This window comes from Sphingobium chlorophenolicum, assembly GCF_000722875.1.
GTDB lineage: Bacteria > Pseudomonadota > Alphaproteobacteria > Sphingomonadales > Sphingomonadaceae > Sphingobium > Sphingobium chlorophenolicum.
In genome coordinates, this window is sequence record NZ_JFHR01000014.1 from 1 (window position 1) to 56,168 (window position 56,168).

At 64.8% G+C, this 56,168-nt stretch carries 55 protein-coding genes (1 of these 55 running past the window's edge); 24 read left to right on the forward strand and 31 right to left on the reverse strand.

Annotation, left to right across the window (positions count from 1 at the left end):
- Window positions 1-160 (forward strand): transposase (locus BV95_RS23485; protein WP_202901551.1); only part of this gene is annotated, 160 nt, incomplete at its 5' end.
- Between the two features lie 200 nt (window positions 161-360).
- On the opposite strand, the gene BV95_RS07665 is transcribed toward BV95_RS23485, so the two are convergent.
- Window positions 361-1,080: a YjbE family putative metal transport protein gene (locus BV95_RS07665; protein ID WP_037449614.1), complete on the reverse strand. Its 720-nt coding sequence runs from the start codon at window positions 1,078-1,080 to the stop codon at window positions 361-363.
- 121 nt (window positions 1,081-1,201) lie between these two features.
- Window positions 1,202-2,458 (reverse strand): transcription termination factor Rho, encoded by a 1,257-nt coding sequence (gene rho / locus BV95_RS07670; RefSeq protein WP_037449616.1) that lies wholly within the window; start codon window positions 2,456-2,458, stop codon window positions 1,202-1,204.
- A gap of 256 nt (window positions 2,459-2,714) precedes the next feature.
- Here rho and BV95_RS07675 point away from each other — a divergent pair, with 256 nt between their 5' ends.
- Entirely contained in the window at window positions 2,715-3,671 is a 957-nt protein-coding gene (locus BV95_RS07675; protein WP_037449618.1) for a retroviral-like aspartic protease family protein, read from the forward strand.
- A 116-nt stretch (window positions 3,672-3,787) separates the two neighbouring features.
- On the opposite strand, the gene BV95_RS07680 is transcribed toward BV95_RS07675, so the two are convergent.
- From BV95_RS07680 to BV95_RS07705, 6 genes are all read right to left on the reverse strand, one after another.
- Window positions 3,788-5,860 carry a transglycosylase domain-containing protein gene (locus tag BV95_RS07680; protein WP_037449620.1) on the reverse strand — a complete coding sequence of 691 codons (2,073 nt, stop codon included), beginning with the start codon at window positions 5,858-5,860 and terminating at the stop codon, window positions 3,788-3,790.
- Window positions 5,861-5,971: 111 nt separating this feature from the next.
- Entirely contained in the window at window positions 5,972-6,376 is a 405-nt protein-coding gene (msrB, locus tag BV95_RS07685) for a peptide-methionine (R)-S-oxide reductase MsrB (protein WP_013848150.1), read from the reverse strand.
- A 153-nt stretch (window positions 6,377-6,529) separates the two neighbouring features.
- Window positions 6,530-7,567 (reverse strand): DNA polymerase III subunit delta, encoded by a 1,038-nt coding sequence (gene holA / locus BV95_RS07690; RefSeq protein WP_037449622.1) that lies wholly within the window; start codon window positions 7,565-7,567, stop codon window positions 6,530-6,532.
- Complete coding sequence (gene lptE, locus BV95_RS07695; protein WP_037449624.1) at window positions 7,564-8,058, reverse strand: LPS assembly lipoprotein LptE; 495 nt, start codon at window positions 8,056-8,058, stop codon at window positions 7,564-7,566. Before lptE ends, holA begins: the two co-directional genes overlap by 4 nt.
- Window positions 8,059-8,134: 76 nt before the next feature.
- Window positions 8,135-10,651, reverse strand: coding sequence for a leucine--tRNA ligase (gene leuS, locus BV95_RS07700; RefSeq protein ID WP_037449626.1), 2,517 nt, complete (start codon window positions 10,649-10,651; stop codon window positions 8,135-8,137).
- Window positions 10,652-10,734: 83 nt separating this feature from the next.
- Window positions 10,735-11,184: a DUF3576 domain-containing protein gene (locus tag BV95_RS07705; RefSeq protein WP_037449628.1), complete on the reverse strand. Its 450-nt coding sequence runs from the start codon at window positions 11,182-11,184 to the stop codon at window positions 10,735-10,737.
- A 250-nt stretch (window positions 11,185-11,434) separates the two neighbouring features.
- Here BV95_RS07705 and BV95_RS07710 point away from each other — a divergent pair, with 250 nt between their 5' ends.
- Window positions 11,435-12,166, forward strand: a complete 732-nt coding sequence (locus BV95_RS07710; RefSeq protein WP_037449631.1) for a hypothetical protein — start codon at window positions 11,435-11,437, stop codon at window positions 12,164-12,166.
- 149 nt (window positions 12,167-12,315) lie between these two features.
- Here BV95_RS07710 and BV95_RS07715 read toward each other — a convergent pair whose 3' ends face one another.
- Complete coding sequence (locus BV95_RS07715; RefSeq protein WP_037449632.1) at window positions 12,316-12,882, reverse strand: thiamine phosphate synthase; 567 nt, start codon at window positions 12,880-12,882, stop codon at window positions 12,316-12,318.
- A gap of 23 nt (window positions 12,883-12,905) precedes the next feature.
- On the opposite strand from BV95_RS07715, the gene BV95_RS07720 reads away from it, so the two are divergent.
- Window positions 12,906-13,637, forward strand: coding sequence for a YggS family pyridoxal phosphate-dependent enzyme (locus BV95_RS07720; RefSeq protein WP_037449633.1), 732 nt, complete (start codon window positions 12,906-12,908; stop codon window positions 13,635-13,637).
- Here the strand turns inward: BV95_RS07720 and BV95_RS07725 are convergent.
- Together BV95_RS07725 and pdeM are read right to left on the reverse strand one after the other, a co-directional pair.
- Entirely contained in the window at window positions 13,615-16,359 is a 2,745-nt protein-coding gene (locus tag BV95_RS07725; protein WP_037449635.1) for a TonB-dependent receptor, read from the reverse strand. The two genes, BV95_RS07720 and BV95_RS07725, sit on opposite strands and share 23 nt — an antisense overlap.
- A 202-nt stretch (window positions 16,360-16,561) precedes the next feature.
- Complete coding sequence (gene pdeM / locus BV95_RS07730; protein ID WP_037449637.1) at window positions 16,562-17,221, reverse strand: ligase-associated DNA damage response endonuclease PdeM; 660 nt, start codon at window positions 17,219-17,221, stop codon at window positions 16,562-16,564.
- Window positions 17,222-17,286: 65 nt separating this feature from the next.
- Between pdeM and trhO the strand changes: the two genes are divergently transcribed.
- Complete coding sequence (gene trhO, locus BV95_RS07735) at window positions 17,287-18,123, forward strand: oxygen-dependent tRNA uridine(34) hydroxylase TrhO (protein ID WP_081873310.1); 837 nt, start codon at window positions 17,287-17,289, stop codon at window positions 18,121-18,123.
- A gap of 274 nt (window positions 18,124-18,397) precedes the next feature.
- Here trhO and BV95_RS07740 read toward each other — a convergent pair whose 3' ends face one another.
- From BV95_RS07740 to BV95_RS07755, 4 genes are read right to left on the reverse strand one after another with little or no spacing between them, the layout of a single operon-like run.
- Window positions 18,398-18,664, reverse strand: coding sequence for a hypothetical protein (locus BV95_RS07740; RefSeq protein WP_037449639.1), 267 nt, complete (start codon window positions 18,662-18,664; stop codon window positions 18,398-18,400).
- 4 nt (window positions 18,665-18,668) lie between these two features.
- Window positions 18,669-19,403: a M48 family metallopeptidase gene (locus tag BV95_RS07745; protein WP_234703120.1), complete on the reverse strand. Its 735-nt coding sequence runs from the start codon at window positions 19,401-19,403 to the stop codon at window positions 18,669-18,671.
- Window positions 19,360-19,785: a YcgN family cysteine cluster protein gene (locus BV95_RS07750; protein ID WP_037449645.1), complete on the reverse strand. Its 426-nt coding sequence runs from the start codon at window positions 19,783-19,785 to the stop codon at window positions 19,360-19,362. Before BV95_RS07750 ends, BV95_RS07745 begins: the two co-directional genes overlap by 44 nt.
- 3 nt (window positions 19,786-19,788) lie before the next feature.
- Window positions 19,789-20,445 (reverse strand): SCO family protein, encoded by a 657-nt coding sequence (locus BV95_RS07755; protein WP_174544471.1) that lies wholly within the window; start codon window positions 20,443-20,445, stop codon window positions 19,789-19,791.
- A gap of 47 nt (window positions 20,446-20,492) precedes the next feature.
- On the opposite strand from BV95_RS07755, the gene BV95_RS07760 reads away from it, so the two are divergent.
- Window positions 20,493-21,128: an ankyrin repeat domain-containing protein gene (locus BV95_RS07760; RefSeq protein ID WP_234703124.1), complete on the forward strand. Its 636-nt coding sequence runs from the start codon at window positions 20,493-20,495 to the stop codon at window positions 21,126-21,128.
- A 211-nt stretch (window positions 21,129-21,339) separates the two neighbouring features.
- Here BV95_RS07760 and BV95_RS07765 read toward each other — a convergent pair whose 3' ends face one another.
- From BV95_RS07765 to BV95_RS07815, 11 genes are all read right to left on the reverse strand, one after another.
- Window positions 21,340-21,843: an MmcB family DNA repair protein gene (locus tag BV95_RS07765; RefSeq protein ID WP_037449650.1), complete on the reverse strand. Its 504-nt coding sequence runs from the start codon at window positions 21,841-21,843 to the stop codon at window positions 21,340-21,342.
- Between the two features lie 99 nt (window positions 21,844-21,942).
- Complete coding sequence (locus BV95_RS07770; RefSeq protein ID WP_037449653.1) at window positions 21,943-22,590, reverse strand: cell wall hydrolase; 648 nt, start codon at window positions 22,588-22,590, stop codon at window positions 21,943-21,945.
- A 177-nt stretch (window positions 22,591-22,767) separates the two neighbouring features.
- Window positions 22,768-23,106, reverse strand: coding sequence for a DUF1491 family protein (locus BV95_RS07775; protein WP_037449656.1), 339 nt, complete (start codon window positions 23,104-23,106; stop codon window positions 22,768-22,770).
- On the reverse strand, window positions 23,096-23,599 hold the full coding sequence (locus BV95_RS07780; protein WP_037449659.1) for a PaaI family thioesterase: 504 nt from the start codon (window positions 23,597-23,599) through the stop codon (window positions 23,096-23,098). The genes BV95_RS07775 and BV95_RS07780 overlap by 11 nt, the downstream gene beginning before the upstream one ends.
- A complete protein-coding gene (locus BV95_RS07785) occupies window positions 23,559-24,026 on the reverse strand; it encodes a PTS sugar transporter subunit IIA (RefSeq protein WP_037449662.1) in 468 nt (155 codons plus the stop codon). Before BV95_RS07785 ends, BV95_RS07780 begins: the two co-directional genes overlap by 41 nt.
- Window positions 24,027-24,153: 127 nt before the next feature.
- Window positions 24,154-24,750: a ribosome hibernation-promoting factor, HPF/YfiA family gene (gene hpf / locus BV95_RS07790; protein WP_037449666.1), complete on the reverse strand. Its 597-nt coding sequence runs from the start codon at window positions 24,748-24,750 to the stop codon at window positions 24,154-24,156.
- Between the two features lie 97 nt (window positions 24,751-24,847).
- Window positions 24,848-25,540, reverse strand: a complete 693-nt coding sequence (gene dnaQ, locus BV95_RS07795) for a DNA polymerase III subunit epsilon (protein WP_037449669.1) — start codon at window positions 25,538-25,540, stop codon at window positions 24,848-24,850.
- Between the two features lie 43 nt (window positions 25,541-25,583).
- A complete protein-coding gene (gene coaE / locus BV95_RS07800; RefSeq protein WP_037449672.1) occupies window positions 25,584-26,177 on the reverse strand; it encodes a dephospho-CoA kinase in 594 nt (197 codons plus the stop codon).
- Between the two features lie 5 nt (window positions 26,178-26,182).
- The gene (gene aroE / locus BV95_RS07805) at window positions 26,183-27,004 is read right to left on the reverse strand and encodes a shikimate dehydrogenase (RefSeq protein WP_037449674.1); all 822 of its coding nucleotides are present in this window, start codon (window positions 27,002-27,004) and stop codon (window positions 26,183-26,185) included.
- Complete coding sequence (locus tag BV95_RS07810; RefSeq protein WP_037449676.1) at window positions 27,001-27,594, reverse strand: Maf family protein; 594 nt, start codon at window positions 27,592-27,594, stop codon at window positions 27,001-27,003. The genes aroE and BV95_RS07810 overlap by 4 nt, the downstream gene beginning before the upstream one ends.
- A 2-nt stretch (window positions 27,595-27,596) precedes the next feature.
- Window positions 27,597-28,418, reverse strand: a complete 822-nt coding sequence (locus tag BV95_RS07815) for a pyruvate, water dikinase regulatory protein (protein ID WP_037449861.1) — start codon at window positions 28,416-28,418, stop codon at window positions 27,597-27,599.
- A gap of 287 nt (window positions 28,419-28,705) precedes the next feature.
- On the opposite strand from BV95_RS07815, the gene hemE reads away from it, so the two are divergent.
- Together hemE and BV95_RS07825 are read left to right on the forward strand one after the other, a co-directional pair.
- Window positions 28,706-29,767 (forward strand): uroporphyrinogen decarboxylase, encoded by a 1,062-nt coding sequence (gene hemE / locus BV95_RS07820; RefSeq protein ID WP_037449678.1) that lies wholly within the window; start codon window positions 28,706-28,708, stop codon window positions 29,765-29,767.
- Between the two features lie 4 nt (window positions 29,768-29,771).
- Window positions 29,772-30,212, forward strand: a complete 441-nt coding sequence (locus BV95_RS07825; protein WP_037449680.1) for a CopD family protein — start codon at window positions 29,772-29,774, stop codon at window positions 30,210-30,212.
- A gap of 91 nt (window positions 30,213-30,303) precedes the next feature.
- On the opposite strand, the gene panC is transcribed toward BV95_RS07825, so the two are convergent.
- Entirely contained in the window at window positions 30,304-31,149 is an 846-nt protein-coding gene (panC, locus tag BV95_RS07830) for a pantoate--beta-alanine ligase (RefSeq protein WP_037449682.1), read from the reverse strand.
- A 109-nt stretch (window positions 31,150-31,258) separates the two neighbouring features.
- Here panC and BV95_RS07835 point away from each other — a divergent pair, with 109 nt between their 5' ends.
- The 8 genes from BV95_RS07835 to BV95_RS07870 all read left to right on the forward strand — a co-directional run bounded on the left by BV95_RS07835 (window position 31,259) and on the right by BV95_RS07870 (window position 40,807).
- The gene (locus BV95_RS07835; RefSeq protein ID WP_037449684.1) at window positions 31,259-32,065 is read left to right on the forward strand and encodes a division plane positioning ATPase MipZ; all 807 of its coding nucleotides are present in this window, start codon (window positions 31,259-31,261) and stop codon (window positions 32,063-32,065) included.
- On the forward strand, window positions 32,065-32,496 hold the full coding sequence (locus BV95_RS07840) for a DnaJ domain-containing protein (RefSeq protein ID WP_037449687.1): 432 nt from the start codon (window positions 32,065-32,067) through the stop codon (window positions 32,494-32,496). The genes BV95_RS07835 and BV95_RS07840 overlap by 1 nt, the downstream gene beginning before the upstream one ends.
- A 19-nt stretch (window positions 32,497-32,515) precedes the next feature.
- Window positions 32,516-33,898: a phosphoglucomutase/phosphomannomutase PgmG gene (pgmG, locus tag BV95_RS07845; RefSeq protein ID WP_037449690.1), complete on the forward strand. Its 1,383-nt coding sequence runs from the start codon at window positions 32,516-32,518 to the stop codon at window positions 33,896-33,898.
- 413 nt (window positions 33,899-34,311) lie between these two features.
- Entirely contained in the window at window positions 34,312-35,616 is a 1,305-nt protein-coding gene (locus tag BV95_RS07850) for an OmpP1/FadL family transporter (protein WP_037449693.1), read from the forward strand.
- A gap of 51 nt (window positions 35,617-35,667) precedes the next feature.
- On the forward strand, window positions 35,668-36,828 hold the full coding sequence (ispG, locus tag BV95_RS07855; RefSeq protein WP_037449696.1) for a flavodoxin-dependent (E)-4-hydroxy-3-methylbut-2-enyl-diphosphate synthase: 1,161 nt from the start codon (window positions 35,668-35,670) through the stop codon (window positions 36,826-36,828).
- A gap of 16 nt (window positions 36,829-36,844) precedes the next feature.
- A complete protein-coding gene (locus BV95_RS07860; protein ID WP_037449699.1) occupies window positions 36,845-37,753 on the forward strand; it encodes a DMT family transporter in 909 nt (302 codons plus the stop codon).
- A 10-nt stretch (window positions 37,754-37,763) separates the two neighbouring features.
- Window positions 37,764-38,255: a GNAT family N-acetyltransferase gene (locus tag BV95_RS07865; RefSeq protein ID WP_037449702.1), complete on the forward strand. Its 492-nt coding sequence runs from the start codon at window positions 37,764-37,766 to the stop codon at window positions 38,253-38,255.
- A gap of 230 nt (window positions 38,256-38,485) precedes the next feature.
- On the forward strand, window positions 38,486-40,807 hold the full coding sequence (locus BV95_RS07870; RefSeq protein ID WP_037449864.1) for an FtsK/SpoIIIE family DNA translocase: 2,322 nt from the start codon (window positions 38,486-38,488) through the stop codon (window positions 40,805-40,807).
- Between the two features lie 300 nt (window positions 40,808-41,107).
- On the opposite strand, the gene BV95_RS23490 is transcribed toward BV95_RS07870, so the two are convergent.
- Window positions 41,108-41,398, reverse strand: coding sequence for a hypothetical protein (locus BV95_RS23490; RefSeq protein WP_156028612.1), 291 nt, complete (start codon window positions 41,396-41,398; stop codon window positions 41,108-41,110).
- 357 nt (window positions 41,399-41,755) lie between these two features.
- Between BV95_RS23490 and BV95_RS07875 the strand changes: the two genes are divergently transcribed.
- From BV95_RS07875 to BV95_RS07890, 4 genes are all read left to right on the forward strand, one after another.
- On the forward strand, window positions 41,756-42,409 hold the full coding sequence (locus BV95_RS07875; RefSeq protein ID WP_037449705.1) for a LolA family protein: 654 nt from the start codon (window positions 41,756-41,758) through the stop codon (window positions 42,407-42,409).
- Between the two features lie 384 nt (window positions 42,410-42,793).
- On the forward strand, window positions 42,794-43,591 hold the full coding sequence (gene xth / locus BV95_RS07880; protein ID WP_037449708.1) for an exodeoxyribonuclease III: 798 nt from the start codon (window positions 42,794-42,796) through the stop codon (window positions 43,589-43,591).
- Window positions 43,591-44,649: a GTP cyclohydrolase II gene (gene ribA / locus BV95_RS07885; RefSeq protein ID WP_037449709.1), complete on the forward strand. Its 1,059-nt coding sequence runs from the start codon at window positions 43,591-43,593 to the stop codon at window positions 44,647-44,649. The genes xth and ribA overlap by 1 nt, the downstream gene beginning before the upstream one ends.
- Window positions 44,646-45,146: a L,D-transpeptidase family protein gene (locus BV95_RS07890; RefSeq protein ID WP_037449712.1), complete on the forward strand. Its 501-nt coding sequence runs from the start codon at window positions 44,646-44,648 to the stop codon at window positions 45,144-45,146. The genes ribA and BV95_RS07890 overlap by 4 nt, the downstream gene beginning before the upstream one ends.
- Before the next feature lie 105 nt (window positions 45,147-45,251).
- Here the strand turns inward: BV95_RS07890 and BV95_RS07895 are convergent, their stop codons facing one another.
- A complete protein-coding gene (locus tag BV95_RS07895) occupies window positions 45,252-48,011 on the reverse strand; it encodes a [protein-PII] uridylyltransferase (RefSeq protein WP_037449715.1) in 2,760 nt (919 codons plus the stop codon).
- Window positions 48,012-48,020: 9 nt separating this feature from the next.
- Complete coding sequence (gene mutS / locus BV95_RS07900; RefSeq protein WP_037449718.1) at window positions 48,021-50,672, reverse strand: DNA mismatch repair protein MutS; 2,652 nt, start codon at window positions 50,670-50,672, stop codon at window positions 48,021-48,023.
- A 282-nt stretch (window positions 50,673-50,954) separates the two neighbouring features.
- On the opposite strand from mutS, the gene BV95_RS07905 reads away from it, so the two are divergent.
- Window positions 50,955-53,216 carry an NADP-dependent malic enzyme gene (locus tag BV95_RS07905; RefSeq protein WP_037449721.1) on the forward strand — a complete coding sequence of 754 codons (2,262 nt, stop codon included), beginning with the start codon at window positions 50,955-50,957 and terminating at the stop codon, window positions 53,214-53,216.
- A 69-nt stretch (window positions 53,217-53,285) separates the two neighbouring features.
- Here BV95_RS07905 and BV95_RS07910 read toward each other — a convergent pair whose 3' ends face one another.
- Entirely contained in the window at window positions 53,286-53,786 is a 501-nt protein-coding gene (locus BV95_RS07910; RefSeq protein ID WP_013848106.1) for a flavin reductase family protein, read from the reverse strand.
- A gap of 169 nt (window positions 53,787-53,955) precedes the next feature.
- Between BV95_RS07910 and cofE the strand changes: the two genes are divergently transcribed.
- The 3 genes in view from cofE to cofC are tightly spaced (at most 5 nt apart) and all read left to right on the forward strand, a layout consistent with a single transcriptional unit that may run on beyond the window.
- Window positions 53,956-54,714, forward strand: coding sequence for a coenzyme F420-0:L-glutamate ligase (gene cofE, locus BV95_RS07915; RefSeq protein WP_037449725.1), 759 nt, complete (start codon window positions 53,956-53,958; stop codon window positions 54,712-54,714).
- On the forward strand, window positions 54,711-55,646 hold the full coding sequence (cofD, locus tag BV95_RS07920; RefSeq protein WP_037449728.1) for a 2-phospho-L-lactate transferase: 936 nt from the start codon (window positions 54,711-54,713) through the stop codon (window positions 55,644-55,646). Before cofE ends, cofD begins: the two co-directional genes overlap by 4 nt.
- A gap of 5 nt (window positions 55,647-55,651) precedes the next feature.
- Window positions 55,652-56,168 carry the 5' portion of a 2-phospho-L-lactate guanylyltransferase gene (gene cofC, locus BV95_RS07925; RefSeq protein WP_037449731.1) on the forward strand. Its footprint extends 62 nt past the window's final position, so the window shows 517 of its 579 coding nt (coding positions 1-517); it begins with the start codon at window positions 55,652-55,654; the stop codon falls past the right edge of the window.

Genomic DNA, 56,168 nt, shown 5'->3' on the forward strand with positions numbered 1-56,168 from the left:
GACGATCGTCCTGCGTATCTTCCCCAATGAAGACAGCTGTTTGCGCCTCATACGCTCGCTTGCTGTCGAGACCCACGAAAACTGGCTCGAAGCCAACCGCTATCTCAACATGAACGACCTTAAGGAGATGAAGAAAGCCGATCTACGTCAAGCCGCCTAGCCAGCATGCCCGCCGCTATTTGCAGAACTTGACGCACACAACCTGGCCGAGCGACGGATTCCGCTGCGCTGGTGGCTGGGGGACAAGGCTGCCGGTCTGGTCCGGCAGCCATGGCGTCCCGTCGGCCTGAAGGGCGCGGCGGAGGGCTGATCCTCGTTCGACCTGCCATGTTCCAGCCTTCGCGGGAACACAGGGGGTGCCTATACGAAGAGCGTCAATATGCCGACCTGATGATCCACGACGCCGTCATAGATCATCTTGATCGCGACATAGACGATCACGGCAAGGCCCAGATAGGCGATCCAGCGGAAGCGTTCGATATATTTGGCGATGAGGTTCGCGGCGATGCCCATCAGCGCGACCGACAGGATCAGGCCGATGATCAGGATGCCCGGATGGTCGCGGGCCGCGCCCGCGACCGCCAGCACATTGTCCAGGCTCATCGAAACGTCCGCGACCGCGACCGCCCAGGCCGCGCCAGCGCAGCTCTTCGCGGGGCGCAGGCCGGATATGTCGTCGTCGCTGGTGTCGGGCGTGTCCCCGCCCCGCTTCGGGTGCAATTCGCGCCACATCTTGAACGCGACCCACAGCAGCAGCAGTCCGCCCGCCAGGATCAGGCCGACGATCTGCATCAACTGCGTCACCACCAGCGCGAAGCCGATGCGCAGCACCAGCGCGGCGATGATGCCGATCAGGATCACCTTCTTGCGCTGTTCCGTCGGTAGCCCGGCCGCCAGAGCGCCGACGACGATGGCGTTGTCCCCGGCCAGCAGCACGTCGATCATCAGCACCTGTCCGAAGGCGGACAACGCGGCGGGCGAGCCGATATTGCTGAAATCATTGACGATATGCGCCCAGATGCTGGCGAGCGATCCCGGCCCCTGGGCAGCGGCGGCGGCGGTTGCGATGAGGTCGAGCATCACGGCCTGACATGTCCCCTGAAAATAACGGCCGCCAGACCGGAGTCCGACGGCCCTGAAAAATCGTCGCGCTTGAGGTGCGAAGCGGTCGCCCCTTTCAGGAGCAAAACCGCCCTGCCGCCTACTGGTTCATCGAGTCGAAGAAATCCTCGTTGGTCTTGGAATCCTTCATTTTGTCGAGCAGGAATTCCATCGCGTCGACCGTGCCCATCTGCATCAGGATGCGGCGCAGCACCCACATCTTGGACAGCTTGGCCTTGTCGACCAGCAATTCTTCCTTGCGGGTGCCGGACTTGCCGACGTCCAGCGCCGGGAAGATGCGCTTGTCCGCCACCTTGCGGTCCAGCACGATTTCCGAGTTGCCGGTGCCCTTGAACTCTTCGAAGATGACTTCGTCCATGCGGCTGCCGGTGTCGATCAGCGCGGTCGCGATGATGGAGAGCGAGCCGCCCTCCTCGATATTGCGGGCCGCGCCGAAGAAGCGCTTGGGACGCTGGAGCGCGTTGGCGTCGACGCCGCCGGTCAGCACCTTGCCCGAAGAGGGCACCACGGTGTTGTAGGCGCGGCCGAGGCGGGTGATCGAGTCGAGCAGGATCACCACGTCTTTCTTATGTTCCACGAGGCGCTTGGCCTTTTCGATCACCATTTCGGCGACCTGGACGTGGCGCTGCGCCGGTTCGTCGAAGGTGGAGGAAACGACCTCCCCCTTCACGCTGCGCTGCATGTCGGTGACTTCTTCCGGACGTTCGTCGATCAGCAGGACGATCAGGAAGACTTCGGGATGGTTGTCGGTGATCGCCTTGGCGATATTTTGCAGCAGCACGGTCTTACCCGTGCGCGGCGGCGCGACGATCAGGGCGCGCTGGCCCTTGCCCTGCGGCGACACGATGTCGATGACGCGGGCCGACTTGTCCTTGATCGTCGGGTCGGTCGCGTCGAGCGTCAGCTTCTGCGTCGGGTAGAGCGGCGTCAGATTGTCGAAATTGACGCGGTGACGGACCACGTCGGGATCGTCGAAATTGACGGAGATCAGCTTGGTCAGGGCGAAATAGCGCTCGCCATCCTTGGGCGCGCGGATTTCGCCCTCCACCGTGTCGCCGGTGCGCAGGCCGAATTTGCGGACCTGATTGGGCGAAACATAGATGTCGTCGGGACCGGCGAGGAAGTTCGCCTCCGGGCTGCGCAGGAAGCCGAAGCCGTCGGGCAGCACCTCTATCGTGCCCTCGCCCATGATCTGCTCGCCATTTTCGGCCTCGACCTTGAGGATCGCGAACATCAGATCCTGCTTGCGCAGGGTCGATGCGCCTTCGACGCCCAGTTCCTCCGCCATGGTCACCAGGTCGGCGGGCGCTTTTTTCTTGAGATCCTTAAGGTGCATTCGTGTTGAGTCCGATGGAATGAGAGACGAGGAGAAATAGGGGGAAGGCTGACCCGGCAATGACTCGGGAGAACCCGCGCCGGACGGGCGGGATGGAATGTCTGGCGTTTAGCGATCCGACCCCGCCAAAGTCAAGGTCGCTGAGCCATTAGGACCGACAGAAAATTGCCGATCTGCGCCCTGCCGCGAATGAAATGGGATGGGCGGAACACGCCCCCTCATGCTATACAGGGATAAAATATGGAGGTTATGGGAGATGGGACGCCTGCGCGCCGCTCTGGGCATCGCCGTTGCGATCGCCGGCCCCTCTTTCGCCGCGCAGAACGGCACGGCGCTGGACCCCGGCGATCCGCCCGCCGTCGTCCGCACAGTCCCCGACGCCGATTCCCGCATCACCATCCCGATCCGGATCGACGGCAAGGGGCCGTGGAACTTCATCGTCGACACCGGGTCGCAGCGGACCGTCATCGCCCGCGACCTGGCCGAACAACTGGCGCTGCCGGTGCGGGAGCGGGTGACGGTGATCAGCATGACCGGCCGGGCTGACGTGCATACGGTCGCGGTGCCGCGCCTGGGCTTCGGCAAGACGGTGGTGGACGATATCGAAGCGCCGGTGCTGGAGGGCGAGAATATCGGCGCGGCGGGGCTGCTGGGGCTGGACGGGCTGCATTCCAAGCGGCTGCTGCTGAATTTCCGCACCGGCCGGATGGAGATCGGCAACAGCAAGCAGGGTCTGCGCGATCCCAACGCCATCATCGTGGAGGCGCGGCGGCGCAAGGGCCAGTTGATCCTGCTCGATTCCGACGTGAACGGGTCGAAGGTTTCCATCATCCTGGATACCGGCACGACGATCAGCGTCGGCAATATGGCGCTGATGAACAAGTTGGCGCGCAAGAAGAAGGCGCCTGCCTTGAGCCTAGTGACGCTGACCAGCGTGACGGGCGAGGCGCTGACGGGCCAGTTGGGGCTGATCGACCGGGTGCGCATGGGGCAAGTGACGCTGAAGGACACGCCGGTGATGTTTGCCGACGCCCGGCCTTTCGCGGAACTGGACCTTCAGGACAAGCCCGCCTTGCTGCTGGGCATCGACGCGCTCAAGGTGTTCGACAGGGTGGCCATCGATTTCGGGCGGGGGAAGGTGGACTTCCTGCTGCCGGATACCGGGGCGCTGGAGCGGGCGCGCTATGCGGCGGCGCAGGGCGCGGGGGGTTAGGCGCGCTCCATACAAGCTGCTCGTCATGCTGAACTTGTTTCAGCATCCATTCCTCCCCAGGCACGGCGGCTTGTGGGGCGCGATGGATGCTGAAACAAGTTCAGCATGACAGGTTTCTAACGTTGCGCTGGTTGCTGCTGCCGGTTGCGGCCCAGCACATTGTCGATCCATTGCTGGTCAAGGCGCGGCGGCTGGGGGCGGTCGGCGGGGTTGGGGGCGGCCTGGTCGCTGTCGTCGGGCTGTGAATCATCCTCCGGCTGCTGCTGGCCTCGTTCGATGGGCAGGCCGTTTTCGTCGACCATCATGCCGCTGTCCGTTCCGCTGTCGGGCTGGCCGTAATAGGCTTCCTCGTCCGGTTCCAACTGCCATTCGGGCAGCGTCACCTGGGTTTCGAACTGTTCGACCGGGCGTTTGGCGACGGCGACCTTCATATAGTCGGCAAAGGCATGGGCGGGGGCGCGGCCGCCTTGCAGCACGCCCACGGCGCGGGCGTCGTCGCGGCCCATCCAGACGCCGGTGGTGATGCCGCTGGAAAAGCCCAGGAACCAGCCGTCCTTGTTGCTGCTGGTGGTGCCGGTCTTGCCCGCGACGGGGCGGCCGATCTGCGCCGCCCGGCCGGTGCCGGTGCTGACGGCGGTCTGCATCAGATCCGTCATCCCCGCCGCGACCCAGGGGGCGACCAGCACGCGGCTGGTGTCGTCCTGATGTTCGTAGAGCAGGCGGCCTTCGGCGGTCGTGACCTTGGTGATGCCATAGGGCGTCACCGCCACGCCCTTGCGCGCGATGGAGGCGAAGGCGCGGGTCATGTCGATCAGCCGCACGTCGGACGTGCCCAGCACCATCGATGGATGCGTGTTGATCGGCGTGGTGACGCCGAAGCGGCGGGCCATGTCCGCCACGGTGGGGAAGCCGACCTCGACTCCCAGCTTCGCCGCCACGGTGTTGACCGAATAGGCGAAGGCGGTGCGGATATCGATGTCGCCGGAAAAGCGGCCGTTGCTGTTGCGCGGCTTCCACCCGTTGATGTCGACCGGGCTGTCGGTGACGCCGGTGTCGGGGGTATAGCCTGCCTCCAGCGCCGCCATATAGACGAAGATCTTCCAGGAGGAGCCGGGCTGGCGCGTCGCGGTGGTGGCGCGGTTATAGTTGGAACTCACATAGTCGAGGCCGCCGACCATCGCCCGCACCGCGCCGTCGCGGTCGAGCGAGACCAGCGCGCCCTGGGTGCCGCCGGGCACGTTCGCCTGGATCGCGGCGGTCGCCGCCTTCTGCATGTTGAGGTCGATGGTGGTGTAGACCTCCAGCGGCTCGTTCGGCTCGTCGATCAGCGTGTCGAGTTGCGGCAGCGCCCAGTCGGTGAAGTAGCGGACGCTGTTCTGCGGCGGCTCCGGGGCCATCTTCACGTCCTGGAGATTGGCGGCGGCGCGTTCGGCCGCGCTGATCTTGCCGTTTTCCTGCATCAGGTCCAGCACAACCCCGGCGCGGCCGATGGCGGCTTCCGCGTCGGCGGTGGGGGAATAGCTGGAGGGGGCCTTCACAAGGCCCGCGACAATGGCGGCTTCGGGAAGGTTCAGGCCGGTCGCGGGATGGCCGAAAAATTTGCGGCTGGCGGCGTCGATGCCGTAAGCGCCGCCGCCGAAATAGACCTTGTTGAGGTAAAGTTCGAGGATCTGCCGCTTGGAGAATTTGCGCTCCAGCGCGAGGGCCAACACCATTTCCCGGACCTTGCGGCCCCAGCTATAGCTGTTGTTGAGGAAGATGTTGCGCGTCACCTGCTGGGTGATGGTGGACGCGCCCTGCCAACGGCGGCCGCTGCCGCGCCGCTCCATCGCCACCCAGGCGGCGCGGGCCATGCCGATGGGGTCGACGCCGGGGTGCAGATAGTAACGCTTGTCCTCGGTCGAGATCATCGCGTCGACCATGACGTTGGGAATCTGGTCATAGCTCATCCAGCGGCCAAAGCTGGGGCCGAGCGATACGATGACGCTGCCGTCCGCCGCATGGACGCGGATCATCTGGCCGTTGGGGGAGGATTTCAGCGATTCATAATCGGGCAGCGACTGATAGGCGATGACCACCGCCACGACGAGGGCGACCGCCGCGCTCAAAAAGCCGACGAGGCCGATTTTCACGCCCCTTATCAGCCATTTCCTAAGCCTGCTTCGCGGTTTGCTGCTCGATTTTGCCATGGTTCGCCCGGATATGCGCTAATCAGAAAGGCGGCCAGTGGAAAAGCCGTGCAGGCCGCATAAATCTGCAGGGATTTTCAAGAGAAGCGGCGGTTTACGGGCGATGAACGATCATTCGGCTTCGTCGCGGGATTTGAAATCCAGCGACGCGCTGTTCATGCAATAGCGCAGGCCGTTGACCCCCGGCCCGTCAGGGAAGACATGGCCCAGATGCCCGTCGCAGTTGGAACAGCGCACTTCGGTGCGGATCATGCCGTGGCTGGTGTCGCGGATTTCGTCGACCGCGTCGATGTCCACCGGCGCGGTGAAGCTGGGCCAGCCCGATCCGCTGTCATATTTTTCCTCGGCGTCGAACAGCTCCGCGCCGCAGCCCGCGCAATAATAGAGGCCGTCGGCCTTGTTGCTGTTATATTTGCCGGTGAACGCCCGTTCCGTGCCGCCCTCCCGCAGGACATGATATTGTTCGGGGGAAAGGCGCTCGCGCCATTCGGCGTCGGTCAGGTTGAGCTTGTCCATGCGCGGCAATATGGCGATGGGCGGGCGCGCGATCAAGCGGTTAGGATAGGGAAGTCGTGTTCCTGCGAAGGCAGGAACCCAGTTCCGGCCTTGCCTGATCGGATGGAGCGTCGACCTGGGCTCCTGCCTTCGCAGGAGCACGTGGAATGAGAACTAACGCTCCCGCGCTGCCTGGCGGGCGATGGCGAGCAGTTCGTGGCGGACCATCAGGTCGCCAAGGCCCCTGCCCGACCGGCTGGCGCGTTCGGCCTGGGCCAGGCGCTGGATGACGCGGGCGATGCCGGTCGCGTCCCAGATGCGCACCTGACGGGTGACGACGCCCTTTTCCTTCCAGAAGACCGCCTTGCCCGCTGCCTCCACCGCGCCCTCCAGCCGGCCGCTGTCATCGAAATCGGCGCGGATATTGGCGAGCAGCATGGCGCGGGTCAGCAATGGGCGCAGCACCGCCGCCATGGCCGTGCCCGCCTCCGCCAGACGCCCCAGTTCGCGGTGCATGCCGCGCAGGTCGCCGCCCAGCACCGCGTTCACCAGCGGCGCGGCGTCGCTGTCGGGATTGTCGGCGGAGAGCGCGTCCAGCGCTTCCCCGGTCGCTTCGCGGGGCCGGTCGGGGGCGGCATCCAGATAGAGGATCAGCTTTTCCACCTCCCCCGCCATCAGCGTGCGGTCGCCATTGGTGAGGTCGGCGATGCGGCGGCCCAAGTCGGACGAGAGGCGCAAGCCCCCTTCCCGCGCGATGGCGACGGCGATCTGTTCCGCCTCCCGCGCGTCGGGCTGGTAGGAGGCGAAGGCCATGGTCTGCTTGTGGTCGAGGGCGAGCTTGAGCAGTTTCGACGTGGGCTTGAGCGCCCCGGCCACGGCGATGACGGGATTGCCCGCCGCCTCCGCCTCCAGCAGGGCGGTCAGCGCGGGGAGCGATTCCTCCCCCATGCCGTTGATGCGAATCCAGCGCTTGTCCCCGAACATGGAGAAGGACGCCGCCTCATCCGCCAGCCGGGCCGGATCGTCGCGCAGGGTCGGGCCGTCCAGGTCGATCCGCTCCGCATCCGGCCCCATGGCGCGTTCCAGCCGTTTGGCGAGGGTGGTGCTGCCCGCCTCGTCGGGACCGTAGAGCAGGAAGAAGCGGCAGTCGGCGGCCGATCCCTGGCCTGCTGCGTCGAGCGCCTTTTCGATCTGGCCGCGATTGGCCTTCAACGGCCCTTATCCCTGGTCGCAAAGCGGGCGAGCCGGGCGACGATCTGGTCGGCGATGGTCTGCGACAGGCGTTCCAGCGCCGTGTCCTCCGCCGCAATGGTCGCATATTCGCTGGAGACCACGTCGATGCCGACGTCCGATCCGGCGGTGTCGTCCAATATCTGCGCGCCGGTGGCTTCGTCGATCAACTGGTAACGGGCGCGCAGGGTCCGCCGCTCGCGGGTGATGGCGGCGTCGGAACGCAGGCCGAAGCCGCTGATATTGTCGTCCAGCTTGACCACCAGCCTGTAGCCGGGGCCAGTGCCGCGCATCGCCGCCAGCCGGTCGTTCAGCGCGTTGCGCACCAGCCAGCCGCCCTTGCCCTCGATCGGCTGCACCGCGACATTGCCCAGCGCCTGCGCGACCGCGCCCTGGCTGCCCCCGCTGTAGACGGGGCGGAGGCCGCAGGCGGAGAGGGACAGGGCGACAAAGAGCAATGGCCAGAACTTCATAAGACCTACCCTTAACCGTTCGCCCTGAGCTTGTCGAAGGGCTGTTCTTCTTCAACGAGAAGAAAGACGGAAGTTGTTAGATTACCAGATTCACCAGACGATCCGGCACCACGATCACCTTTTTCGGCGTAGCGCCGTCCAGCGTCCGTACGACATTGGGCGCGGCGAGGGCGAGGCGTTCCAGTTCATCCTTCGCCGTGCCCTTGGGGACGGTGATGGTGTCGCGCAGCTTGCCCATCACCTGGCAGGCGATGGTGACCTCATCCTCGACCAGCAATGCGGGATCGACGGCGGGCCAGGCGGCCTCCGCGATCAGACCCTGCTCGCCCATGTCGGCCCATGCCTCCTCGGCGAGATGCGGGGTCATCGGCGCGACCAGCAGCGCCAACGCCCGGATCGCCGCGCTGCGGCTGGCGGAAGGCTTGGCCTTTTCGACCGCGTTGGTGAGTTCGTAGATTTTCGCCACCGCCTTGTTGAAGGACAGGGCCTCGATATCCTTCGCCACGCCGTCGATGGTCTGGTGCAGCTTGCGGTCGAGAGTCTTGTCCTGGCCCTCTGCGGCCCTGTCGGCTTCCCCGAACAGGCGCCACAGGCGGTTGATGAAGCGCCACGACCCCTCGATGCCTGCTTCGGTCCAGGGCAGGTCGCGTTCCGGCGGGCTGTCGGACAGCATGAACCAGCGCACCGCGTCCGCGCCATATTGGGCGATGATGTCGTCGGGATCGACGACATTCTTCTTCGACTTGGACATTTTCTCGACACGGCCGAGCGTGACCGGCGCGCCGGTTCCGACCATGACGATCCTGTCCCCCTGCCGCTCCACATCCTGCGGGGCGAGCCAGACGCCTTCGGGCGACTTGTAGGTTTCGTGCGTCACCATGCCCTGTGTGAAGAGGCCGGTGAACGGCTCGGTAAAGCCGATCTGCCCCATATGCTGGAGCGCGCGGGTCCAGAAACGGGCGTAGAGCAGGTGCAGGATCGCATGTTCGACGCCGCCGATATATTGGCCGACCGGCAGCCATTTTTCGACGGTTTCGCGGTCGAACGGCTTGTCCTTGGGCTGGCTGGCGAAGCGGATGAAATACCAGCTTGAATCGGCGAACGTGTCCAGCGTGTCGGTTTCGCGCCGGGCGGGCTTGCCGCATGTGGGGCAGTCGACATGCTTCCAGGTCGGATGCCGGTCCAGCGGGTTGCCGGGAATGTCGAAGCTGACGTCTTCGGGCAGCACGACGGGCAACTGGTCCTTCGGCACGCCCACGGGGCCGCAATCCTCGCAATGGATGACCGGGATCGGCGTACCCCAATAGCGCTGGCGCGATACGCCCCAGTCGCGCAGGCGGAACACGGTGGTGCCGGTGCCCCAGCCCTCGCTCTCAGCGCGGCGGATGACCTCCGCCTTGGCCTCTTCCACGCCGAGGCCGTTGAGGAAGTCGGAGTTCACCAGCTTGCCGGGGCCGGTATAGGCTTCATCACCGATGCCCTTGGCTTCGTCACCCTCTGCGGCGACGACGCGCTCGACCGGCAGCATATATTTGCGGGCGAAGTCGAGGTCGCGCTGGTCATGGCCCGGAACCGCCATGACCGCGCCGGTACCGTAATCCATCAGCACGAAATTGGCGACGAACAGCGGCAGCTTGCGTCCCGTGAAGGGGTGGATCACCGACAGGCCGGTGTCATAGCCCTTCTTTTCCTGCGTCTCGATCTCCGCCGCGGCGGTGCCGGACTGGCGGCATTCGTCGGCGAAGGCGTGCAGCGCGGCGTCCTTTTCCGCCAGCGCCAGCGCGATCGGGTGGTCGGCGGCGATGGCTGCGAAGCTGGCGCCGAAGATGGTGTCGGGGCGGGTGGAGAAGACCTCCAACTCGCCGATCTCGCCTACCGGCGCGTCCAGCTTGAAGCGGAATTGCAGGCCGACCGACTTGCCGATCCAGTTTTCCTGCATCAGCCGGACCTTTTCAGGCCACTGATCGAGCGTTTTCAGGCCCGCCAGCAGATCGTCGGCAAATTGCGTTATCTTCAGGAACCACTGGGAAAGCTTGCGCTTTTCGACCGGCGCGCCGGAGCGCCAGCCCTTGCCGTCGATCACCTGCTCATTGGCCAGCACGGTCATGTCGACCGGGTCCCAATTGACCGCCGATTCCTTGCGATAGACCAGACCCGCTTCCAGCATGTCGAGGAACAGCGCCTGTTCATGGCCGTAATAGTCGGGGTGGCAGGTCGCCACTTCCCGGCTCCAGTCCAGCGCGAAGCCCAGTTTCTTGAGCTGCGCCTTCATGTTGGCGATATTCTCGTAAGTCCATTTGCCGGGATGGACATTCTTTTCCATCGCGGCATTTTCGGCGGGCATGCCGAAGGCGTCCCAGCCCATCGGGTGCAGCACTTCATGGCCGGTCATGCGGCGGAAACGCGCAAGCACGTCGCCCATCGAGTAATTGCGCACATGGCCGATATGGATGCGCCCGGACGGATAGGGGAACATCTCCAGCACATAGCTGCGCGGCTTTTCGCTGCTGTCTGACGCCTTGAACGTCTGCTTCTCGTCCCAGGCGGCCTGCCAGCGGGCATCGGCCTCAAGCGGATTGAAGCGCCTTTGCATGAAATTCGGTCCTCAAAAATGCATTCGGGCTGAGCTTTGTCCAAGCCCAGCCCCGTGGTTCAAAAACAAGTGACGGATAGAGCTTAACCGGCGATGGCCATGCGGCGGAGGTCGCGGGCCTTGGTCAGGATGATCTCTTCCAGCTTCTGCACGGTCGCCGCCTGCACCGGGGCGTCGACCCACTGGCCGCCCTGGCTGACCTGACGGCTGGCGGCGACGCGCAGGGCGTCGGCGCGCAGATCCTGGTCGAGGATCGAGACGGTCAGCTTCATCCGCTCATTGGGGCTGTTCGGATTGGCGTACCAGTCGGTGACGATCACGCCGCCGTTCGAATCCGTCTGCACCATCGGCATGAAGGACAGGGTGTCGAGCGTGGCGCGCCACAGATAGGCGTTGACGCCGATGGTCGTCACCTTCGACGCGGCCAGATCGGCCTTGGGACGGTCCTTGGCCCCGCCCCCGCAAGCGGCGAGCGGCAGAACAGCAGCCAGCAGCAGACCGGCGGAAAGGGTTTTCGGAAGGCGGCGGACCATCAATCTATGTCCCATCAAACGAGAAAAACGCCTCGCTTCTATAGAGAAGCCGCGCCAATCGGCAAGAGGGAGTCGGGTGGAGCCGGGCACGCGCCGCGGGAGGCCTGTCACGCTTCACCGCCGCAACCGGCGAGTCCTGTGTATTCCGTGCAACAGCCCGGACAAAATCATGGCGGCGCTCTACCAATTTCAGAGTCTTGCGTGTAGAAGAAGGGCAAGAAAACTCGTCGGTGGGGAAGAGATTCGGAACATGCGCCTGAAAAGGGGACATATAGCATTGGCAGGCTCGGCGATTGCCATGGCCGGCTTCATGCTGTCTCCCGCAATCGGCGCGGCGACCGATCTTGTCCGGATGCGCGCCGAAACCCCGGTATCGCTGGGCGCATTGGGCAGCATTTCCTCCTTCACCCCGGCGACCAAGGACCAGCGCCTGGCTGCCGCCTATGCGAAGATCGCGGCGTCCGCGAGTCGGCAGAATTTCCGCTTCACCCCCACCAGCGGTTCGCTGAGCGGCCAGCGGTCGGTCACGGTCATGGTGCGCGCCGCCGACCTCAACGACCGGGTGGCCGTCAGCCGGACGCTCGATCCGGTGAATATCGCGCCTGTCGCCTTTAGCCTGAACAACGCGCATAACTGGCGCAAGTTCGCCCTGCCCGATGCGGTGGGCCGCAAGGAACTGGACCCGGTGGCGGTCGAGCCTGTTGCCGGCGCCCGGAATTTCTCGCTGGATCAGGGCCGCAAGGACCGTTTCAGCACGAAGGTGCTGATCGAAAGCCGCCGCGAACCGGCTGCGTCGATCCGCAATCCCAGCGCGGACAGGGATTATTCGCTTGATCTGGCGAGCAGCTATTCGCTGACGCGCAACCTGAACGTCACGGCGGGCGTGCGCTATAATAACAGCTTCGCCGGGCGGCTGACGCCGATGACCGACGACCGGCAGGACGCGCAGGCCGTTTATCTGGGCACTATCTTCAAATTCTAAAGGCGGCGGTTTTGAAGACGCGGCTGCATGCTGACCCAGGTGGTTTGCGTGGGGTTGGCTTTGTGGGTTGCTGGCCATTAGAGGACATTAAATCCTCCCCATCGGGAGATGGGGAGGAATAGGATAGGTCCGTTTTCCACCCAAAACCGTCACTGTGGCGCCTGAACCGACAGGCCGTCGATTGCTGCCCAGCCGGATGCGCCTATTCCCTTCAGCATCGGCCGATGTGCCGGGCGAACGCCGCCCAGGGCGATGACCGGCATATCGGCCAGACGCGCCAGGGCTGCGAATCGCGTTCGCCCCAGCGCCGGCGCACCGGGATGCGAACGCGTCGGGAATAGTGGTGAGAGGAAGACCAGATCGGCGCCGCATCGCGATGCGATGACCATTTCACGTTCATTATGCGCTGGCATGCTGTGGAATAGCGTCTTTCCTTTCCGCCGACGGTCGCGGCCGTGCCAGCCGTCGGCGCGCCAGGCCTGCGCCTGTGCCGCCGTTCCGCCCAGCATCAGCGCCAGCCGCCTTTTTCGGGCGATGCACGCGACCCGATCGAACAGGGTCCGGCGTTCCTTTGCCGCTGTGCGATAGTGTCGGAATATGATGCCCGCTTTCCCCTTCGGCAGTTTCGCGAGGGCGGCCAGCAGGTCGGCTTCCCCAACACGCTCGTCGGTCATCAGCCAGATCATCGGCAGTTTTTTGCGGTGGCGGCGTTGCATGACCCTCGCCTATAGCAGCGCTCATGACGACCGACAGCATCGAAGCCGCAGACCGGCTTGCCCAAGTGCGCGACGCCATGGGGCGCGCCGCGCGCCTTAGCGCGCGCACCGCCGACGACATCCGCCTGATCGCCGTGTCCAAGACTCAAGGTGCGGACGCCATCCGCCCGCTGATCGAGGCTGGCCAGCGGGTCTTCGGCGAAAATCGGGTGCAAGAAGCGGAAGGCAAATGGCCCAGCCTGCGGGAGGAATTTCCCGATCTGGCCCTACATCTGGTGGGGCAGCTCCAGTCGAACAAGGCGGGTGATGCGGTCGCGCTGTTCGATGTCATCCATTCGCTGGACCGGCCGTCGCTGCTGACCGCGCTCGCCAAGGCTATGGACGCGGCGGGCAAGCGCGTGCCCTGCTATATTCAGGTCAATATCGGCGCGGAGGAGCAGAAAGGCGGCTGCGCCATCGCCGACACCCCCGCGCTGATCAGGGCGGCGCAGGCCGCCGATATTCCGCTGCTGGGCCTGATGTGCGTGCCGCCTGCCAATGTCGAGCCTGCACCCTTCTTCGCGTTGCTCGCCAAAATGGCGCGGGAGGAGGGGCTGGAGCGGCTCTCCATGGGCATGTCGGGCGATTTCGAGACGGCGATCATGCTGGGCGCCACCGACATTCGCGTCGGCACGGCTTTGTTCGGGGAGCGCCCTGCCGCCCGCCCGACACCGGGGAGCGGCAGGGGCATGATCAGAAACTCCCGCGCAGGGTGATGCCGTAGGTGCGCGGTTCGCCCAGATAGGCGGAGATCAACTGGTTCGCCATGGGCGCTGTCGGAAATTGTCCCACAGTGGATGTCGCAGGGCTGCTCGACTGGAGCGGGCTGCTGAAGGCGACCTGGGTATAATCCTGGTTGAAGATGTTCTGGCCCCAGAATTCCACCGCCCAGCGCTGCTGCGGCCCACGGATGCCGATGCGGGCGTTGAACAGGGCATAGCCGTCCTGCCGCTTTTCCGGGAACAGGTCTGAACCGGTGTTGAAGTCGCTGCTCATGCGCCCGTCGACATAGAAGAGCGCGGTCAGGCCGCCGCTGCCCAATGGCGGGGTCCAGGAGGCGCTGACCGTGGTCACCGCTTCCGGGGCCTGGGAGTTGATCGATCCCGGCAGCAGGAACAGCGCCGGGTCGAGCGGCACCGCGCCGTTGCCGCTGCCGACCAGCCGGTTGGCGAACTTCGCGCGGGCATAGGTGAAGCCGCCGGCGAAGCGGACGTTGCGCACCGGCGTCGCCGACAGTTCCAGTTCCACGCCCTGGCTGATCAGGCCCGGCCCGACATCGTCGCTGGCGCAGGTCCGCGCCGTCGTCAGCGCGCTATCGCACCCGTTGATGTTCTGGACGACGAAGCTGGTGCCGTTGAAGGTGTTCAACTGGAAATTCTTGAACTCCTGGCGGAAGGCGGCGATGTTCACGCTCCATTTGGGCTGGTTGTATTTCAGGCCGATTTCGAAGGCGTCGACCTTCTCCGCCGCGAAGCGCAGGCTGGTCACGTCGGCATCGGTGCGCGGCGCGAAGACGGCGGGCACCTGATTGAGGCCGGTCGATCCCAACTGGAAACGGTCCAGATTATAGCCGCCCGCCTTATAGCCCTTCGAATAGCTGCCGTAGAGCAGCACATGGTCGACCGGTTTCCAGGACAGGACAGCGGTGCCGGAGAATTGGCCATCGCTGATCTTGTCGCGAAGGTTGAGCGCGTTGAGGCTGGTGGAACCGTTGCCCAGGCAACCCAGGGTCAATATGCCCCCGGCCAGCGCCGCGGCGGACGACCCCAGCGGCGCGCCCGGAATCTGGCCGGTGGCCAGTTCATAAAGGTCCGGCCCGGCGGGGCGGGCCTGCAACAGCGCGCATGTGCCGTTATCATTTTCGAAAGAGGAGGAGAAGCGCTTGCTTTCATGGGTGTAGCGCAGGCCCAGCGTCAGATCCAACCGGTTGGTCAGATGGACGATATTATGGGTGAACAGCGCCCAGTTCTCACTCTTCTGGAAATAGCGCGCATGATCGTCGCCGACATTGCCGATGCCGTAGAGCAGGTCGAGCGAACCGTTCAGCAGCGGCGCGAGCGGCCCGAAGGAACCGGTCGCCGCCGCCCGGCCCGTCGGCGTCAGGCAGCGCTGCTGCGCCGGGTCCATGAAGGCGATGAGCGGACTGGGGGTCGCCCCCGTGCCCAGCAGCAGGCGGCAGGTGGCGAAAGCCCCATAATCCGCGCCGAACCGGACATCATCCTCCAGCGTCAGCTTTTCATGGGCGTAATAGCCGCCCACCAGCCAGTCGAGCGCCTCGTTGAAGGCCGAACCCTGCGCCCGCAATTCCTGGGTGAAGGTCTTGAACTGGCGATAGGTGTTGGGATCGCGATAGAGCAGGTCGGCGCCGGTATAGTCGTAATCGCCGTAATCCTGGCTCTTATAGTCGCGATAGGCGGTGATGCTGGTCAGCTTGACCCCGTCCAGATCGTAATTGATTTCGCCCGAAACGCCCCAATCCTTGAGCTTGCTGACATAATTGCGGCCCGGCGTAATGGTGAGATTGCGGTCATAGGGGTCGGCGGCGAAGACGCTGCCCTGCCGGGACAGGATGGTCATGATGCGGTTGGCGGAGGCGGTCGAATAGGTTCCGCCCGCCCCCGGCAGGCGTTCGCGCGTCTCGATATAGGCGGCGCCGCAGCAGCTTTCGTCGCGGTTGGTATAATCGCCGATCAGGCGGATGGAGAGCGCGTCCGTGGGTTCCAGCAACGCCTGCCCGCGCACGAAATAGCGGTCGCGGTCATTGGTGTCCCCGACCTTCCGGCCGGTCGTGTCGACCAGATCGTAAAATCCGTCCCGCTTCGACCAGACGCCGTCCAGGCTGAGCGCCAGCTTGTCGGTGACAGGGCCGGTGACGCGGCCCGCCAGGCGCCAATAATCATAATTGCCGTAGGTGACTTCGGCTTTCCCGCCCAGGGTGAATTCCGGCGCCTTGCTGACAATGTTGATCAGGCCGGCGGAGGCGTTGCGGCCGAATAGCGTGCCCTGCGGCCCGCGCAGCACCTCCACCCGTTCGATCTCCCCCAGTTCGTTGAGGCCCGCGCCTGTGCGGGAACGGTAAACGCCATCGATGAACACCGCGACGGAGCTTTCCAGCCCCGGATTGTCGCCGACCGTGCCGATGCCGCGAACGCGCGCCGAGGCGTTGGCCTCGCTGCCCGTGGAGGACAGCAGCAGCGACGGCGCCAACTGGTTGAGGGAACGGATGTCGGTGGCGCCGCTATTCTGCATCGCCTGCGCCGTCACGGCGGACACGGCGATCGGCACGTCGGACAGCGGGCTGGCGCGCCGCGTGGCCGTGATAATGATGTTGACGCTTTCCTGATCGGCGGCGGTGGCGCTGTCCTGCGCCCATGCAACGGGAACATAGCTGCCCAATGCGATGGCACCGGCAGAAATCAGCCACAGGCTTTTATGCATGATGATGGTCCCTCTCCTCATCCGCGCGACTTTCCGTCGTGTCGGCATTAACTTCGGACTATGAAGATACGGCAGGACGAAGGCAAGAATAGCCTTTGTTTTTTAAACCCTTGGCTGCCCAGCACGACCGGATTTTCATACCCTGTTGCTTAATGGCGACAGCTTAATTTCCGGTTTCCGTTACGTCCCTTTTGCTTTTTGCCTAGGGCAGGGGAAATCGCAGCAGGCGGCCCGCCACCGGCACCAATGCGGTCGCGCCCACGCCCATGACGCGGCGGATCTCACCATGACCTGCATCCAGGCCACCGGTCAGCGCGCCCAGGGCAGGCAGGATCAATTTGGTGCGCGATCCGACGAAGCAGCGCCGCGACACATGGCGGCCCCGCACAGACAGGCGGAATTTGGGATGGAAATGGCCCGATATTTCCGGCCGGGGGTCGGCCGCGTCAGCCTGATGCCGCAACCAGATGCCGTCGACCTGCATGTCCGCGCAACGCCGCCCACCGGGCATCTGCGCCATGCCGATATCGTGATTGCCGGTGATCCAGACCCAGTCGAGCCGGTCCGTCAGCGCCGCCAGCCGCTCCCGCGTCGCCGGATCGAGCCGCGCCGCGCCGTCGGCGTCGTGAAAACTGTCGCCCAGCGACCAGAGCGCCTTCGCGCCCGTCCGCTCCGCCAGCGCCTCTATCATGTCCAGCGTCGCCCGGCTGTCATGCGGGGGCAGGAACTGGCCGAAACGGGCGTACCAGCTTGCCTTTTCGAAATGCAGGTCGGCCACCAGCAAGGCCGAATGCGCGGGCCAGAACAGCGCTGCTTCGGGTAGCGCCAGAAATTCGTGACCCGCGAACGAAAGGGGAACCATGACCTGCCTATGCGCCCTTGCCCTCCGGCTTTCAAGAGGGCGGCGAAGCGGCTATGGGCGCAGCCATGGAATCCGCTTTCACGATTGCCGCGCTGTACCGCTTCGCATCCTTCTCCGATCCGGATGCGATCGCGCGGGATTTGCGGCTGCTCTGCGCCGAACTGGGCACTTGCGGCACGCTGATCGTCGCGGGCGAGGGGATTAACGGCACGGTCGCGGGGAGCGGGGCGGCGATCGCGGCGCTGGTTGCGCATATCCGCACCCTGCCCGGCTGCGCCGATCTGGACGTCAAATATGCCGATAGCGATGAAGCGCCCTTCGCCCGGATGAAGGTGAAGGTGAAGACGGAGATCGTGACTTTGGGCGCGGGCGATCTGGACCCGGCGAACCGGGCCGGGACGTATCTCGACCCGCCGGAATGGAATGCGCTGATCGCCGATCCCGATACGGTCGTCATCGACACGCGCAACGCCTATGAAGTGTCGGTGGGTAGCTTCGAAGGGGCGATCGATCCGGGCACGCGCTCTTTCCGCGATTTTCCCGCCTGGTTCGACGGTTTCGCTGAAAAATTGCGGGAGGAAGGGCGGGAGCCGCGCATCGCCATGTTCTGCACCGGCGGCATAAGGTGCGAGAAATCGACCGCGCTGGTGCGTGCGCGGGGATTTGACGAGGTCTATCATCTGCGCGGCGGCATTTTGCGCTATCTGGAGGAAATGCCCGAAGCGGACAGCCGATGGCAGGGCGATTGCTATGTCTTCGACGAGCGGGTGGCGGTGGGCCATGGGCTGAAGGCGGGCGATTATGTCACCTGCCGGGGCTGCGGGCTGCCGCATGTGCGGGATGCGGCGCATGAGTGCGCGGCGGACGGGTCGGGGGTCTGGCCGCATCGGAAGCAAGGGTAGAAAAGCAGGAGCTTGGCCAGTCTGGATAAATTCGGAATGTTGGGAAATGGTCATTTCTAGACATTCCCCCTCCCGTAAACGGGAGGGGTTAGGGGTGGGCGCGAGCGGAGCGAGCTTCCGGCTTAGCCGTTGCAAAACAACGCTGATGTTGCGCTAACCCACCCCCTAACCCCCTCCCGCCTGCGGGAGGGGGAATGACGGCAATCCACCCAATGATCTCAATTTGTTCACGCGGCCTAGGCTCCTGTCTTCGCAGGAGCGCGATGCGCTTTCTTCAACCCTTGGCTGGCGTCTCGACCAGTTCGGCTATCTCGAACGCGTAGCTTTTCCAGCCGCGCATCCGGGCGCCGTCTTCCGCTGCGGCGCGTTTTTTCTTCGCCTCCGCCAGGGATCGGGTGTGGCCCCAGAAGACCTCGGTCCTGCCATTCTCCAGTGCGGCCACGATCCGCCAATAATGGGTGAAGGCGTCCGCAGTCGGCCCGATGGTCTTCACATAGCCGTCGGGCATGGTGGCCGTCAGATAGCGCTTCTTCCGGCCCATCCCGTCAGCCCGTGAAGCGGTGCAGCGCGGTGCCATTCGCGCGCAGCCATGCCCGCGCCGGGCGGGGATCTTCGCCCAATATCCGCTTGTGCGCCGCGTGGAAGGCCGGGCTGTGGTCCATATGCAGCAGATGCGCCAGTTCATGCGCCACGGTCGCCCGGCGCACCTCCGGCGGGCAGAGGATCAGCCGCCAGCTATAGCGGATCGCGCCGTTGGAGGCGCAACTCGCCCAGCGGCTGCGCGGGTCGCCAATGCCGACGGAGGCGACGATCAAGCCATTGTCCCGCGCCATTGCATGGCTTTCGGTCTCCAGCACCGCCTTCGCCCGCGTCTTGAGCCAGCGCAGCACCCGGGGGCCGACCGATTCCGATGCGCCGCCGAGCAGCAGCCGGTCGCCATCCAGCCGGATCGTGCGCGACGCGCCCTCCACCCAGCAGATGCGCACCTCCCGCCCCTCCAGCGGGAAGATGACGCCGTCGCCCAGCATGACCTGCGCCGGTTGCCGCGCCATTTGCGAGCGGACCCAGCCTTCATGCTCCTGCGCCCAGCCGAGGGCGCGCTTCAGATTGGCGCGGGTCGGCAGGGAGAGCCTGAGTTCGCCCCGCGCCTGATCCAGCGACAGGCGATAGGCCTTGGCCCGCGCCGACCGGCGGATCCGCACCGGAACGGCGATGCCGTCGATCAGGATTTGCGCGTCAAAGCTCTCGGTCGACAAGATGGTTTTCCCAATCGCCCGCATCGGCCTCCGCAATGGTCCAGCCCCGCACGGATTCCTTCGCCCGGTGCACCGCTCCCCGGTCGCCGCAGATCAGATAATGCCATTGCGGCAGCGGCTTGCCCTCGCCGCGCAGCCGATAGGCGCAGGTGCGGGGCAGCCAGCTTATCGTCCTCACCTTGGCGGGGGTCAGGCGCACGCAATCGGGGACGAAGCTGCGGCGTTCCTTATAATTGGTGCATTGGCCGCTGTGCCGGTCGAGCAGGCGGCAGGCGACGTTGGTGGGGTAGATCCGCCCCGTATCCTCATCCTCGGCCTTGTGCAGGCAGCATTTGCCGCAGCCGTCGCACAGCGCCTCCCATTCGGCGCGGTCCAGCTTGTCGAGGGGCTTTTCCCAGAAGTCCAACCGTCACTTCACCCATTTTTCGAGGAAGGCGATCACCTTGGCGGGATCGCCCTCATCCACGTCCGGCGTCGCGGGATCGTCCACCGGCACCAGCGCGACCGGCGCGCCGTTGCCGTCGAACAGATAGGGCGTGCGGCTGTGGCTGACCAGATAGCCGCTCGCGCCCTTCGCCTCTTCCTTATTATAGATGACGACGAAATCCTTGGCCACCTTCGCGATCTCGTCCGGCGTGCCGGTCAGGCCGATCAGGCGCGGGTGAAAAGCCGCAACATAGGTTTTGAGGACGGCGGGCGTGTCCCGCTCCGGATCGAGGCTGATGAGCATCGGCTGGACCTTGGCCGCCAGAGCGGGCTTGTCCTTCTCGAACTTCGCGAAGCCCTGCATGATGCGTTGCAGGTCGACCGGGCAGACGTCGGGGCAATAGGTATAGCCGAAATAGACCAACCGGTACTGGCCCTTATAATCGTCCCAGCGGACCTTCTTCCCGTCCTGGTTCGTCAGGGTGAAGGGCGCGCCGATGCTGGCCCCGTGCAGGTCGCCCTGGACATTGTCGGGGCCGCTTGATGCGTTGCCGCCAGCCCCCATATTGCAGGCTGCCAGCAGGGTGGCGAACGGCAGGGCGAGCGAAATCAGCGCTTTGTTCATGGCGCCGCCAGCCATGCCCTGCTATGGCCCGATTTGCAAATCCCAACGGGGCTATGGACAAAATGACACGACGCTTTCCGGCCTGGATGGGCCTTGGCCGCACCGCCGCTCTGGCCCTGGCGCTGCTGTTGCCCGTCGCGATGCCGATGGTCGCGCACGCGCAGTTTTCCGACAATTATAATTTCCTGAAGGCGGTCAAGGACGCCGACGGGCAGAAGGTGACCGACCTGATCCAGAAGCCGGGATCGACCGTCATCAACAGCCGGGACGTGACCACCGGCGACACCGCGTTGCACCTGGTGGTCGCCCGGCGCGACAATACATGGCTGACCTTCCTGCTGGCGAAGGGGGCGAACCCGAACCTGACGGACAATAGCGGCAACACGCCGCTGATGGATGCGGTGCAGGCCCGGTTCGAGGAAGGAGCGCGCAGCCTGCTCACCTTCAACGCGCAGGTGGACAAGGCCAATGGCAGCGGGGAAACGCCGCTGATCCGGGCGGTGCAACTGCGCGATGTCGGGCTGGTCCGGCTGCTGGTGGCGCAGGGGGCCAATCCCGACAGGCGCGATTCCATCGCAGGCATGTCCGCGCGGGACTATGCGGAGCGGGACGGCCGTACGCCGGGGCTGGTGGAAGCGTTGAGCGCTGCGAAGACGACGACCGCGCCCAAGGGGCCGGTGCAGGGGCCTGTGTTCTGAATTTGGGTAATAGCAGCCATTAAAATCCTCCCTACGCGCAGCGTGGGGAGGGTCGAAGAGAGGCACGTGACTCTCTTCGACGCTCGCGAAGCGAGTGGTGGAGGGGAAATGCGCAGGTCGTGCCCCTTCCCCTCCACCACCGCTTTCAGCGGCGGTCCCCCTCCCCATCTATCGATGGGGAGGAATAGGATAGGTCCGCCTTCGACCCAAATCAGCCGAAATTGCCACCCAGTTCCGCCGCATGGTCGGGGTCGGACAGCGCCGTCAGGCGTCGCGCCGCCCTTCTCGCGAAGCGCAGCGTTTCCGCCTTGCGCCGTGCCGCCGCCAGCGGTTCCATGGGTGCGGGACGCACCAGTTCGGCGTCATATTGGTCCGCGACGATCAGCCCGGTTCGCCCCGGCCAGAGCGCTTCGCTTTCGAACAGAGACAGGTCGAAGCCGGACGGCACCGCCCAGAAATAGCGGTCGCAATAGTCGAAATAATCCGGCCACTTCATGTCGCCCAGCAGGTCGGCGCGGCTGCACTTGATCTCCACGATGGTGATCCGCCCTGCCCCGTCCAGCGCCATGATGTCGGCGCGTCGGCCGTTCGGCAGCGGCACTTCCAATATCCCGCTCATGTCGTGCCGGAAGAACAGACGCAGCGTGCCCCGCGCCACGGCCAGCGCCGTGCCATCGGTCAGGGGCGAACAACTGTCGGACAGATCGGATTCCATAGTCGGTTATTAGAACAGGAAGGGAACAAAAGGAAAGGGCCGATTCAGGAAATCCCGAACCGGCCCTTCTTCACCCCCTGCGCGCCTGGCGCGAAAGAGTCAGCGATAGAAGACGTGATTGTCGATCGCAGCAAGCTGGCGCTTGCCCCAGCCCGGCGAGACGCGGCGGGCGTGGAAATACAGCGCGCCTTCCGCCTTGCTGTTCCAGCTATCTTCCATCGCGATCTGGGCGATGGCGACGGCTTCGCGCCAGCTTTCGCTGCCCATGCGGATCGACGGCATGCCGTTGCCGCGCACGAAGCTGAACTGGCCGGGCTGATAGATCACCCCGCACAGGCTGTCGGCAAAGCGGCCGGACTTTGCGCGGTTGATGATGACGCGGGCGACGGCCAACTGGCCTTCCAGGCTTTCGCCCTTGGATTCGAAATAGACGGCGCCGGCCAGGCACTTCATGTCGCCGGAAACATCCTCGGCCGCGCCCTGCGCGTCCACGAGGGCGGCGAGATTGTCGGCCTTCACATCGTCGGTGCCGGAAAGAGGAGCCAGCGACTGCACGACTTCGCGCGGTGCGGCAAAGGTGACGGCGGGCTTTGCGCCGGCCGGAGCTGCATTCAGCTCAGTGGTTCCCGGAAGGGGCAGGACCGACGGAGCCGCTTCGGAAGCGCTCGACATGTCGGCCGCAGTGACCGCCGCGGTGGCGGAAAGGGCAAATGCCGCGATGATCGCAGCCTTCAAACGAAAACTCATTATTGCTCAAAATCATGCGGTTCTTGGCCGGGGACGTCAAAAAACCCCAAAAACACCGACGTCCGGCCGCCCCCCGTCTGCGTGTTTACCCGCATCCGCCCCCCATGGACGAAACCGGCAACCTGCGCGTTGAAAGCGTCGGGGGCCTGTGCCCGCGCGCGGAACATGAGTCAACGGTTAACAGATCGTTTCAGCGGCGAACCGTTCCGCATGCGCGATATCAAGCTCCAAAACCCACAGATCGGGGTCTGAAGCGCGACGGCGCGCAAGATATTGGGCCATGGCATCCGCCCCCTTTTCCGGGTCGGGGCCGCAGCGGGTCAGGCTGTAGCCGCCCGCAAAGTCTGAAACGCGCTCGAACAAGCCCTGTTCCCGGCCATTTTCCAGCGCCTGGATCAATATGACGCCGCTGATGTCGTCGCCCTTGACCAGCACCGTGGCGAAACCGCCCGCGGCGGCGCAGCGGCGCACCAGCGCGTTGACCAGCAACGCGCTGGTCAACCGGTCAGGCGGCATAGCCGGGCAGCGAGGAAAGCGGGAATTGCGACCGCATGAAGGTGCCGGTTCCCCGCCCGACCTCCTCCCCATCGGCGTCGATCAGGCTGGCTTCGGCGACATAGACGCGCCGCCTGCCGCTGATCCATCGCCCTTCGGCGCGGATGCGGCCCGGCGCGATCGGCCGGGTGAAGAGCAGGTTGAAACTGGTGGTCAGCAGGAAACGGTCGCTGACCAGGCTGTTGGCGGCGTAGAAGGCCGCATCGTCCAGCATCTTGAAATAGACCGTGCCATGCACCGCCCCGGCGGCATGGAACTGCGTTTCGTCCACGTCGAACTGGATGATCGACCGGCCTTCCTCCGGAATGGTCAGTTCCGACCGGAACAGCCGGTTGATCGGCGCCGAACGGTAAAGGCTTTCCAATGCCCGGAAATGCGCCGCTTCGCCGCTGGGCGATGCCTTGGCGCCGGATTCAGGCAGCGTCACGCGCCTCGCCGCCCGCAAGCAGGGCATGGAGCGCCGCCGCCGATTTCGCGCCGCGCAGCCGGGCGACCTGCCCCTCATCCCGCAGATAGCGCGACACCCGCGCCAGCGTCTTCAGATGCTCGGCGCCCGAATCGGCCGGGGAAAGCAGGGCGAAGACGACGTCGACCGGCGCTTCGTCCACCGCGTCGAACGGCACCGCCGGATCGAGCAGGACGACCACGCCGCACATCTTCTTGAGGTCCACGATCTTGGCATGGGGAATCGCGACGCCGCCGCCGAATCCGGTCGAACCCAGCTTTTCGCGCTCCAGCAGCGCCTCCGCCACCAGATCGGCGTCCAGGCCGTAGGCCTGGGCCGCCAGAGCCGCGACCTTTTGAAATAACTGCTTCTTGCCGTTAACGGAAAGGGCCGTGCCCAGCGCTTCCGGCGCGACGATATCGTTGAAATGAACCATGCCGAATCCCAGCCGAGCCGCGCCCAGCTTCGGAAAAATGACGCAATGCCCGGATCTTTAAAGTCCGGCCCCATAGGCCGCCAGCCGTTCCAGGTCAACCGGCGGCCAGGGACAGGACTTCAGCGCATCAACCCAGACGCGGTTCCACCCAGCCGATGGTTCCGTCATGCCGGCGATAGACCATATTGTAGGCGGACGTCCCCGCATTGACGAACAGCAACGCATTGGTGTTGCGCAGGTCCAGCATCATCACCGCGTCGGACACGCTGGCTTCGGGAATGTCGACGCGGGTTTCCGCGACGATCAGCGGCGCTTCGGCCGGTTCCTCCTCATCGGCGAGGGAAGCGAAAATCGTATAGCCCGCGCCGTCCAGCCCGTCCGGGCCGAATCCGTTGGACCGGCTGGCTTCGGCGGCGGCGGCCTGGGCGCTGCGGTCCTTCAGGCGGCGCAAATAGCGGCGCAACTGTTTTTCGATGCGTTCGGCGGCCTGTTCGAAGGCGGGATGCGCCTCCTGCGCCTCGCCCGCGCCCTTCAGGATCAGGCCGGTCATGACATGGCAGACGATGTCGCAATGGAAGGCGCCGTGCGGGGCGGGCCGGAAGGTCACCTGGGCGGAAAGCGCGCGGGAGAAATATTTCTCGGCCATGGCCTCCAGCCGGGTCCAGACATGCTGCTTGAGCGCGTCGCCCGTATCGACCTGATGCCCGGAAACACGAATATCCATATGCCTTCTCCTTATTCTTGCCGGACCGCCCCGGATGGCGACCCGGTGGGCATGGAGGCTTGAAGGCAGCGCTCCCGTAAAACGGGAATGGCTGTGATCAGGCCTCCTCCAGCCAGAGCGGCTTTTCCAGCGTCGCGACGAACGCTGCATGCCTCTCCAACTCTTCCGCGCTGGCCGCGAAAACGCGCGCGGGACGAACAGGGCGAACCGCGGCCTTCGCCGCAAGTTCCATGTTTACAATGAGTTTCTCTTCCTCCTGTGCAAGACCAAGGCCGATCTGACGGCCGCCGGTCAGTTCGATGTAAAGCTGGGCCAGCAATTCGGCGTCGAGCAAGGCGCCATGCTTGATGCGATGGCTGCGGTCGATGCCGTAGCGGGTGCAGAGCGCGTCCAGGCTGTGCTTGGCGCCTGGGTGAATCTGCCGGGCGATGGCGACGGTGTCGATCATCCGGTCCATCGACACTTCGGGCAGGCCGCACAGTTTCAGTTCGTGATTGAGGAAGCCGAAGTCGAAGCGCGCATTATGCGCGACCAGATGGCTGTCCTCCAGAAAGGCGAGCAATTCCTGCACGCCATGCCCGAACAGCGGCTTGTCCCTCAGGAATCCGTCCGACAGGCCGTGCACGGCTTCCGCGGCGGCGGGCATGGACCGCTGCGGATTATAATAAGCGTGGAAGGTGCGGCCCGTGGGCACCCGGTTGAGGAGTTCAATGCACCCGATCTCGACCAGGCGATCGCCTGAGGCAGGGTCGAAGCCAGTCGTTTCGGTGTCGAAAATAATCTCGCGCATCGCCCTCTTCAACGACTCTTTCCGGCCAGCCGCCGGACCCTTCTTATCGGACTCTCTTCGCGCCAAGGCAAGCGACCAAGCGGCGAACCTGATCGCGGGTCTGGGCGAAGGTCGTCCCGGTATGGATGATATAGTCGGCCCGCCGCCGCTTTTCAGCATCGGGTGTTTGCAGATGGACAATCCGGCGGAATTTTGCAGCGGTCATGTCGGGCCGGGCCAGGACTCGCTTGCGCTGCTTCCAGCCAGGGGCGGTGACGACGATGACGCCCGCCAGCTTGCGATAGCCATGGGTTTCGAAGAGCAGCGGAATATCCAGCACGACGAATTTGCGCGAGCGATGACGGCGCAGGAACGCCTTGCGGCTGTGCTGCACGGCGGGATGGATGATGGCTTCCAGTGCTTTCAACTCCTGCGGATGGCCGAAGACCGCCGCGCCCAGCTTTGCCCTGTCGACGCCCCTGGGGCCGGTGGTGCCGGGAAAGCGGGCCTCTATGGCGGGCAGGAGGGGGCCGCCCGGCCCTTGCAGCCGGTGCACTTCGGCGTCCGCGTCGAACAGGGGCACCCCCTCCCGCCGCAACATGGCCGCGACGGCGGACTTGCCCATGCCGATGGAGCCGGTGAGGCCGTAAATCTTCATATATCTCAGGCGGCGAGCAGCAGGGCGCGCAATTCCTCGTCCCGCTCACGCGGCGCTTGCGCATCGAAGAAGATGTCGAAGGCCAGCGCCGCCTGGCCGATCAGCATTTCCAACCCGTCCAGCGTGTTGAGGCCCCTCGCCCGCGCCGCCTTGAGCAGGGGCGTTTCCAGCGGCGCATAGACGATGTCATAGACGGTCGCGTCGTCCGCCAGCGGCTTGAGGTCGAGGTCCAGCGCGGGCTGGCCCACCATGCCGAGCGAACTGGTGTTGACCAGCAGGTCGGCCTTGGGCAGCGCATCGGCCATGCCGATCACCCTGCCCTTGGTCCCGGCGCGGTCGAGCAAGGCCTGTCCCTTGGCCGCGTCGCGGACCATGACGGTGATGTCGGCCACGCCCAGGCTGGTGAGCGCGAACAGGATCGCCCGCGCCGCGCCGCCCGCGCCGACCAGCACCGCGCTCTGCCCCTTCCACTTGTCGCGCAGCAAGGGTTGCAGGAAGCCGCCCGCATCGGTGTTGGTGCCGATCAGCGGCCCGCCGGTCTCGCTGGCGATGGTGTTCATCGCGCCGATCCGTTCCCGCACGCCGCCCGGATCGTCGGTATAGTCCATCACCGCGATCTTGTGCGGGATGGTGACGCTGCATCCCAGCCAGTCGGGATCGGCCCGCCGGGCGAGGAAATAGGCGGCCAGCCCCTCGCTGGTGACGTGGGTCTTCTTATATTCCGCCTCTATCCCCAGCGCATCGAGCCAGAAATTGTGGATCAGCGGGGATTTGCTGTGCGCGATCGGATCGCCGATCACCTCGGCATAGGGGAGCTTGTCGGTCATGACTCCAGAACGCCCCTGACGCGCAGAAAGTCAAGCAGGGGCAGCAGCGGAAGGCCCTGAATCGCGAACTGGCTGCCCTCCACCTTCGCGAAAAGCTGCGCGCCCGGCCCCTCTATTCGGTAGCAGCCGACGCACCAGCGGCATTCATCCCAATCGCCGTCGAGATAGGCGGCAATGAATGCGTCAGACAAGGGGCGCACCGTCATCCGCACGCGTTCGATATGCCGCCAGATCGGTTCGCCGTTGAGCGCGATCACCGCCGCGCTGTGCAGATGATGGACCCGGCCGGAGAGCAGCTTCAATATGCGCTCCGCATCGGCGCGGTCGACCGCCTTGTCGATCATCGCGCCATCGTCCAGGCTGAGCGTCTGGTCGCAGCCCAGCACCAGCCCGCCCGGCACCCGGCGCGACACGCGCAGCGCCTTCAGTTCCGCCAGCGCGTCGGCCAGTTGCCGCGCGTCCAGCCCGTCGGCACGCAGGGCTTCCTTGGCCGCTTCCTCATCGACGCCGGGGGAGAGCGCCTCGAACGGCACCCGCGCCGCTTCCAGCAGCGCCCGGCGGCTCGCGCTTTGCGATGCCAGCACGATCATGGTCAGGCTCCTTCCGCCAGCACGCGGTCGTTGAACAGGTTGATGATGGCGGCGGCAGCTTCCTCGATGGAGCGGCGGGTCATGTCGATCACCGGCCAGCCATTGTCCGCGAACATGCGCCGGGCGAAGGCCAGTTCCTCCTGCACCTTCTCTATGTCGACATAACTGGTTTCCGGGGCCTGATTCAGGGACAGCAGCCGGTTGCGGCGAATCTGCACCAGCCGTTCCGGGCTGACCGTCAGCCCCACCACCATCGGATGCTTCAGCACGTAAAGCGCCTGCGGCGGCGGCGACTGGATCACCAGCGGGATATTGGCGGTCTTGTACCCGCGATTGGCGAGATAGATGGAGGTCGGCGTCTTGGAGGCGCGGGACACGCCCGCCAGCACGATGTCCGCCTCCTCCCAATTTTCATGACCCACGCCGTCGTCATGGGCGATGGTGAACTGGATCGCCTCGATCCGGGCGAAATAGGCTTCGTCCAATATATGCTTGCGGCCGGGACGGTTGCGGGTTTCCTGTCCCAATATGTTGGACAGGGCGTCGGTCACGCTGTCCAGCGCGGCGACATGCGGCAGGCCGAGCGCCCGGCAGCGCGTCTCCAGCCGCCGCCGAAGCTGGTGGTTGGACAGGGTGAAGAGCACCAGGCCCGGATTGGCGGCGATTTCCTCCATGATGCGGTCGAGATGGACGTCGGACCGGACCATCGGCCAAAAATGGCGCACCGCCTCCACATTTTCGAACGCGCCGATGGCCGCCTTGGCGATATTCTCCAGCGTTTCGCCGGTGGAGTCCGAAAGCAAGTGGAGATGGATGCGCGACATGAGGAACATCTCTGTGGGGAGGCTGTGGATAAAGCAAGGGATAGGTTGCGGGGAAAATCAGGCGCTTGTCGCCCTCCCCGATTCCAGGAATCTTGTCCACAGCCCGCCAACAGATGGAAATTAAAATCCACAGCCTGTGGATAAGGGGGATAAGCGGACTGACTCGGACCGGAATCGGCGACTCCGGAGAGTCAAGTTGTTGGCAAATCGGGGCACAGCGCATAAACCCCGCTGCCAACCGCCCTACTATCTCCATCATCCTTTTGAATCTAAATATAAGAGAGTTTATGACGGGACCAGATGACGCGCTTTCCAACGGCCGGACGCTCAAGCCGTTGCTTTCGGTCCTGAAAGGCGCTTGCCCTGTTGTGCCGCCCATGTGGCTCATGCGCCAGGCGGGACGCTATCTGCCTGAATATCGCGCCTTGCGAGCGGAAAAGGGCGGATTCCTCGAAATGGTCTATGACAGTGCGGCGGCGGCAGAAGTGACCGTTCAGCCGCTGCGCCGTTTCGGTTTCGACGGGGCGATCCTGTTTTCCGACATTTTGATCGTGCCCTATGCCATGGGGCAGGATTTGTGGTTCGAGGCGGGAGAAGGACCGCGTCTGGCGCCGATCCTGGCCGAGACGGACCTGTCGGCCCTGAAACCCGATTTCAGCCGCTATGAGGCGGTGTATGAGACGGTCCGGCAGGTGAAGGCCGCGCTGGACCCTCAGGTGACCTTCCTGGGCTTTGCAGGCAGCCCCTGGACCATCGCCACCTATATGGTCGCTGGTCAGGGCAGCAAGGATCAGGGCGCGGCCCGCCGCATGGCCTACAGCCAACCCGAAAAATTCGGCGCGATCATCGATGCGATCATCGATGCGACGGTGGTCTATCTGTCCGGCCAGATCGAGGCCGGGGTCGAGGCGGTGCAGCTTTTCGACAGTTGGGCGGGCAGCCTGGCTCCGCTGGAGTTCGAGCGCTGGGTGATCCGGCCCAACCGGCGGATCGTGGAGAGGTTGAAGGCGATTCATCCGGACATTCCGGTGATCGGCTTTCCCAAAGGCGCGGGCGCGAAATTGGCCGATTATGCGGCGGGGACCGGGGTCGATGCGGTCGGCGTCGATGAAACGGTCGATCCGCACTGGGCCAACCGGGTTCTGCCGCAAGGGCTGCCGGTGCAGGGGAATCTGGATCCGCTGGCGCTGATCGCCGGGGGCAAGGCGGTGGAAGAGGCGGTCGACAATATCCGCGCCGCCTTTGCCGGGCGGCCGCATATCTTCAACCTGGGGCACGGGATATTGCCCGACACCCCCATTGATCATGTCGAAGCGCTGCTTAGCTATGTGCGGGCAGCGGGAGACTGAATATATGGCTTATCTGGGAGCAGCCTATTTGTGGGTCAAAGCCGCGCATGTCATCTTCGTCATCTTCCTGATGGCGGGCCTTTTCATGATGCCGCGCTTCTTCGTCTATCACCAGCAATGCCCGGTGGGATCGGATGAGGACAGGAAGTGGATCGACCGGGAAAGGCGGCTGCTCAAGATCATCCTGAACCCGTCCATCGTCCTGGTCTGGGTATTCGGCCTGATGCTGATGGTGGAGATCGGCGCGTGGCATTTCGGCTGGTTTCACCTGAAATTGCTCTTCGTGCTGGGCCTGTCGGGCTATCATGGCTGGATCGCGGGTTATGCGAAGAAGCTTGCCAGGGGGCTGCGGCCGCTCAGCGAGAAGCGGTTGCGGTTGCTGAACGAGATTCCGGGGGTTGCCGCCGCGGTGATCGTGATCGCGGTGATCGTGAAGCCGTTTTGACATAGCCGTCATCCCAGCGAAAGCTGGGATCTCGTGAGGCTATGCTGTGCCCTATCGCCTGAGATCCCAGCCTTCGCTGGGATGACGGACATTAAATTGGGTCGACCGGGATATTGTCGATCAGCCGGGTTTTGCCGAGCTTTGCCGCGCCCAGCAGCCTTGCGGGACGGTCCAGCACCGTCATCGGTTCCAGAGTCACCGTGTCGCACAGCGTCACATAGTCGATGGGGTCAAAGCCATGCGCCGTCAGCAGCGCTATGGCCTTGGCGACGGCGGACTCGACACTTGCGCCCTTTTCCATCTGCCGCGCCGCTTCGCCTAGGGCGCGGGGCAGGGCCAGCGCGTCCTTGCGCTCCTCCTCGCTGAGATAGGCATTGCGCGAAGACAGCGCCAAGCCATCCTCTGCCCGTTGGGTCGGCACGCCGACAATCTCGATCGGCACGTCCAAATCGCGGACCATGCGCCGGATCAAGGCGAGCTGCTGATAATCCTTCTCCCCAAACAGGGCGACGTCCGGGCGGACCTGGTTGAACAATTTCGTCACCACCGTAGCCACGCCGTCGAAATGGCCGGGCCGCGCCGCGCCGTCCAGCCCCTCCGTCACGCCCGAAACGGAGATGTTGGTGGCATAGCCGGCCGGGTACATGACATCGACCGTCGGCGCCCAGAGGATGTCGACTCCGGCCGCCTGCAACATCTGCGCGTCCTTCGCCTCCCGCCGGGGATAGGCGTCCAGATCCTCGTTCACCCCGAACTGCCGGGGATTGACGAAGATCGACACCGCCACATGCCCGGCATGGCGGCGCGCTTCCTCCACCAGCGCCATATGTCCGTCATGCAGCGCCCCCATGGTGGGCACCAGCGCCAGCGGTTTTCCGTCGCTTTTCAGCGCATCGACGGCGGCGCGCAGCGAAGGCAGGTCACGGAGGATTTGCACGACAGGAACGGCTCCGATAAGGGCATGAACAGGGGTATATCCTGCTAAGGCATGACCGGTTCGAACGGTCAACACACAATGCGACAATCAACGGGGTTATAAAGGTCCGATGGCGAACGCCCAAACGCACCATATCGTCTTCGCCAATGAGAAGGGCGGAACCGGCAAGTCGACGACCGCCGTGCATACGGCCATCGCGCTGACGGTGTTGGGCCATCGCGTCGGCATGATCGACCTCGACCCGCGCCAGCGCACCATCACCCGCTATATGGAGAACCGGGCAGAGACCGCCCGCCGCCGCGGCATCGACCTGCCGACTCCGGATTTCGAAGTGTTCAAGGGCGACAGCGTCGAGGCGCTGGAGGAACAGGCCGCCGCCATGGCCGAGGGGAAGGATTTCCTGGTGGTCGACACGCCCGGCCGCGACGACGACTATGCCCGCCACATGGCCGCCCGCGCCCATACGCTGGTGACGCCGATGAACGACAGTTTCGTCGATTTCGACCTGATCGGGCAGGTGGACGCGGAAACATTCAAGGTGAAGCGCCTGTCCTTCTATTCCGAACTGATTTTCGAGGCGCGCAAGACCCGCGCCAAGGCGGATGGCGTCAGCATCGACTGGGTGGTGCTGCGCAACCGCGTCCAGCATCATGACGCCCGCAACAAGAAGCGCGTGGGCGACGCGTTGACGGAGCTGTCCCGCCGCGTGGGATTCCGCGTGATTCCCGGCCTTTCGGAGCGGGTGATCTTCCGCGAACTCTTTCCGTCGGGTCTGACCCTGCTGGACAAGGGACATCTGGGCGAACTGGGCGTCAGCCATATCGCCGCCCGGCAGGAACTGCGCGAGATGGTGTCGGGCCTTGCCCTTCCCTCCCGCGCAGAGGTCGCGCCGCTGGATCTGCTCGGCGCCGCCTGATGGGGCTGCTTGCCTTGGCTTTGATCGGGCTTGCGGCCTGGCTGATCTGGACGGGACGATTGCAACGCATGAGCGCGAAGGATGGCATGGCATTGGGCGCCGCTCTGGTCGGCGCGGTTGTGGCCGCCAAGGGCAAGCCGCTGATCGGCGCGCCGCTACTGATCGGTGCCACGCTATTCTTCCTTGCCAGAGGCCGACGGGACAAGGGCAAGGCGGGCAAGCCTGCGCCGCAGCCCGTTTCGTCTCATGCGGTGATCGACGCCAGGAAGCTGCTGGGCGTTGGGCCGGACGCGGACGCCCGCGCCATCCGCGCCGCGCATCGCCGCCTGATCGCCTCCGTCCATCCGGACAAGGGCGGCACCGAAGCGCTGGCGGCCCAGATCAACGCGGCCCGCGACCTGCTGATCGGGGAAGTCGAACAGCGCCGTTGAAGCCGAGGGAGAGGATGCCATGGCCCATCGCTTTCATCCCACGCTGCTGCGCGAATATGACATTCGCGGGGTGGTCGGCCGGACGCTGGGCGAGGCGGACGCCTATGCCGTGGGCCGCAGCTTTGGAACGATTGTCAGGCGCCGGGGGAGCGGTCGGACGCGCGGATCAAGGGTCGCGGTCGGCTATGACGGGCGGCTGAGTTCCCCGGCGCTGGAACAGGCGGTCGTGCAGGGCCTTCAGGATTCCGGAACCGATGTCGCGCGCATAGGCCTCGGCCCGACGCCCATGCTCTATTATGCCGAAGCGGTGCTCGACGTTGATGGCGGCATTCAGATAACCGGCAGCCACAATCCCTCCGATCATAACGGCTTCAAGCTGGTATTTCAGCATGGGGCTTTTTTTGGCCCGGACATCGCGAATCTGGGCGTCATGGCGGGGACGGGCGACTGGAGCGAAGGCAGCGGCGGAGTCGAGAGCGTCGACATCATGGACCGCTACGCCGCCCGGCTGGTGGAAGGATTCGACGGCGCCGCCTGGCGCATCGGATGGGACGCGGGCAATGGCGCGGCGGGGCCGGTGGTGGATAAGCTCGTCAAGCTCCTGCCAGGTGAGCATCATGTGCTTTTCACCCAGATAGACGGACATTTTCCCCATCATCACCCCGATCCCACTGTCGAGGCCAATCTGGCGGAGCTGAAGGCGCTTGTCCGCGCAAAGAAGCTCGATTTCGGACTGGCTTTCGACGGCGACGGCGACCGCATCGGCGTGATCGACGGCAAGGGGCGGGTGATCTGGGGCGACCAGTTGCTCGGCATCTTCGCCGAACTGGTGTTGAAGGACCGGCCGAACGCCACGGTCGTCGCCGACGTGAAGGCCAGTCAGGCCCTGTTCGACCGCATTTCGGCCTTGGGGGGCAAGCCGCTGATGTGGAAGACGGGCCACAGCCTCATCAAGTCCAAAATGAAGGAAATTGGCGCTCCGCTGGGCGGCGAGATGACCGGCCATATCTTCTTCGCGGACGAATATTATGGTTTCGACGATGCGCTTTATGCCGCGGTGCGGCTTATCCGGGGTCTGACGCGGCTACGCCGGAGCGTCACCGGCCTGCGCGACGAGATGCCGGAAATGGCCAATACGCCGGAAATCCGCTTCCCGGTGGACGAAAGCCGCAAATTCGCCGTGGTGGAGGAAGTGCGCGCCCGGTTGCTGGCGGCGGGCGCGAGGGTCGACCAGACCGACGGGCTGCGCGTCACCACGGCCGATGGCTGGTGGTTGCTGCGCGCCTCCAACACGCAGGATTCGCTGGTGGCGCGAGCGGAAGCGAAGGATGCGGCCTCCTTGACGCGACTGATCGCGGCCATCGATGCGCAATTGGCCGATTCGGGCGTGATTCGGTCTTGAAAGGCCCTTCGGTCTCCGAACGGACAGCCGAAATGCCCTGATGGGACGCCGGTTTTCCTTTACGGAAATCGGACAAAAGCGTGACGATTGCATGAAACGCAATCGGCGGTCCGCTTTTCGCATTTGCGGAAATCGTCGCTGCACTGCAAAAGGAAAAGGCCTTTCAGGCATCCTCTCCTAAAACTTTCAAGCCGTCCCTTGGGGCGGCTTTTTTTTGCTTTTTTTACGGCGCGGTTTTCGCTTCATGCCGTAACGTCGTTGCGCATTCCGCCGCCCGGCCTGCCGAAACCCATGCAAATTAGGGCTTTTCGAACGATTATTTAACCATAATGCTCATAGGGACATGGCCCATGGGGGATCATTCTCCGGGGAAAGCCATTTTGCCCAGATCGAGTTTCAGGAGTGGAATCATCATGCCTTTGCGTCGTCCCGTCATTGCCAGCCTCCTGCTATCGGGCGCGTTGGCAGCGCCTGTTCCGGCTTTCGCGGGCGGATTCTATTTGCAGGAACAGTCGCCCAAGGAAACCGGACGCGCTCTTGCGGGCGCGGGCGCGGCGGCGGACGATCCGTCCACCGTCTATTTCAACCCCGCCGCTATGACCGAATTGCCGGGCATTCAGACCTCCATCGGCGGCATCGCGCTGTTTGCGTCGGCGCATCAGGCCAATCGCGGCACCTATCGCACCGTTCCGACCCTGCCCGGCGCGCGTGTGCCGGTGACGGGCAATGACGGCGGACAGCCGTTCGAAAAGGTCATTCCCATCCCCAGCTTCTATGTGACCGCGCAAGCGACGGACCGGCTGTGGCTGGGCCTGGGCGTCAATGCGCCGTTCGGGTTGAAGCTGGATTATGACGACGGCTTTTTCGGCCGCTATGACTCGATCTACACCAACCTCAAAACCTATAACATCCAGCCCAGCGCCGCTTATAAGCTCAATGACAATTTCTCGGTCGGCGGCGGCGTGGACGTGCAATATGTGAAGGCGACGCTGACCAATGCCCTGCCGCAGCTTTCGCCCCTGGCACCTGCCGACGGTTTCGCCCGGCTGAAGGGCGACGACTGGACGGTCGGCTGGAATGCGGGCCTGTTCTACACCAACGGCACCACCAATGTCGGGGTCTCCTACCGTTCGGGCATCAATCACAAGCTGATCGGCACGCAGGCCATTTCCGGCCTTCTGGGTCCGATAGCCTCAGCCAACGGCACGCTGGCCGCTTCCGCGCCGCTCGACCTGCCCGATGTCGTCACGGTCGGTTTCATGCACAGGCTGACGCCCAGGCTGCGCGCCATGATCAGCGGCCGCTGGTACAACTGGTCGAAGTTCAAGGGCATCGCCATCACCTCCGCCGCCGGGACCAGCAACAAGGAACTGGATTACAAGGACAGCTACAGCGTCAGCCTGGGCGGCGAATATGACGTCAGCCCGGCCCTGACCCTGCGCGCCGGAACGATGTTCGACCGGTCGCCCACCAATCCGCAGCATCTGACGACCCGCGTGCCGGACGGCGACCGCACCTGGCTGTCGGCCGGCGCGACCTATAATATCTCGCCCGCCTTTGCGCTGAACCTCAGCTATGCCCATAATTTCGTGGAAAAGGCGAACATCATCCGTCCGGACAGCTATTATCCCGCGCCCGCGACGGTGACGGCGACCACCCTGTCGCAGACCAGCGGCAATGCGGACCAGATCGGCGCGTCGCTCACCGCACGCTTCTAAAGCTCGTCGTAAATCCCTATAGGGGCTCCATCATCACGGAGCCCCTTTTTCATGTCCGACCATAATCCCGGCCTGCGTCCCTGGCGCGACATCGCCCGTCGCCAAAGCCGCCAGATCATGGTCGGCAACGTTCCCGTCGGCGGCGGCGCGCCGGTCACGGTGCAGACCATGACCAACACGCCGACCGACGACGTCAGGGCGACCGTCGACCAGATTCGCCGCTGCGAGGAGGTGGGCGTGGACATCGTCCGCGTCTCCTGCCCCGACGAGGCGTCTACCGCAGCGCTCAAGCAGATCGTCCGCGCCGCCCGCGTCCCCATCGTCGCGGACATTCATTTCCACTATAAGCGCGCGCTGGAAGCCGCTGATGCGGGCGCGGCCTGTCTGCGCATCAACCCCGGCAATATCGGCAGCGAAGCGCGGGTGAAGGAAGTGGTCGACGCGGCCAAGGCCAATGGCTGCTCGATCCGCATCGGCGTCAATGCGGGCAGTCTGGAAAAGGATCTGCTCGAAAAATATGGCGAGCCTTGTCCGGAGGCTTTGGTCGAAAGCGCGCTCGACCATATCAAGCTGCTCCAGGATCAGGATTTCCACGACTATAAGGTGGCGGTGAAGGCGAGCGATGTCTTCCTGGCCGTCGCCGCCTATATGCAATTGGCCGAAGCGGTGGATTGCCCGCTGCATCTGGGCATTACCGAGGCGGGCGGCCTGATCGGCGGCACGGTGAAGAGCGCCATCGGCATCGGCAACCTGCTCTGGGCGGGGATTGGCGACACGATCCGCGTCTCCCTCTCCGCCGAGCCGGAGGAGGAAGTGCGGGTCGGTTACGAAATATTGAAGTCGCTCGGCATCCGCACGCGGGGCGTGAAGGTCATTTCCTGCCCCAGTTGCGCCCGTCAGGGATTCGACGTGATCCGCACGGTGCAGGCGCTGGAGGAACGGCTCCAGCATATCCACACGCCGCTTTCGCTGTCCGTGCTGGGCTGCGTGGTGAACGGCCCCGGCGAGGCGCGGGAAACCGACATCGGCCTGACCGGCGGCGGCGCGGGCAAGCATATGGTGTATCTGTCCGGCCTGACCGATCATACGGTGCAGGACGAGGGGATGATCGACCATATCGTCAGCCTGGTCGAAGCCAAAGCGGCGGAGATCGAAGCGGCGAAGTTGGAAGCCGAAACCACCGACGCCGGGAAGGCGGAAGCGGCGGAATAAGTCGCTTCTCACCCCTATGACAGCGCCCCGTTCCCTCGCCCTTCCCTTTGCCGTCTGCTGCCTGGGGGTCGCGCTGTTTTCCGTGATGGATGCAGCGATGAAGGGTTTGAGCCTTTCCATCGGCCTGTTCGACGCGCTGTTCTGGCGCGCCGTGGCGGGCAGCCTGCTGGGGCTGGCGCTGATGCTGCTGACCCGGCAGCGCTGGCCGAACCGGGCGGTGCTGCGGCTGCACATGTTGCGCGGGACGGTGGTGGCGGCGATGGCCAGCCTGTTCTTCTGGGCGCTCATGCGGATGCCGCTGGCCGAAGCCATTGCCCTGTCCTTCGTCGCACCGCTGGTCGCGCTCTATCTTGCCGCGCTGCTGCTGAAGGAAAGGATCGGGCGGCAGGCCATCGGCGCGTCGCTGCTGGGGCTGGTCGGCGTCGCGGTCATCCTGTCCGGGCGGTTGCGGGGCGATTATGACGCCGACGCATTGCTGGGCGCGGGGGCGGTGCTGGTTTCGGCGGTGTTGTTCGCCTGGAACCTCATCCTCCAGCGGCAGCAGGCGCAACTGGCATCCCCCATAGAGGTCGCCTTCTTCCAGCATGTCGTGATGTTGGGCGTATTCGCGCTTTTCGCCGGGGCCGTCCAACGGATGCCGGTCGTGCCTCAGGCCGAGTCATGGGCGTTGGTCGTCCTGTCCGCGACCCTTGCCTTCACCTCTCTGGCGGCGCTGGCCTGGGCCTATGCGCGGGCAGAGGCACAGGTGCTGATCCCGGTGGAATATACCGCCTTCCTATGGGCCGCGATCATCGGCTGGCTGGTCTTTGGCGACCGGCTGACGCTGACGACGGTGGTCGGCGCGCTGCTGATCGTGGTCGGATGCCTGATCGCGTCCCGCACCGGCCCGGCCGATCCGCCGCATGTCGAACCGTCCGTCGCCTGAAAGGAAAAGCATGTCCGTCACCATCCGCGAGGCCGTTCCCGCCGACATCGGTTCAATTCACCACTTCATTCTTGCATTGGCCGATTATGAAAAGCTGTCGCATGAGGTGAAGGCCGACCGCGCCAGCTTGGACAAATATCTGTTCGGCCAGCGCCCCATGGCCGAGGTGTTGATCGCGGAACATGACGGGGAGGCCATCGGCTTTGCCCTCTTCTTCCACAATTTCTCCACCTTCGAGGGACGGCCGGGAATTTATCTGGAGGATCTGTTCGTCATCCCCGAAGCGCGGGGTCTGGGCGCGGGCAAGGCGCTGCTCTCCCGCCTCGCGCAACTGGCGCTGGAGCGGGATTGCGCCCGGCTGGAATGGTGGGTGCTGGACTGGAACGAGCCGTCCATCGCCTTCTACCGGTCGCTGGGGGCGCGGCCGATGGAAGAATGGACGGTGCAGCGCGTCGACGGCGAAGCGCTCAGCGCCCTCGCGTCAATGCATCCTGCACGCTGACGCCCAGCAGCACGGCGGTGAATGCGCTCAGCGCGATGACGACAAGGGTGGGATAGAAGGTAGCGATCATGGCGAAGTCTCCTTTCGCCGGACTTTTGGGCTGACCGCCCGCCCGCCGACATACGGAATGTTACGGAGTCGGCGGGACGAGCCGAGGGGCGGAAGTCTTGACGGGGACTCCCCGCTCGGCGCATTGTCCCCGGACGGAACATTTGGGGGACATGGAGGCCATGGCTGTCAGCCGCGGAGCCAAACGCGCGCCGGAATGGCGCGAAATGCTGAAACGCAGCCTGATCCGCAGCGGCGCGCTGATCGGATCGATCGCGCTGTTGCTGGCGACCCTGTTCCTCGCTTTGGCGCTGCTCAGCTATCAGCCGAGCGATCCGTCGATGAACACGGTCGCAGGCGATCATGTGCAGAATATCATGCAGGCCCCCGGCGCATGGATCGCGGATTTCCTGCTGTGGCTGCTGGGCGTGCCGGTGGCCTTGGTGTTGCCGTTGATGGCGATCACCGCCCGGCGGCTGTGGGGCGACCAGGATATGAGCGGGTGGAAGGGGCAGTTCGGCAAATGCTTTGCCGGTATCGCGCTGCTGGGCATTGCGCTGGCGCTGTTCCAGACCAATCCGCTGGTGGGCCTGCCTGCCGGATGGGGCGGCATCATCGCGCTGGTGACGGCGCGGGGCGTTGCCAGCCTGACCGCGCAATTGCCCGCCGCACAGGGGTGGATCACCGGCATCCTGATCGTGCTGACGCTGATCGCGGGCACTGCCCTCTGGTACCGCAGCCTGGCGCTGGAAAAGCCGATCATTGCGTTGCGCAGGCCTTCCCTGCCGCGCCTCAGCCTGCCCAAGCCGACATTCGCTCTGGCCGGTCCCGCGCCGGTTGTCGACGCGGATGAGGAGGATGATGTTTTCGAGCGGGTCGCCACGCCGCGCAAGACCGTCTCCAATGAACCCAAGCCGCCGATCAACATCCAGACGCCCAAGCCCGCGCCGGTGCAGCGCGCCATGGCCCCGGTGTCGCAGGACGATCTGTTCGGCCACAGCTCCCTGCCCTCGCCCGACCTGCTGAACCCGATTCCAGCGAGCCAGGGCGCGAAGATCGACAAGGCGGCGCTGGAACGCAATGCGCGCCTGCTGGAAAGCGTGCTCGACGACTTCCATGTGAAGGGCAATATCGTCGAGGTCCGCCCCGGCCCGGTCGTTACCATGTACGAACTGGAGCCTGCGCCCGGCATCAAGGCGAGCCGCGTGATCGCTCTGGCCGACGATATCGCCCGCAACATGTCGGCGCTTTCCGCCCGCGTAGCGACGATTCCGGGGCGCACGGTGATCGGCATCGAACTGCCCAATGCGAACCGGGAGGGCGTGTCCTTTCGCGAACTCATCACCAGCGAGCAGTTCGGGGCGGAGGCGACGCTGCCGATCATCCTGGGCAAGAATATCTCCGGCGAGCCGATCATCGCCGACCTTGCGCCCATGCCGCATCTGCTGATCGCGGGCACGACGGGTTCGGGCAAGTCGGTCGGGCTGAACGCGATGATCCTGTCGCTGCTCTATCGCATGACGCCGGACCAGTTGCGGCTGATCATGATCGATCCGAAGATGCTGGAACTGTCGACCTATGACGATATTCCGCATCTGCTTTCGCCGGTCGTGACGGAGCCTGCCAAGGCGATCCGGGCACTCAAATGGGCGGTGGAGCAGATGGAGGACCGCTATCGCATGATGGCGTCGATTTCCGTCCGCAACCTCGCCAATTACAATGAGAAGGTCCGGGCCGCGAAGGCCAAGGGCAAGCCGCTCGGCCGCCGGGTGCAGACCGGCTACGATCCCGAAACCGGCAAGCCGATTTATGAGGAGGAGCAACTGGATTTCCAGCCGCTGCCCCAGATCGTGGTGGTGGTGGACGAGCTGGCCGACCTGATGATGACGGCGGGCAAGGAAGTCGAATTCCTGATCCAGCGGCTGGCGCAAAAGGCGCGTGCGGCGGGCATCCACCTGATCCTCGCGACGCAGCGTCCGTCCGTCGACGTCATTACCGGCGTCATCAAGGCGAACCTGCCGACCCGCATCAGCTTCTTTGTTACGTCGAAAATCGACAGCCGCACGATTTTGGGCGAGCAGGGGGCCGAGCAACTGCTTGGCAAGGGCGACATGCTCTACATGCATGGCGGTAAGGGGCTGATGCGCGTCCATGGTCCCTTCGTGTCGGACGATGAGGTGCGCGTGGTGGCGGATCACTGGCGCGCTCAGGGCCAGCCCGACTATATCGCCGCCGTTACCGAGGAGCCGGAGGAAGGCAGCTTCGCGCTCGATGGGGTGGATTTGGGCGATGACAGCCCGGATGCGCAGCTTTTCCGCAAGGCCTGCCAGTTGGTGTTCGAAAATCAGAAGGCGTCGACCAGTTGGCTCCAGCGGCAATTGCGCGTCGGCTATAACAGCGCCGCCCGTCTGATCGAGCAGATGGAGGAACAGGGGCTGGTGGGTCCGCCCAACCATGTCGGCCGCCGCGAAGTGCTGCGGGATGAGAGCGGGAATCCGCTTTAGGGCGGACGCTAAATCCTCCCTACGCGTAGCGTGGGGAGGGGGACCGTTCGCGAAGCGAATGGTGGAGGGGAAATACGCAGGTCGCGCCCCATTCCCCTCCACCAGCCTTCGGCCGGTCCCCCTCCCCATCTCTCGATGGGGAGGAACAAGATAGGTCGGCTTTTCTGCCATTACGCGCCCCCCGTCCGGACCACTGCTCACGGAAAAATTTTCATTTGGGCTGATGCGGAAAAGTCACTGCCCATTTCGCTCTGAAACGGGTTTTTGCGTGGGCGTCGGGGCTGTTATACGACCGCAAGATTATGAAGCGGCTCCGAAAATCCCTGTTTTCCAACGTTGATTGCGTTTCATGCAATCGTCATTCGGTTCTTCGCATTTGCGGCGGGGCGCGATTTGGCCGAAGAGGGCCCTGCCTTTCAGGCATCCTCTCCTAAAAACTTTCAGGCTGGTCTTCGGATCAGCCTTTTTTTTGTCGTCGAGCCCGGCTAAGCAGAAGCCGCTCACCGCAGCGCCTAAAAAATAAATTGGGAGAGGGGCCGCCGGAAAGACCGGCACTGGCGAAGCGGAAGCAGAGGGGGATTGAGCGGCCATGCCGCTCTCCCCCTTCCCGTTTTCATTTTCCGATATGGCTGGGATTGGGCATTAATTGTCATTAATTCCTCCCTGCGCGTAGCGTGGGGAGGGGGACCGGCCGCAGGCTGGTGGAGGGGAAATGGCGTGACCTGCGCATTTTCCCCTCCGTCAGCGCTTCGCGCTGCCACCTCCCCATCTTCCGATGGGGAGGAATAGGATGGGTCCGCTTCCTTCCCAAACCGGGCTACGACGTCGCCGGACCCAACTATATCGAAGCAAACAGCCAATTCGTTGCACCCAAGGAACGAGTGGGTTCACAGCGGGTTCAAGCCCTGCCACCTAGACACTTCATCCTGAACAACCGGAGATGATTGCATGAAGCGCATGTTTGCGCCCGCCACCCTGACGTTGGCTGCCCTGACCCTGGTTGCGGTGTCTGTCGCCGTGCCGATGATGCCGGCGGCCGCGCAGGCGGACCAGTCCGACCTGTCCAGGGTCAACGCCTATATTCGCGCCGTCACCACCATGACCGCCGACTTTGCCCAGACCGACCGCAACGGCCAGACGCTGACCGGCCAGCTTACGATCAAGCAGCCGGGCAAGATTCGTTTCCAATATCAGAAGGGCGTGCCGCTGCTGATCGTGGGCGACGGCAAGGCGCTGACCATGATCGACTATGAAGTGCGGCAGGTGCAGCGCTGGCCGATCGGCAATTCGCCGCTGGGCGCGCTGATCGACCCGTCGAAAGACCTGTCGAAATTCGGCAAGGTGATCCAGACTGGAGATCCGACCGTTCTGTCCGTTCAGGCGCGCGATCCCAAGCGGCCGGAATATGGCACCATCACCATGATCTTCAAACGCGACGCGGGAAGTCCGGCGGGTTTGCAGCTTTACGGTTGGGTGGCGCTGGATTCGCAGAACAACCGGACGGCGGTGAAACTGTCGAATCAGCGCTACGGCGTGCCGGTGGCCGATTCCGCCTTTCGTTGGACCGATCCCCGGCCCAAGGGGCGGGCATCGGGCGGCTAAACGAGCGACAGGTGCGACGGGCCGAGAAGTTTTCAGAACCGTTCATCTGAGGCTCATATCCCGGCCCCTAAAAAGAACTCCACGGCGCGAGACAAGACCGGGATTTCCCCCCTGTTACCCGGACCCCGCTCTCGCCGCAAAGCGCTTCAAGGGCGCGATCGAGGCCCCCGTTCCATGCCCCCGGAGCGGGGGTCTTTTTGTGATGGGCCGTAATTTGCCCCAGGGAGGGCTGCAAAGGGCAGATTTCTGCGCTTCCGGTGCTCACGACCTTGAAGGTCGCTGCGCGCCGGTTCTCGAAATCTACCCTTTTCGCTCCACCCTGAGCCAAATTCCAACCCATCACGGGTGCTTGCACGTGACTGCGGACATCCCTAGTGGATCAGCATGTCTCAGACGCTCAGCATCGCTTCCTGGAATATCAATAGTGTCCGTGCCCGGCTCGACATTGTGGAACGCTTTCTGACTGAGGAAGCGCCGGACATACTTTGTCTTCAGGAAACCAAGGTGGTGAACGAGATTTTCCCCACCGCGATGTTCCGGCAACTGGGTTATGTCCATCAGGTGCTGAACGGCCAGCGGATGCACCATGGCGTGGCGATCATGTCCAGGGTGCCGATCCATGAGGACGACCGGTTCGACTGGCAGGCCAATGGCGAAGCGCGTCATGTCGGGGTGCGGCTGGATAACGGCGTCAGGATAGAGAATGTCTATGTCCCGGCCGGGGGCGATATCGCGGATCGGGAGGTGAATCCGAAATTCGGGCAGAAGCTCGATTTCCTGGAGCGGATGATCCAATGGTCCTCCGCGCTGGAGGACAAGCCGACCATATTGACCGGCGATTTCAACATCGCGCCGATGGAATGCGATGTGTGGAGCCACAAGCAGTTGCTGAACGTGGTCAGCCATACGCCCATCGAGTGCGAGATATTGGCGCGGTTGCAGGCGTCCAACGACTGGGTCGATATCGGCCGCCATTTCCACCCCGCGCCGCAGCGGCTCTACACCTGGTGGAGCTATCGCGCGAAGGATTGGGCGGAATCGGATCGCGGGCGGCGGCTGGACCATATGTGGATGACCAGGGACGTGGCGGGCAAGGCGATCGGCCATCGCGTGGTCGAACCGGCGCGCAACTGGGGCAAGCCGTCCGATCATATCCCGATCATCACGGAGTTCGCCTTCTGATGGGTGCGCGTGCTGCCGCTCGCGCCATCGATGCGCTGCGCCGGGGCTGGCCGGTGCGGGTGCAGGCCGCCGACGGCGTGTTGCGGCTGATGGCGGTGGAAGGGGCGGACGCGGTGACGCTGGCGGGATTCGACCCGGCGGCGAAGGCGGACATATTGATCTCCGCTGCACGAGCGCAGACGCTGAAGCTCGCCAACCAGATCGCGGCGGCCGATCCCGACATGCCGGTGCTGGTGGCGCGGGGGCCGTGGATTGACGCCGATGTGGCGACAGCGATTTCCGACCCGGTTCTGGACCTTGCCTCGCCGCTGAAGGGGCCGTTCATGGCGAAGGCGCTCGCCGCGCCGCTGGCGGCCAAGGCGGCGCTGCGGCTGGCGCGGCTGGCGGGAATATTGCCCGCCTATTTCGCGACGGTGGACGGCGATGTCGAGGCGGAGGTCGGGGCCGAGGATGTCGACGCCTATGACGATGCCGTGCATCTGGACATCGCGACGCGGGCGAGGCTGCCGGTATCGGCCAGCGAAACCGCCGAGATCGTCGCCTTCCGCAGCCCCGACGAACCGCGCGAGCATGTGGCGCTGATCGTCGGTCAGCGCGATTCATCGCCGCCGGTGATCCGGCTGCACAGCGAATGCCTGACCGGGGATGTTCTGGGGTCGCTGAAATGCGATTGCGGGCCGCAATTGCATGAAGCGCTGCATCAGATCGCGGATTCGACCTGGGGCATATTGCTCTATCTGCGGCAGGAAGGGCGGGGCATCGGCCTCGTCAACAAGCTGCGCGCCTATGCCTTGCAGGATCAGGGTTTCGATACGGTCGACGCCAATGTGCGGCTGGGCTTCGCCATCGATGCGCGGGATTTTTCCGTGGCGGCGCGGATGCTGGACCTGTTGGGCGTGGGGGAGGTAAGGCTGCTCACCAACAATCCCAACAAGGTGACGGGGCTGGAAGCGGCGGGAATCAGGGTGGCGGAGCGTCTGCCGATCATCCTGCCCGCCAATCCGCATAATGAACGCTATCTGGCGACCAAGCGGGACCGGACCGGGCATCAGCTATGAGCGTCGTCCGCGTCGATACCGGCGCGGGGCGTCTGACTTTCGGTGAGATCGAGATGGCCTGCGCCATCGGGCGGGGCGGTAGCTGCGCGGCTGTGGACAAGCGGGAAGGGGATGGCTGCACGCCGCTGGGCGTCTGGCCGATCCGGGGCGTGTTGCTGCGGCCGGGCAAGGTGGAGGCGGCGGGCATCCGCCTGCCGTGGCGCTGGGTGCGGGAGGGGGATGGCTGGTCCGACGATGGGGTCGATCCGGCTTATAACCGGCCGGTGCATTTGCCGCGTGCTTTTTCGGCGGAAAATCTGCTGCGGGACGATGATGCTTATGATGTGATCGCCGTGCTGGGGCATAATGACGCGCCGCCGGTGGCGGGGCAGGGGAGCGCGATCTTCTTCCACCTGTCCGAAGGGAGGACCACGGCCGGATGCGTGGCGGTGCAGCGGGCGGATATGCTGCGCCTGTTGCCGTTGCTGGCGCCGGGCGATGTGATGGAGATTATCTAAAAGGTTCGTCATTCCCGCGAAGGCGGGAATCCATTTCCTGACCGTCCACCAAGCACCTTCTTATGGGAGATGGATTCCCGCCTTCGCGGGAATGACGGCAGTCTGTTAAGCCCGCTCCAGTTCCGCCACCTCACCGCCCGCCGCTTCCAGCAGCCGCCGCTCCAGCGTTTGCAGCCGGGCCTTGCTCTCGATCTTTCCGGCCAGCAGGTCGGTGACGTAGAAAGTATCCACCGCCCGCTCGCCATAGGTGGCCACATGGGCGCTGTGGACCGTCACCTTCGACTGGAACAGCGCGTTGGCCAGGCTGAAGAGCAGCGCCGGGCGGTCCCGCGCATTCACCTCTATCACCGTGAACCGGTTCGACGCCTTGTTGTCGATCAGCACATTGGGTTCGATGCGAAACGCTTCGGCGCGAGTGCGGGGCAGGGGGCGCGCCTCCAGCCGTGTGATCATGCGGTGCCGGTTGGCCAGCGAATCCTCGATCGCCTTGCGGATGCGCGTCAACTGCTCCGGACTGTGGAAGGCGCCGCCCAGCGGGTCCTGCACCAGGAAATTGTCGATCGCCACGCCGTCCCGCGTCGTGTGGATGCGCGCGTCGATGATGTTGCCGCCCGCCAGATGGATGGCGCCTGCGATGCGGTAGAACAGGCCCGGATGGTCGGCGGCATAGACGGTCACCAGCGTCGCGCCGCGCTGCGGATAATATTGCGCGGCGATGGAGAGGGGGGAATCGCCCGCCTCCAATATATGCTGCGCATTGTGGATGAGGATGTCCTCCGGCTCCGCGATCCAGTAGCTTTGGGGCAGGCGCTTGCTGAGCTTCGCGAATTCCGCTTCCGACATGCCCATCGCCTGGCGCAGCGCCTGTTGTTTGTTCGTGACCCGCTCGCTGCGGCCCTTCTGCTTGTGGCCGAGGCGCAGCACTTCTTCGGCAGCCTCATAGAGATCGCCCAGCAACTGGCGTTTCCAACTGTTCCAGACGCCCGGCCCCACGGCACGGATGTCGACCACGGTCAGGCAAAGCAGCAACCGCAACCGCTCCGGGCTTTGCACCACGTCGACGAAATCGAGGATGGTCTTGTAATCGGCCAGATCGCGCTTGAAGGCGGTGGCCGACATCAGCAGATGGTGGCGCACCAGCCAGGACACGGTTTCCGTCTCCGCCGGGCTCAGGCCCAGGCGCGGGCAGAGATGGTCCGCCACTTCCGCGCCCAATATGCTGTGGTCGCCGCCCCGCCCCTTGGCGATGTCATGCAGCAGCACCGCGACATAGAGGACGCGGCGCGACACCAGCTTGCCCATCAGCTCCGCCGCCAATGGATGATCCTGATTCAGTTCGCCCTTTTCGATCCGCGCCAGCAGGCCGACAGCGCGGATCGTATGTTCGTCCACCGTATAATGGTGGTACATGTCGAACTGCATCTGCGCCACGACGCGGCGGAAATCGGGGATGAAGCGGCCGAACACGGTCGATTCGTTCATCCAGCGCAGCACCGTTTCCGGATCGCGGGGGGAGGTCAGCACCTCCATGAAGAAGGCGTTGGCGCGGGGATCGCGGCGTATCTTGGCGGTGATCAGGCTGGCGTCGCGGCTGGCGGCGCGCATGGCGCTGGGGTGGATGGCGAGGCCATGCTTGTCCGCCAAAGCGAAGATTTCCAGCAGCCGGACCGGGTCGTCCTGGAAGAACTGGTCGCTGGGCAGCGCCAGCCGTCCGCGATCCAGCACGAAACCGTCCAGCTTCTTGGGACGGCGGAAGAAGCTGGGGATATAGCGCCGCCCGCGCTCCGCCATCTGGTCGTCCAGATGGGCCAGGAACACGGCGGTCAGGTCGCCCACCGTCTTCGCGTTCAGGAAATAATAGCGCATGAACCGCTCGACGCCCGAACGCCCGGCGCGGCCGGTGAAATGCATGCGCGTGGCGGTTTCGAGTTGCAGGTCGAAGGTCAGCCGGTCCTCCGCCCGCCCGGTGATCATGTGCAGGTGGCAACGCACCGCCCAGAGGAAATCCTCCGCCTTCTGGAACTGGCGCAATTCGCTTTCGGTGAGCAGGCCGACATCGACCAGTTCCGCGACCGACTTCACCCGGTTCACATATTTGCCGATCCAGAACAAAGTGTGCAGGTCGCGCAGCCCGCCCTTGCCCTCCTTCACATTGGGTTCGACCACATAGCGGCTGTCGCCCATGCGCTTGTGCCGCTCGTCGCGCTCCTCCAGCTTTTCGGTGACGAAGGCGCGGGCCGTGCCCTGCATGATCTCGCTGTCGAAGCGGGCGGCGGTTTCCTCATAGAGCGCCCGGTCGCCCCAGATGTAGCGCGCCTCCAGCAGGGCGGTGCGCACGGTCAGGTCCGCCTTCGCCATGCGCATGGTTTCATCGATGGAACGGCTGGAGTGGCCGACCTTCAGCCCCAGATCCCACAGCGAATAGAGCATGGATTCGATGACCTGCTCGGTCCAGCCGGTGGGCTTCCACGGGGTGATGAAGCCGATGTCGACATCGCTATGCGGCGCCATTTCGCCCCGGCCATAGCCGCCCACCGCGATCAGCACGATCCGTTCGCCGGTGCTGCGATTGCCCGCCGGATAGAGATGGTGCGTCGTCGCGTCGTAGAGCAGGCGCAAAATCTGGTCGATCAGGAAGGCGAAGGCGGTCACCGCCTCCCGCCCGCGGGTCGGCTTCTGTCCGAGGCGGTGGGCGACATCCTCCCGCCCCGCGTCCAGCGCGTCCTTCAATTCCTTCACGATCAGGCCGCGCAGCTTGATCTGGTCGCCCCGATGCTCCTGCGCCAGGGCGGCGATGCTGTCGGAAATGGCGCGCCGGTCGATGATGGCGCGTCTGGACCCCAGTTTCGGAAATTGCATGACCATAGGGCTTATCTAGCCATCCTGACCGGCCGCTGCCAGTTGCTTGAGCCGATAGAGGTGATCGAGCGCCTCGCGGGGGGAAAGCGCATCCGCGTCGATGCCGTCCAGCGCGGCGCGGAGGGGATCGGCCTTTTCCTCCACCTGCGCGACGGCGGCGGCGAAGAGGGGCAGGTCGTCCAGCCCCGCTGCGATGCCGCCGGTCTTCGCCTTGCCCGCTTCGAGGCGGGAGAGGACGTCCTTCGCCCGCTTGAGCACGGCTGGGGGCAGCCCGGCGAGGCGCGCCACGGCCAGGCCATAGCTGCGGTCGGCCGGTCCCTCCGCGACTTCGTGCAGCAGGACCAGATCGCCCTTCCACTCCCGCGCCCGGACATGGTGGAGCGAGAGGGAGGAGAGTGTCTCCGCCAGCCGGGTCAGCTCATGATAATGGGTCGCGAACAGGCAGCGGCAGCGATTGACCTCATGCACCGCCTCCACCACCGCCCATGCCAGCGCCAGCCCGTCATAGGTCGACGTGCCGCGCCCGACTTCATCCAGGATGACGAAGCTGCGTTCGGTCGCTTGCGCCAATATGGCGGCGGTCTCCACCATCTCGACCATGAAGGTGGATCGGCCCTTGGCCAGATTGTCCGACGCGCCGACGCGGCTGAACAGCCGGTCGACCAGAGTCAGGGTCGCGGACTGCGCGGGTACATAGGCCCCCGCCTGCGCCAGAATCACGATGATCGCATTCTGTCGCAGAAAGGTGGACTTACCGCCCATATTGGGACCGGTGACCAGCCAGAGCCGGTCGCCCACCCCCAGCCGGCAGTCGTTGGCGACGAAGGGCTGGCCGTCGCGGCGCAGTGCATCCTCCACCACCGGATGGCGGCCGCCGGTGATGTCCAGACATGGTCCTTCGCCGTCTTCGGGCAGGAAATGGGGCCGTTGCCAGCCGCCTTCCGCCGCGCGTTCGGCCAGCGCCGCCGCCACGTCGAGCCGGGCAAGGGCGTCGGCGGCGCGGGCGATCTCCGCCTTGCGGGCGAGGGTGGCTTCGATCAGCTCTTCCAGATGCGCGGCTTCGGCGACCAGCGCATGGGCGCCCGCCTGCGCGACGCGGCCCGCCTGTTCGTGCAGGTCGATCGAATTGAAGCGCACCACCCCGGCCAGCGTCTGGCGATGGGTGAAGCCGCTGTCGGGCTGCATCAACGGGTCGGCGGCGCGAGCGGGCACCTCGACATGATAGCCCAGCACGCCGTTATGCCTGATCTTGAGCGAGGCGATGCCGGTCTGCTCGCGATATTTCGCCTCCAGCGCGGCGATGGCGCGGCGGCCATCCCCAGCGAGGCGGCGCAACTCATCCAGCGCCGGGTCATAGCCGTCCGCGATATAGCCGCCATTGGCGGTTTCTGTCGGCGGGCTGGGGACGAGGGCGCGGGACAGGCTGTCGACCAGCGCGCCATGGCCGTCGAGCGAGGGAAGGAGTTGGGCCAGCAGCAAAGGCTGGTCGGGCAGGCGGCCCAACCGCTCCCGCAACAGCCGCGCTTCACCAAGCCCATCGCGGAGTTGACCCAGATCGCGGGGACTGCCCCGGCCCATCGCCAGACGGCCCAATGCACGCCCTATGTCCGGCAAGGCCCGCAGCGCCACGCGCAACTGGTCGCGCAACATGCTGTCGTCATGGAAGAGTTGCACCAGCCCAAGCCGCGCCTCGATGGCGGGCTGATCCATCAGCGGCGCGGACAGATCCTGCGCCAGCAATCGGGCGCCAGCGCCGGTGACGGTCCGGTCCACCGCGCCGAGCAGGCTGCCCGCCCGCGTCCCGCTCATAGTGGCGGTGATTTCCAGACTCTCCCGCGTGGCCGCGTCGATGGCGACATGCGCGCCTCTGGTCTTGGCGCTGGGCGGGGCCAGGAAGGGCAAAGTGCCCTTGCCTGCATGGTCGAGATAGCCGAGCAGCCCGCCCATCGCCGCCAGTTCGGCGCGGCTGAACTGGCCGAATCCGTCCAGCGTGGCGACGCCGAAGATGCGTTTCAGCGCGGCTTCGGCCCGGCCGCTGGAAAAGGCGGCGCGGTCGAACGGGTGGGAATCGGGCAAATCCAGCTCCAGTCCGTCGGGCAGCACGATCTCGCTCGGCCGCAGGCGCGCCAGTTCGGCGGGCAGATCGGCTGCCCGCAGGGTCAGTGTCTCGAAACGGCCGGTCGAAATATCGGCGGCGGCCAGGCCATATTCACCCGCTTCCCCGCCGCCGACCTGCGTCAGCGCCACCAGCATATTGTCGCGCCGACTGTCGAGCAGCGTTTCCTCGGTCAGCGTGCCCGCCGTCACATAACGGACGATGGCGCGGGCGACGAGGGACTTGGAACCCCGCGCCTTGGCCTGCGCGGGCGTTTCGGTCTGTTCGGCGATGGCGACGCGATGGCCCGCCTTGATCAGCCGCGCCAGATAGGATTCCGCGCTGTGCACCGGCACGCCGCACATCGGGATCGGCGCGCCACCATGTTCGCCCCGGCTGGTGAGCGCGATATCCAGAGTCGCCGCCGCCGCCTTCGCATCCTCGAAGAACAGTTCGAAGAAATCGCCCATGCGGTAGAAGAGCAGGCAGTCCTGCGCCTCCGCCTTCAGCGCAAGATATTGCGCCATCATGGGCGTCGCCTGTTGCGTGGATGTGTCGATCGTTCGCGCCATGGCAAAGCGGATAGCGTGAACCATCCGTGGAAACCAGAGCTTCGGGAAACAGCAGGAAAATTGCGCTTCTCGCACTTGCCCACAAGATATTCTTGCCGCTAGGGCGGTCCGGCATTCAGCCCATGCGGGCCTGCAAAGCGCAATTTTCTGCGCTTCGGTGCTCACGTACTTGAGTACGCTGCGCTCCGGTGCTCGAAAATCGCCCTTTTCGGCTCTGCCTGAACTGAATGCCGGACCGCCCTGCGGGCGAACTATTGTGTCAAAAAAGGGGTGGGTGCAGCCATGACCGACAAGTCGAATGTGGAATTTTCCGAGCGCGAGGCGCTGTTCTTCCACTCGACGGGACGCCCCGGCAAGATCGAGATCATCGCGTCCAAGCCGATGGCGACCCAGCGCGACCTTTCGCTCGCCTATTCGCCCGGCGTCGCGGTGCCGGTGCGCGCCATCGCGGAAGACCCGGCGACCGCCTATGACTATACCGCCAAGGGCAATCTGGTCGCGGTGATCTCCAACGGCACGGCGATCCTGGGGCTGGGCAATCTGGGCGCACTCGCCTCCAAGCCGGTGATGGAGGGCAAGTCGGTCCTCTTCAAGCGCTTCGCCGACGTCGACAGCATCGACATCGAACTCAAGACCGAGGATGTCGACAAGTTCATCGACGCGGTCGAGCTGATGGAGCCGACCTTCGGCGGCATCAACCTTGAGGATATCAAGGCCCCGGAATGCTTCATCATCGAACAGACGTTGAAGGAACGGATGAACATTCCGGTCTTCCATGACGACCAGCACGGCACCGCGATCATCGCGGCGGCGGGCGTCATCAACGCGGCGATGCTGACCGGCCGCGACATGAAGAGCATGAAGGTGGTGGTGAACGGTGCGGGCGCGGCGTCCATTTCCTGCACCGAACTGATCAAGGCGCTGGGCGTGCAGCATGACAATGTGATCATGTGCGACAGCAAGGGCGTGATCTATCAGGGCCGCACCGAGGGCATGAACCAGTGGAAGTCGGCCCATGCGGTCAGGACCGACGCCCGCACCCTGGCGGAGGCGATCAAGGGCGCCGACGTTTTCCTGGGCCTGTCCGTCGCGGGGGCGGTGACGCAGGACATGGTGAAGACGATGGCGGACAAGCCGATCATCTTCGCCATGGCCAATCCCGATCCGGAAATCGCGCCGCCCGACGTCAAGGCGGTGCGCCCCGACGCCATCGTCGCCACCGGCCGGTCGGACTATCCCAACCAGGTCAACAATGTGCTGGGCTTCCCCTTCATCTTCCGCGGCGCGCTGGACGTGCGGGCGACCGGGATCAACGAGGCGATGAAGCTGGCCGCCGCAAAGGCCATCGCCGATCTGGCGCGGGAACAGGTGCCGGAGGAAGTGGCCAAGGCCTATGGCCGGTCGCACAGCTTCGGTCCCGACTATATCATCCCCGCGCCCTTCGACCCGCGCCTGATGGAAGTCGTGCCCTCCGCCGTCGCGCAGGCGGCGATGGAAACCGGCGTGGCCCAGCGGCCGATCGCGGACATGGCCGCCTATCGCCAGTCCTTGAAGGGGCGGCTCAACCCGACCACTTCGGTCCTCACCACTGCCTACGAGGTGGCGAAGGCCAATCCCAAGCGCGTCGTCTTCGCCGAGGCGGAAGAGGAAGTGGTGCTGCGCGCCGCGATCCAGTTCCGCACCCTGGGCTATGGCATCCCCGTGCTGGTCGGCCGGGCGCATGTGTACGACAAGCTCAAGGAACTGGGCGTGCAGGACCCGGAAAGCTTCGAACTGCACAACAGCGTCAATTCGCCGCTGGTGCCGGAGATGGTCGATACGCTCTACGCCCGGCTCCAGCGGCGCGGCTATCTGCGCCGCGATTGCGAGCGGATGGTCAATCGCGACCGCAACATCTTCGGCTCTCTGCTGGTGAAGATGGGCCATGCCGACGCGATGCTGACCGGCATGACCCGCCCCTTCGGCCAGACGCTGCGCGAAGTGAAGCGGGTGCTGGACCCGGCGGCGGGCCGCACTCCCTTCGGCATCCATGTGCTGGTAACGAAGGACAAGACGGTGTTCTTGGCCGACACCACGGTGAACGAGCGTCCCTCCGCGCAGGAACTGGCGGATATAGCGGAAGGCACGGTCGCGGTCGCCCGGCGCATGGGGCATGATCCGCGTGTCGCCTTCCTGTCCTATTCCAATTTCGGCAACCCGCCGGGCGGCTTTCTGGAGAATGTGCGCGACGCGGTGAAGACGCTGGAAGAGCGGAATGTCGACTTCGAATTCGAGGGCGAAATGACCGTCGACGCCGCGCTCAACCCGGCGGTGATGAAGAATTATCCGTTCAGCCGCCTGTCGGGTCCGGCGAACATATTGGTGATGCCGGGGCTTCAGTCGGCCAATATCTCGGCCAAGCTGCTGCGCGAAGTGGGCGGCGCGACCATGATCGGACCCATGCTGGTCGGCATGGACAAGTCAGTTCAGATCGCCACCATGGCGTCCAACGCTTCGGAATTGCTGACGCTGGCGGTGCTGGCTTCGGCCGGGGTTGCCGTTTGACGCGGGTCGTGGTGTTGCGCACATTCTAAATCCTCCCCATCGATAGATGGGGAGGATTTAAGCCGTCAATCAGCGCAGATTCGCGAACTCGCCATAGCCGCCCTGGAAGAAGAGCAGCGGCTTGCCCGGCGTCTCCACTTCCAGCGCGATCACCCGGCCCAGCACGATATAATGGTCACCCGCCTCGTGCACCGCTTCGAGCTGGCAGTCGATCCAGGCCACCACCCCGTCCAGGATCGGCGATCCGTTGGCCGACACATGATGCGTCACGCCCGCGAACTTGTCGTTCCCGCCCTTGGCGGCGAATTGCTGGCAAAGCGGTTTTTGGTCGCTGGCGAGGATGTTGACGCAGAATTTCCCCGCTTTCTCGATCCGGGGCCAGCTTTGCGAATTTTTCGCCGGGAAGAAAGCGACAAGCGGCGGATCGAGCGAGACGGAGGTGAAGGAGCCGACCACCATGCCGGTCGGCGCCTGGCTGTCCTCCACCGCCGTCACCACGCACACGCCAGTGGGATAATGGCCCAGCACCCGGCGAAAGGTGCCGCTGTCGAAGGCGACCGCTTCGCTCATGCGCGCCCACGCCCGCGGCGGGGAAAAATATCGTCATTGATCATCATCGCTGTCCCTTTTCTCGACTTGGTGCGCCAGGGCAAGCAAATCCCGCTGATATGTCCATGAGTTTCCCTGTCCCGAAAATCGGAGCGCTACCTTAACAGGCCTTTGCGCGCTAAAGCATGGCATGATCGCGATTCATCCCCTGTTTGATATTCCCGAAATCCGGACTGGCGACGATCTGGCGGCGGTGCTGCGCGACAGCCTGACCACGGCGGGCCTGTGGCCGCTGAAAAGCGGCGACGTGCTGGTCGTGACGCAGAAGATCATGTCCAAGGCGGAAGGGCGGATGGTCGACCTTTCTACCGTCCAGCCGGGGGAGGAAGCGGTGGAACTGGCCGCGACCACGCGCAAGGACGCCCGGCTGGTGGAACTGGTGCTGCGCGAAAGCAGCGCCGTGGTGCGGGCGGTCCCCCATGTGCTGATCACCCGCCACCGGCTGGGCCATGTGATGGCGAATAGCGGCATCGACCGGTCGAATATCGGGCCGGGGGAGGAAGAGCGGGCCTTGTTGCTGCCGGTCGATCCGGACCGGTCGGCACGGCAATTGCTGAATGCGCTGGCAGGCCCCGGCGCGGCCGGGATCGGCATCGTCGTTTCGGACAGTTTCGGACGCCCCTGGCGCCATGGCGTGGTGGGCGTCGCGATCGGCGCGGCGGGCCTGCCCGCGCTGGTGGACCGGCGCGGCGAAGAGGATCGCGACGGCCGACGGCTGGAGGTGACGCAGATCGCGCTGGCCGACCAGATCGCCACCGCCGCGACCCTGGCAACGGGCGAGGGCGCGGAAAGCGTGCCCGCCGCCCTGCTGCGCGGCCTGACCCTGCCCCTCGGCGAAGCAGGCGCGGCGGCGCTGGTCCGCCCGCTGGAAGAGGATCTGTTCCGGTGAGCGGCCGCATCGTCGTGCTGACGGGCGGCGTCGGCGGCGCCAAGCTGGTGCTGGGGCTGATGCAGGTCCGCCCGCCGCAGGACGTCACCGCCATCGTCAACACCGGCGATGATTTCCGCCATCTGGGCCTGGCGATCTCCCCCGATATCGACACTTTGCTCTATACCCTGTCGGGCAAGGCCAATGCCGCGCAGGGTTGGGGGCGGGAGGGCGAGACGTGGAGCTTCATGGACGCGCTCAAATCGTTGGGCGGGGAGGATTGGTTCCTGCTGGGCGACGGCGACATGGCGCTGCATGCGCTGCGCTCGCATCTGTTGGCGTCGGGTGAGACCTTGAGCACGGTGACGGCGCGTTTTGCGGCGGCCTGGGGCCTTGACCTCAAAATTTTGCCGATGAGCGACGATAGCGTCGCCACCCATGTGTCGACCGATGAAGGCGACCTGCCCTTCCAGCGCTATTTCGTCGAGCGGCGCTGCGTCCCGGCGGTCCGGGCGATCCGCTTCGAAGGCGCGGACACGGCGCGCCTCGCCCCCGGCGTGGTTGAGGCGATCGCCGATCCCGAAACTCGCGCCATATTGATCGCACCGTCCAATCCCTGGCTGAGCGTCGACCCGATTCTGGCGGTTCCCGGAATGCGGGAAGCGCTAAAGGCTGCCAGCGCGCCCGTCGTCGCCGTCTCCCCCATCGTCGGCGGGCAGGCGGTCAAGGGACCGACCGCCAAGCTGATGGGCGAACTTGGCCTCGCCGTCACCAACCGGGCCATTGCAGCCCATTATGCCGGGATCATCGACGGGCTGCTGGTCGATGAACGCGATGGCGGCGAAGGACTGGATATTCCCCATGCCGTAACCGACACGCTGATGAAGACGCTGGACGACCGCGCCAGAGTGGCGCGGGCGGCGCTCGATCTGGCCGAACGGATCGCCGGTTGACGGCCATGAACTGCTGGATCGTCATTCCGGTCAAGGCGCCCGCCGCCTGCAAGACGCGGCTGGCGCCTGTGCTGGACGAAGCGGGGCGGCGCGATCTGGTGGCGAAAATGCTGCACCGGACAGTGACGGCGGCGGCGAAGGCGGTTGGGATGGAGCGGCTGCGGCTGCTCGGCCCTTCGCGGCATGGATTGCCGGAGAGCGTGGGCTTGCTCGGCGATCCGGGCGGCGGCCTCAATCCTGCGGCGGCGAGCGCCCGCGACGCGGCGCTGGCGGCGGGAATCGAGCGGCTGCTGTTTCTCTCCGCCGACCTGCCACTGGTGGAGGCGGCGGATGTGGCGGCGCTGCTGGATGCTCCCGGCATCGCGGTCGCCCCCGATCTTCCCGGACAGGGCACCAACGCCCTGTCACTGCCCCTGCCGCAAGCGGCGGGTTTCCAGTTCCATTATGGTCAGGGCAGTTTCGCGGCGCATCGGGCGGAAGCGGATCGGCTGGGCCTGCCCTTCTCGGCAATCGTGCGAGGGG

Coding starts and splice junctions, on each gene's coding strand:
- BV95_RS07665 (WP_037449614.1), bottom strand. CDS start 1,080: ATGCTCGACCTCATCGCAACCGCCGCCGCCGCTGCCCAGGGGCCGGGA.
- rho (WP_037449616.1), bottom strand. CDS start 2,458: ATGCACCTTAAGGATCTCAAGAAAAAAGCGCCCGCCGACCTGGTGACC.
- BV95_RS07675 (WP_037449618.1), top strand. CDS start 2,715: ATGGGACGCCTGCGCGCCGCTCTGGGCATCGCCGTTGCGATCGCCGGC.
- BV95_RS07680 (WP_037449620.1), bottom strand. CDS start 5,860: ATGGCAAAATCGAGCAGCAAACCGCGAAGCAGGCTTAGGAAATGGCTG.
- msrB (WP_013848150.1), bottom strand. CDS start 6,376: ATGGACAAGCTCAACCTGACCGACGCCGAATGGCGCGAGCGCCTTTCC.
- lptE (WP_037449624.1), bottom strand. CDS start 8,058: ATGAAGTTCTGGCCATTGCTCTTTGTCGCCCTGTCCCTCTCCGCCTGC.
- leuS (WP_037449626.1), bottom strand. CDS start 10,651: ATGCAAAGGCGCTTCAATCCGCTTGAGGCCGATGCCCGCTGGCAGGCC.
- BV95_RS07705 (WP_037449628.1), bottom strand. CDS start 11,184: ATGGTCCGCCGCCTTCCGAAAACCCTTTCCGCCGGTCTGCTGCTGGCT.
- BV95_RS07710 (WP_037449631.1), top strand. CDS start 11,435: ATGCGCCTGAAAAGGGGACATATAGCATTGGCAGGCTCGGCGATTGCC.
- BV95_RS07715 (WP_037449632.1), bottom strand. CDS start 12,882: ATGCAACGCCGCCACCGCAAAAAACTGCCGATGATCTGGCTGATGACC.
- BV95_RS07720 (WP_037449633.1), top strand. CDS start 12,906: ATGACGACCGACAGCATCGAAGCCGCAGACCGGCTTGCCCAAGTGCGC.
- BV95_RS07725 (WP_037449635.1), bottom strand. CDS start 16,359: ATGCATAAAAGCCTGTGGCTGATTTCTGCCGGTGCCATCGCATTGGGC.
- pdeM (WP_037449637.1), bottom strand. CDS start 17,221: ATGGTTCCCCTTTCGTTCGCGGGTCACGAATTTCTGGCGCTACCCGAA.
- trhO (WP_081873310.1), top strand. CDS start 17,287: ATGGAATCCGCTTTCACGATTGCCGCGCTGTACCGCTTCGCATCCTTC.
- BV95_RS07740 (WP_037449639.1), bottom strand. CDS start 18,664: ATGGGCCGGAAGAAGCGCTATCTGACGGCCACCATGCCCGACGGCTAT.
- BV95_RS07745 (WP_234703120.1), bottom strand. CDS start 19,403: ATGCGGGCGATTGGGAAAACCATCTTGTCGACCGAGAGCTTTGACGCG.
- BV95_RS07755 (WP_174544471.1), bottom strand. CDS start 20,445: ATGGCTGGCGGCGCCATGAACAAAGCGCTGATTTCGCTCGCCCTGCCG.
- BV95_RS07760 (WP_234703124.1), top strand. CDS start 20,493: ATGACACGACGCTTTCCGGCCTGGATGGGCCTTGGCCGCACCGCCGCT.
- BV95_RS07765 (WP_037449650.1), bottom strand. CDS start 21,843: ATGGAATCCGATCTGTCCGACAGTTGTTCGCCCCTGACCGATGGCACG.
- BV95_RS07770 (WP_037449653.1), bottom strand. CDS start 22,590: ATGAGTTTTCGTTTGAAGGCTGCGATCATCGCGGCATTTGCCCTTTCC.
- BV95_RS07775 (WP_037449656.1), bottom strand. CDS start 23,106: ATGCCGCCTGACCGGTTGACCAGCGCGTTGCTGGTCAACGCGCTGGTG.
- BV95_RS07780 (WP_037449659.1), bottom strand. CDS start 23,599: ATGCCCTGCTTGCGGGCGGCGAGGCGCGTGACGCTGCCTGAATCCGGC.
- BV95_RS07785 (WP_037449662.1), bottom strand. CDS start 24,026: ATGGTTCATTTCAACGATATCGTCGCGCCGGAAGCGCTGGGCACGGCC.
- hpf (WP_037449666.1), bottom strand. CDS start 24,750: ATGGATATTCGTGTTTCCGGGCATCAGGTCGATACGGGCGACGCGCTC.
- dnaQ (WP_037449669.1), bottom strand. CDS start 25,540: ATGCGCGAGATTATTTTCGACACCGAAACGACTGGCTTCGACCCTGCC.
- coaE (WP_037449672.1), bottom strand. CDS start 26,177: ATGAAGATTTACGGCCTCACCGGCTCCATCGGCATGGGCAAGTCCGCC.
- aroE (WP_037449674.1), bottom strand. CDS start 27,004: ATGACCGACAAGCTCCCCTATGCCGAGGTGATCGGCGATCCGATCGCG.
- BV95_RS07810 (WP_037449676.1), bottom strand. CDS start 27,594: ATGATCGTGCTGGCATCGCAAAGCGCGAGCCGCCGGGCGCTGCTGGAA.
- BV95_RS07815 (WP_037449861.1), bottom strand. CDS start 28,418: ATGTCGCGCATCCATCTCCACTTGCTTTCGGACTCCACCGGCGAAACG.
- hemE (WP_037449678.1), top strand. CDS start 28,706: ATGACGGGACCAGATGACGCGCTTTCCAACGGCCGGACGCTCAAGCCG.
- BV95_RS07825 (WP_037449680.1), top strand. CDS start 29,772: ATGGCTTATCTGGGAGCAGCCTATTTGTGGGTCAAAGCCGCGCATGTC.
- BV95_RS07835 (WP_037449684.1), top strand. CDS start 31,259: ATGGCGAACGCCCAAACGCACCATATCGTCTTCGCCAATGAGAAGGGC.
- BV95_RS07840 (WP_037449687.1), top strand. CDS start 32,065: ATGGGGCTGCTTGCCTTGGCTTTGATCGGGCTTGCGGCCTGGCTGATC.
- pgmG (WP_037449690.1), top strand. CDS start 32,516: ATGGCCCATCGCTTTCATCCCACGCTGCTGCGCGAATATGACATTCGC.
- BV95_RS07850 (WP_037449693.1), top strand. CDS start 34,312: ATGCCTTTGCGTCGTCCCGTCATTGCCAGCCTCCTGCTATCGGGCGCG.
- ispG (WP_037449696.1), top strand. CDS start 35,668: ATGTCCGACCATAATCCCGGCCTGCGTCCCTGGCGCGACATCGCCCGT.
- BV95_RS07860 (WP_037449699.1), top strand. CDS start 36,845: ATGACAGCGCCCCGTTCCCTCGCCCTTCCCTTTGCCGTCTGCTGCCTG.
- BV95_RS07865 (WP_037449702.1), top strand. CDS start 37,764: ATGTCCGTCACCATCCGCGAGGCCGTTCCCGCCGACATCGGTTCAATT.
- BV95_RS07870 (WP_037449864.1), top strand. CDS start 38,486: ATGGCTGTCAGCCGCGGAGCCAAACGCGCGCCGGAATGGCGCGAAATG.
- BV95_RS23490 (WP_156028612.1), bottom strand. CDS start 41,398: ATGGCCGCTCAATCCCCCTCTGCTTCCGCTTCGCCAGTGCCGGTCTTT.
- BV95_RS07875 (WP_037449705.1), top strand. CDS start 41,756: ATGAAGCGCATGTTTGCGCCCGCCACCCTGACGTTGGCTGCCCTGACC.
- xth (WP_037449708.1), top strand. CDS start 42,794: ATGTCTCAGACGCTCAGCATCGCTTCCTGGAATATCAATAGTGTCCGT.
- ribA (WP_037449709.1), top strand. CDS start 43,591: ATGGGTGCGCGTGCTGCCGCTCGCGCCATCGATGCGCTGCGCCGGGGC.
- BV95_RS07890 (WP_037449712.1), top strand. CDS start 44,646: ATGAGCGTCGTCCGCGTCGATACCGGCGCGGGGCGTCTGACTTTCGGT.
- BV95_RS07895 (WP_037449715.1), bottom strand. CDS start 48,011: ATGGTCATGCAATTTCCGAAACTGGGGTCCAGACGCGCCATCATCGAC.
- mutS (WP_037449718.1), bottom strand. CDS start 50,672: ATGGCGCGAACGATCGACACATCCACGCAACAGGCGACGCCCATGATG.
- BV95_RS07905 (WP_037449721.1), top strand. CDS start 50,955: ATGACCGACAAGTCGAATGTGGAATTTTCCGAGCGCGAGGCGCTGTTC.
- BV95_RS07910 (WP_013848106.1), bottom strand. CDS start 53,786: ATGAGCGAAGCGGTCGCCTTCGACAGCGGCACCTTTCGCCGGGTGCTG.
- cofE (WP_037449725.1), top strand. CDS start 53,956: ATGATCGCGATTCATCCCCTGTTTGATATTCCCGAAATCCGGACTGGC.